Here is a 57,671-nt window from a genome sequence, read left to right on the forward strand (position 1 = left end):
CTCTGCAGAGGGTATTTGATCTGCATCACTACCCGTTGACAAATGAAATGAAGAAACGCTATCAGGACATAAACGCACAGCTGTGGTCAGCGTATGAGGAAGGCGAAATCTCAAGGGAAGCAGTGATTTACACACGGTTTGGAAAGCTGTTTCGTGAATTCGGTATTGCGGATGATGGCATCGCCTTTGAGGATATCTATCAAAAGGAGCTGGGCAGAGGGCACGATATGATACCGCATGCTATGGAGGTGGTACGCCGCCTGTATCCGCAGTATCGTATGTGTATCGTGACCAACGGTGTTGTCGCAACACAGTATGCGCGTCTGCGGGATTCCGGTCTGGACGCGTATTTCCATCATATGTTTGTATCGGAGGAAATCGGATTCCGGAAGCCGGACCGATCCTATTTTGATCACTGCTTTGCCAGATTAAATGGAGCGAAGCGGAATCGGACCCTCATAATCGGAGATTCGTTATCCAGTGATATGCAGGGAGGTATCAATGCCGGTATTTCCACCTGCTGGTATAATCCTGATGGGAAAAAGAATCACAAGCAGCTTCCGTTAACCTATGAAATTCGGGATTTGCGGGAATTATATACAATATTGGAGGAGGAAAATGATGGATAAGGATATCCTGTTGTTTGATTTGGATGGAACATTGACAGATCCAAAGGTTGGTATTACCAGATCGGTAGCCTTTGCTTTGGATAAAGCCGGTATTCATGTGGAAAATCCGGATGATTTGTGCGCATTTATCGGACCGCCCTTAAAGGATATGTTCATGGAGCTGTATTCCTTTGACGAGGCGCAGGCCTTGCAGGCAATTGCGGATTACCGCGTTTATTTTCGCAAGCAGGGAATGCTGGAAAACGTGGCATATCCGGGGATTCGTGAACTGCTGGAGGCATTGCAGAAGCAGGGCAAAACGCTTTTGGTCGCTACCAGTAAGCCGGAGGAATTCGCCTGTACCATCCTGAAGCATTTTAAGCTGGATTCCTATATGCTGGATATTTGCGGTGCCACGATGGATGGTACCCGCAGCGATAAGGCGGATGTCATTGCCTATGCTGTGCAGAAGCATCGCCTCCCGGTTGAACGGTGTGTGATGATCGGAGATCGCCGGCACGATATCATCGGTGGGAAAAAGAACGGCATGCGCACGATTGGCGTATTATATGGATACGGAAGCCGTGAGGAGCTAAAGGAAGCAGGCGCTGACTGCATCGTGGAGGATGTGCAGAGTCTGTTGGATGTATTGAAAAAAGGAGGTTCATAACATGGCTGATAAAAAAAAGAAGAGTACAGCAGAGCTGCTGGAGCAGGCCCGCAAAGCCAAGCAGAAGCCCCGCACCAAAGCTTTGGAAAAAACACTGGGCAAGGGGAAGAACAGCGCCAAGTTTAATAAAGTAAATTTTAACGGATAAGAAAAGAGCGGCTATACCAGAATGGTAACCGCTCTGTTTTTATTCAGGATATGGGCAAGTGTTGTGCTTCCCCCATCCTCACCATCCAGTGTCCAGGGAATCTGTTCCCGGGCTTCTATGCGGATATCACAGGCCTTTCGAAAATACATCCAGGTTTCATTAACCTCATGCTTTATCAGCGCCGCAATGATATTTTGTACATCCAGTGGATTATTGGGAACCCGGATGAGCAGAAGCTCAAACTGCCCGTCATCCAGCTGAGCATCCTTTGAGTTTACGGCAGTAAAGCCTGCGACAAACTTGGAATTGGTAACACAGCCGAAGATACAGGAATCCTCAATGACTTCATTCTGATCAATGACGGCTTTGACATGATAGCGGGGAATATTCGTCAGCTGTTTGACGCCTTCCAGAAAATAAGCGATTTTTCCAAAGGAGTTTTTGGTGCTTTGGGGTGTGGAGTAGGAAATTTCTGTGAAGATACCAAACGCCGCAACATAGGTGAAATAGCGGTTATTGAACTGGCCGATATCACAGGAAAACGGACGGTATTGTGCAATGGTGTCCATGAGCTTTCCAGCACTTTTCGGCAGCTTCAGTGTAGCCGCAAAATCGTTGACTGTCCCGCTTGGAAGATAGGCAAGCACAGGCTTGCTGTCTATTTCCATAATGCCGCTGATCACCTCATTCCAGGTACCGTCCCCACCGATGCATACGAGAATATCACAGCAGCCTTCACTGGCTTTCGCAAGCTTTTGTGCATGTCCCGCATACTGGGTTACATAAACCTGTATCGTATCCTGCATGGCACAAAACCGGTCACATAACGTAAATAAAGCCGTTTTTGCCGTCTGCTTTCCTGCCTTTGGATTCATAATGATTCTGATGCTTCTGTCCATACACACGCCCCGTTTCCTTTGCATATAATTGTATAGCATAAAGACGGAAAAGGGAAGTGGAGTGCAGGAATTAGTGTTAATATCCTAAGACACCGTCGAGTGATTCATCCTGCAATACCCAGTCGTTGTATACATCAATCATACGGTATTGGGAAGGCGTATCCCGTATATAGACTTTTGAAATTCCTGCATTGATGATCATTCGCTTGCACATGGAACAGCTGTTCGAGCTTTGAATCAGCTCCCCGCTGACTGCTTCATAGCCTACCAGAAACATATCGGCTCCCAGCATTTCACTGCGCTGTGCACTGATGATTGCATTTGCTTCCGCATGGACACTGCGACATAATTCATAGCGTTCTCCCCGGGGAACCCGCAGCTTCTCCCGAATACAGTATTCCAGATCCAGACAGTTGGTACGTCCCCGAGGGGCACCCACATATCCGGTGGAGACAATTTCATCATGCTGAACGATTACCGCACCGTAAATTCTTCTGCGGCAGGTGCTTCTCTGTGCGACTGTTCCTGCGATATCCAGATAGTAATTGATTTTATCTACGCGCTCCTGTTTCATAAAAACCTCCCTTTCTTTATCAAATATTATTATAAGGGGAGCTGCTTTTTAATACAATCATCTAAAGAAAGCTGACAGAAAAGCTATGGGAATGCTTGCGGAAGTAAAAAGAAATCATATCGGTATATACAAGTAGGATAAGAGAAAGTCGTATGCTAAAAGCAGTGAGTAAGTCCATGGATAGCAAACAGCTGTGTGAAAAGAGCTGCTGTATATGGTGCAGCTTGCATCATAACTACATGATTACGGTTTTTTATATAAAGAGGTCGACCACATCGAATCAAGTCTTCCATAAAGCTTCCTGCTTACGGACATCCTGAATCTCAAAGGGCTGCAGGCAATGAAAAGTATGCGGGTGAGCGGTGAAGCTGTTTATTCTGCATTGGTTTGAAGGAGATAATGGAAATCCATATCTTCTTCCTTTTCGAAAGGAGTAACCAAAAAGCAGACGATACGTTTATCAATCGTCTGCCTTTCAGAAATTAAGCTATTGCATTCACTTTTAACATGCGCCCTGCAGCCTCATGTTGCATGCTGCATTCAGCTTCTGTTATTACGAGTACCTTCAGATGCCTTTCACACAGGAAAGAACAGCCTCATAATCGGGTTCGTCTGTAATTTCCCTGACATACTCGACATAGCGCAGGATATTGTCCTTATCAACTACAAATACTGCCCGCGTCAGTAAACCTAACTCTTCGACATAGGTTGCAGTTGCCGCTGCAAAGCTGTGCAGCTTGTAATCACTCAATGTAATTACATTTTCATTGTTTTTTGCCTGACACCAGCGTTCAAGAGCAAATGGCAGGTCCATGGATATTGCACATACGGTAACATCCTTTAGCTCCTTTGCGTAATTGATGAACTTTGCGACCTCCATACTGCATACACCGGTATCCAGGGAAGGTACACTGAGGAAAATACGTGTACCTGTACTGTCCTCACTTCGCCACTCGCTCATATCATTTCGTATAGCAGTAAACGGCTTTAATGTCTCGTTTTCCTTCACTGCCTCATGCTTTATTGTCACAGGATTTCCCTGAAAGGTTATATTCATTTGATATCCCTCGCTTTCTGTACATAGTATACCCGGATTGTTTGAAAAGGTGAACTTATTTGCCTGGAAATTTATGAACAAGGATACGAAACGAAAACAGTGTGTAGCTTCTGCTTTTTTCTTGTATATTGTTTACAAAACTGTTTCCATTTCCCTTCGAATCCGCTATACTGTTAGAGGAAAGTTGAGGGGTTGTGCATGAATACAGATCAGCTGCTGGATGTGGCCAGCTATGCAGGGAAACTGCTCATAGAAAGCGGAGCGGAAATCTATCGGGTGGAGGAAACGATGGTGCGGCTCTGCACGAGCTTTTCTGAGGTGGAGGATGCACAGAGCTTCGTTACCACAACCGGCATCATGTTCTCCATCACGGTTGCCAGCAAAACACATACAAAAATCCTTCGTGTGCATACACGCGGTGTGGATTTAAACTGCATTGATAAGATCAACAGCCTCTCAAGAGAAACCGCCGTGCAGAATTACACAATCGAGGAGCTGGCGCTAAAGCTGAGAGAAATAGAAAATGAACAGCGCTATTCCTTTTGGATAATCATGTTCTTCGGAGCATTGAGTGCAGGTGGCTTTGCGGTTTTCTTCGGTGGAAATTATCTGGAGGCAGGATGCAGCTTTTTGATCGGACTGCTGATCAAAGCGGTAAGCGCCCTTATGGAACAGCGCGGCCTGCACGGCTTTTTTACGAATGCAATTGCGGCGGCGAGCGGTGCGCTTGCGGCACTGGGGGCACATGCCCTCTGTCCGGATACGGATGTCGATATCCTTATTATATCCAGCATCATGCTGCTTGTTCCCGGCTTAGCCATTACCAATGCCATACGGGATACGGTTTCCGGGGATTATCTGTCCGGTGTTGCCCGTGCAACCGAGGCCTTTCTGGTGGCGATTGCAATCGCTGCCGGTATCGGTGTTGTCCTTTCCATGTCCATCGGACTGAGCGGAGGTATGTGACATGTATCTGATCAATATGATGATTGCCTCTTTTTTTGCCTCACTGGGATTTGGCGTAATGTTTAATATTCGTGGAAGGAAACTGATTCTTGCAGGAATCGCAGGGTCAATCGGCGGTGCAGTCTACCATGCGGCACTGCTTGTGGGCTGCTCGGAGCTGACTGCCATGTTTCTGGGTTCGGTTGCACTATCGCTGTATTCTGAAATTTTTGCCCGTATCTGCAAGACACCGGTAACAACCTTTATCATTTGTGCCCTGATACCACTGGTACCCGGAGGTGGAATGTATCGTACGATGCTGAAGGCGATAGAAGGGGATGTGATGCAGGCGTTGTCCATCGGTCTGGATACGCTGACCATCGCAGGCGTACTGGCTCTGGGAATCCTTGTTGTTTCAACAATCATGAAGGCTGTATTCAAACCGGAGAGAAGGAGTGTGAGAAGGCATGTGGAAAACTGAAAGAAAAGTGGAGCTGCTGGCACCTGCCGGCTCTATGGAGGCGCTTCGTGCGGCAGTCCAAAATGGTTGTGATGCTGTGTATCTTGGTGGCAGTATGTTTGGTGCCAGAGCATTCGCCAATAATTTTGATGAGGACGAAATTCAGGAAGCAATCGCCTATGCCCATGTGTATGGGGTTCGTGTGTTTGTTACCGTCAATACCCTGATTCGAGAAGAGGAATTTGAGGACTGTGTCCGGTATGTTCAGTTTTTATATGAGCATGATGTGGATGCGGTAATTATTCAGGATTTGGGCTTATTCTCTGTGCTGCGCCAACGCTTCCCGGACATGGAGCTGCATGCATCCACACAGATGCATATCCATAATCCGCAGGGAATTCACTTTATAGAGTCCTGCGGTGCCAGCAGAGTGGTGGTGCCAAGAGAAACTCCGCTAAAGGAAATCCGAGCATATGCGGCTTTAGGCGTAGACCTGGAGGTTTTTGTTCAGGGAGCCCTGTGTGTATCCTACAGCGGGCAGTGTCTGATGAGCTCACTGACACTGCAGCGAAGCGGAAACCGCGGCGAATGTGCACAGAACTGCCGTATGAAATATCAGCTGGAAAAGCGGGAGGACGGTCATAGTGAAATCCTGCAAGGAAAAGGGGAATACCTGCTGAGCCCGAAGGATATGAATACGCTGGAAAGAGTTCCGGAGCTGATTGAAGCGGGAATTGCCTCCTTTAAAATCGAGGGCAGGATGAAACGCCCGGAATATGTGGCATTGATGGTTGCCTTATATCGTAAGGCGATCGATGCGTATTATGAGGGAAGAGCATTTATCTATGATGAAGCTGTGGATATGCAGATGAAAAAAATATTCAACCGCGGCTTTACCCAGGGACATTTGTTTCATCATTACGGGGCGCAGCTGATGAATCCGATCCGTCCCAATCATATCGGAGTCAAGGTCGGTAAAGTCATTCAGGTTACCAGAGATAAAATTGTGATACGCCTGCAGGATACCCTGCGGCAGCAGGATGGTATCCGCATTTTGCAGGAACCGAAGGATATCGGCTTTCAGGTGAATTTTCTGTATAAGGACGGATTGCTGGTCAATCACGGAGCAGCAGGGGATATTGTGGAGCTGGATAAAACAGCACCTGTTGTGAAAGGAAGTATTGTCCTGAAGACCAGTGATGCACAGCAGCTGCAGGCATTGCAGAAAAGCTATGAGGCAGCACCTCGTAAGGTTGCCGTTTATGCACAGTTCACCATGCAGGCAGGCAAACCGGCAGTCCTGGAGATTATGGACGAGGAAGGCAGAAGTGTACGAGTGGAAAGTGATGCCGTATGTGAAACAGCACGCAGGATGCCGCTGAAAGAGGAGCGAATTGCTGCGCAGCTGAAAAAAAGCGGAGATACGCCATTTGTATTCGAGAACATTTCCTATCAGCTGGATGCGCAGGGAATACTTCCTATCCGGGAACTCAATCAGATGCGTCGAAGTGCGTTGGCGAAGCTGGAGGAGCAGCGAAAAATTCTGCATAAGCAGCGCCGTATTCTTGCGGAGAAGCAGCCCGTAATCCATTCAATACAGGACGCTCCATCACTCTGTGCTGTTGTGCATACTGAGGAACAACTGCAGGCCTGTCTACAGGAGGGCTTGGATATGATCTTTGTGGAAAATCACAGCCTGTATGCGTTGATGAAGGGCACAGAGGGAGTTTATCCGCGTATGCCACGAGTGATGAAGGAGGAGTATCCTGCTTCCCTGATGATGATTCAGGAAACCGGCGGCTTGCAGGCGGGAGAGGTCTTCTGTGATACCTCGCTGAATATGACGAATTCCCATACCGCCGCATTTCTGCTTACTCACGGTGCAAGGGGAATCAGCTTTTCTCTGGAAAGCAGCCTACAGGACTGTAGTGCAATCAAACGGTGCTTTCAGGAACGATATGCGGTGGATGCACCCTTCTTTTATACGGTATACGGCAGAGCTGAGCTGATGCTGAGTGAATACTGTCCAATCAATTCCGTTATCTGTAATCATACAGACAGAAACTGCGGTCTTTGCAGGCAGGGGGCGGAATACGCTCTTCTCGATGTGAAACAGAATCGCTATCCGATTTTGTGTGACGAGTCTTGCCGTACGCATATTCTACATTATGAGGTGCGCAATCATATCGATTCGATTCCGGAAGCAAAGCAGCATGGGATTCAGCATTTTCTATGCACGTTCACCATGGAAGGCGAGGCTGACTGCCACAGGATTATCACAGCCTGTAAAGCGCAGCTGCAAATGAAACAGGGTGTATAAGAAAAGGTATGTCATAGGATATACCTAATTGAAAAGAGGATATATATGGTGAATCTTATACAGGCAAAGGAGCAGTTTGCCGCCTATTGCAAAGGATATGATACACAGGATGAGCGGGTGGCTCTTAAAATCGTGCATTCACAAAAGGTGGCTGAGATTTCAAAGCAGCTGGCGATCCACAGAAACTGCTCTGCTATGGATGTGGATCTGGCCGAGGTGACAGGCCTGTATCATGATATCGGAAGATTTGAACAGCTGAAGCAGTATCATACCTTTCTGGATGCGAAAAGTATCAATCATGCGGCACTTGGGGTACGGATTTTACAGGAACAAGGGCTGTTATCTGTTTTCTGTGATGATCCGCACCAGCAGGAAGTAATGCTGCATGCGATAGAAAACCATAATAAGTTTCAGATTGCAGACGACCTGGAGGAACATGCATTTCTGCATGCCACGATTCTGAGGGATGCGGATAAAACGGATATCTTCCGTGTAAATCTGATGGAGAAAGCGGAAAATGTCTATCTGTGCAGTGAAGAGCAGCTGCTGCAGGAAACGGTGAGTGAGGAGGTTCTGCAGGATTTTTTGAACAGCCGTCCCATTCTGTCCGCAAAACGGAAAACGCATCTCGATATCCTGCTGTCCCATATGGCATTTATATTTGATTATCATGATGCCTATGCACTGTCTCTTGTTTTACAGCAGCATTATATTGAACGCATGGTAGAACGTTATCCGTTTCAAAGAGAGCAGGCACAGCAGGCAGTACAGCTTGCTGTACAACATGCACTGACATATATGCAAAAGCGAGTCACTGCGTAAAAAAGAGGCTTTCATGCCTACCAAGGAGTAAAGCGTTTTCCGTTTCTGTAAGAATATGGAGGATGTAAAAAGTTTCCCCTGCTGATTTACAGAAAGCAGGGGATGAATGCATGGCATTTTGTGAAGCATACGTTTGAATTATGAGAAAGCAGGAATCCGGTTATGGGAAAACCTCCATACAATCGGATTCCTTTTTCATCATCACCGTATGGCTGATATACAACTTATTTCATGTATCCCGACAGGGTAAGCTATGGAAAGCTGTACTGCGTGAATGCGGAAAGGAACACATCAGCTTTTTATAATCGGCTGTTTTCAGCAGTACCTAGCATGGCTTCTTTTTCTGTGAATGTCTGCAGCGAAACCGTCAGCTGAATTGCTTCACTGTAACATGTCCTCTCAGCATCCCTGTCGGAAAGAAAATGCAAAGGATGCCTTTTTCACTATTTTTTGAATTGCGTGACGGATTTAGAAAAGTTTAAGATTTACCTGCGTTTTATGGTAAGAAATTTCCTGCATAATAAGGACTGTAAGGAAGGGAGCTGATTTCATGAAGAAGAAATACATCGTTATGCTGGGTGGTGTTCTTCTATTGGCTGGGGCCGGACTTGGTCTTCTTTTTGGCAGTATCGACATGAATCAGATTTCCCGTATGCTGGAGGATATCCCGCATGGCCTGCGTGAGATACTCATGATTGTTTTGATTGCCGCACAGATTTTTCTGGCTTTTTTGCCGGGAGAGCCGCTGGAGCTTGCGGCCGGATTTCTGTTTGGCTCCGTTGGCGGGACATTGCTTTGCTTGGTGGGATCTCTGCTTGGGACAGCCCTTGTATACCTTCTGGTTCAGCGGTATGGAAAACGGCTGGTAACCGTCTTTTTTAAACAGGAGCAGCTGAATGAGTTTACCGGAGTGCTGAAAAAAAGGAATAGCATGCTGTGGATTTTCCTGCTGTTTCTGATTCCCGGCACGCCGAAGGATATTATGACCTATGTCGTATCCCTATCCAATATCGCTCTGGGGAAATGGCTGCTGCTCACAACCGTGGGACGTATTCCCAGCATTGTGACATCGACATTTCTCAGCGGTTCATTGAAGGAGGGGAATTTCGTCGCAGCTGCCGGAGTGGCAATACTTACGATTCTGCTTGTAATTGCAGGAGGCTTTGCTTATAAACGCATGAAGGAGGATACAGCGATATGATACAATTTATTATCTGCACATTCTGTGCAGTTGCAACCTTTCTGGGGTTTCTGCTGCATAACATGGAAGAATCATCCGGAATATAGTACAATTACACTTGTTGAGAGGGAGTGAAGGCTATGGATCATAACATACTCGTCGTGGAGGACGAAAAAGGAATACGGGAGGCTATACAGATATATTTGAAAAATCAGGGATATCGTGTATTTCTGGCTGAAAACGGCCAGGAGGGTCTGAACATAATAAAACGTGAAACAATTAATCTGGCTGTGGTGGATATCATGATGCCGGTTATGGATGGAATCACTATGACGATGGAGGTGCGTAAGGATTATGATTTTCCAATCATCTTTCTGAGTGCGAAATCTGAAGATATCGATAAAATAACCGGCTTGAATATCGGTGCGGATGATTATATCACAAAGCCGTTTGGCTCTATGGAGCTGCTGGCCCGTGTCCGCAGTCAGCTGCGCCGCTATGAACAGATTCTGATGCTGAAGGAGCATGCGGTATCCTCTGTGAATCGTGAGGAGGAAATTTACAGTATTGGGGCACTGGAATTAAACAGCACGACAAAGGAAGTGCGTGTGGATAATCAGATCGTCAAGCTGCGGCCGAAGGAGTTTATGATACTGGAGCTGCTGATGAAGCATGCGGGGCGTGTTTTTTCAGCACAGCAGATATATGAGGCCGTCTGGAATGAGGAAGCAATCAATACGGAAACTGTGATGGTGCATATCCGTAAGCTGCGGGAGAAAATTGAGCTGGACCCCAAGCATCCGCGCTATTTAAAGGTGGTCTGGGGAATCGGCTATAAAATAGAAAAATAAAAACAGGTGATCTTATGAAGAAAAAACATATATTTCTAACAACGTTCATTGCACTGCTTTCTGTAATGAGCCTTATGATTTGTTCCGTATACCGTAACGATCAGATTCAGGAGCTGGGGCGTTCCGGCAAGCAGGCGGTTATCTGGTATCTTGAAGATGATATTCAGGAGGGAGTTCTGGGACTTGCTCAGTCTGTGCGTCCCAAGGATGATATTATCAAATTCGATACCGGGCTACCGAATTATCTGAAAAGCACGTTATCCAATGATCTGAAAGAAAAAGTCACAAAGAGCTTTCTGGAATTGAAGGAGGATGCCAATTTTCAATACTATGCGAAGGATTTGAAAAACGGTAGGGAATATGGAAATAAAAAGCTGAGGGATATGTCTCAGAAGGAGCTTCGTGACAGCAGCCTGCTGTATGGTATTCTGGAATATGATAAAGATGGAGCAGCGAAAATTCTGGGAGATTTCAGTGATATGGATTTCCAGCCGCAGTCACTGACACGATATCTGCGCTATTTTGATTCCGTTGATAAAAACGGACCCATGACTACCTATAATATAAATGATGAAGAATTCACACAATCACAGGCAATGATTCAGAACCCGAAGCAGATGAAAATCATCTTCCGTGTACCACAGGAGGTTATCAAGGATCAGGGACTGATAGCACGTACGGTGTATGACTGGTCAAATTATACGCAATTCTCTGTAATAGCCGCTATGATCGGTACAATGGTCCTGATTTTGTATCTGTTGTTTTATCCAATCGCGATCGTTGAGGAAGTGAATCCGTTCCTGACATTTAAGAGAGTGAAGTTCGGTTTTCTGTTTATTCTGCTCGCTACCGGAATCACGCTGGGGACTGCCGGCGTTCTGGCACTGAGTGGAGCTACGATCAGTGGAACATTGCAGAGTGTCATGAATGAATATCATATCATGATGTCTGATGAGCTTCTGTTTGTGGCGAATGTCGTTTCCTGGATGCTGCTGTTTCTGATGATCAGTATCGCCTTGTTTGCAATGAAATATATATTTGTAAAGGGATTCTGGAAATATATGAAGGAGGATACGATTCTGGGCAGAATGATCGGCAGTATCCACCGGCATATAGACAATCTCGCGGATATCGATTTGAAGGATGACGCAAACCGTAAGCTGTTAAAATTCATGCTGATGCAGATCGTCATCATGATTGTGCTGTGTCTGTTCTGGTGGTTCGGCATGTTTCTGGCAATCATCTATGGCTTTGCCCTCTTCCTGTGGCTGAAGCAGAAGCTCAATGCTGTACAGCATGATTATCGTACCTTGCTGAAGCAGACGCAGGAGCTGAAGGAGGGCAACTTCCAGGCAGAGCTTCCGCAGGATGTCGGTATCTTCAATGCCCTCAAGGATGAATTCAGTGAAATCCGCGTCGGCTTTGAGAAAGCGGTACAGGAGGAAACGAAATCACAGAATATGAAAACAGAGCTGATCAGCAATGTGTCACATGATTTGAAGACACCGCTGACCGGAATTCGCAATTACGTAGAGCTTCTGCAGCAGGAGGGCATAAGTGAAACGCAGCGTAAGGAGTATGTGAGCATGCTGGATCAGTATGCCAAGCGACTGCATGCTCTGATGGAGGATTTGTTTGAGGTTAGCAAGGCAAACAGCGGAAATATTCAGTTGGATATGGCCCGTCTGGATATTATCGCACTGGTGGAGCAGGTGCAGGCGGAGTGCAGTGAGCTTCTGCAGGAATGCGGGCTGGAGGTAATCTGGAATCTGCATGGTGAAAAACAGCTGAGTGTACTGCTGGACGGAAGTAAGGCATTCCGGATATTTGAAAATCTGTTTATCAACATACACCATTATGCACTGGAGCATACCCGTGTGTATGTGGATATCCGCAAGACAGCCAACCGGGTACGGATTGAATGCAAAAATATATCAAAGGAACCGTTGAATTTTGATACGGAGGATATTGTGGATCGTTTCGTTCGCGGAGATAAATCGCGTCATGACGGAGGCAGCGGTCTTGGACTGGCTATTGCCAAGAGCTTTACAGAGGCGATGAAGGGAAGCTTCCGCATTGAGACGGATGGAGATTTGTTTAAGGCGGTTATTGAATTTCCACTTGTTAGCGATACTTTAGGTGAGAATCAGGAGTAAGACTGGACGCCTTACAGGAAAATACAATGAAGGGGGGCTGTGACAGATAAGTCACAGCCCAGACATAAAAAATACACCCAATTCTATAGAGAAGAAGGTGTATTTTTTGGTATAATTTATGTATGACAAGTACTCAAATTAACCAAGGAAATTATACCGCATATCAACCATATATGCTACTAAATTTTGATTATTCTTTTCAAAATGATGTTCTTGATGATGATTTGAGCGTCACGATCTTGGAAGTCTTAGGGAGGATTAATCTAAATAAATTTATAGATTTCCATAATCTTGATTCTCGCTCTTATGACCCTGTCATGATGTTGACCATCATCCTTATGGCCTTTGCTGAAGACGGCTATGCTTCTTTACGAAAACTGGAAAAACTTTGTCGCTATGATATTCGTTACCGTAGTATCACGAACGGTTGTGTTCCAAGTTATAAGAGCTTTGAACGATTCATCAATCATACATTGAAAGAATCCATTCAAACGATTGCGAAAGAAATCTATCTGTATGTACAAGATGAAAAAGCATTGGAAGAACAGATTCTTTATATTGATGGTACAAAATTTGAGGCAAATGCCAATAAGATGACGTTCTGTTGGAAAGGTTGGAGTAAACGATACCTTCCCAGACACTGGCAGAAATGTATGGAACTGTTAAAACAAGTGAATCGATACTTTAAAAAACATGAAATCAATATCAATTATTCAATTTTGAAATATCCAAATATTGAGTATATGATCAAAATAGATGAAGCGCTTGAAAATTGGCTGAAGGAAAAAGAATATATCCGAAAAGGCAGAGGAAAACACGAAATCGCAAAATTGTGCGATGAATTGAAGAAAAGTGCAGTAAAGATGTGGGAGTATGCAATCCAGGAAGATATATTGGAAGACAGGAACAGTTTTTCCAAGACAGATCCAGATGCCACATTCATGCATATGAAATATGATTATTACAATCATACAAATGTATTCAAACCGGGATATAACGTACAAATAGGAGTAAATAATGGGTACATCGCCTATCAATATCTAAGTAGTGATCCAAATGATATAAAAACGTTACAACCATTTACAGAAGGATATAAAGAATTATATGGAAAATACCCTGATATAGAAGTAACGGATGCAGGATATGGGAGCTATGATAATTACTGTTACTGCAAAAGTAAAGGGATTAAAGGACTATTGAAATACAGTGGATATGAAAAGAAGAAAGAGAAAGTAAATGATAAGAATCGCTATCAACTGCGGCACATGGAACGACAAGAGGATGGTACTCCAGTATGTCCAGCCGGACATGTATTTGAGATAGAGCGAATAGGACTCAATATCAAAGGACAATATCCAAAAACGACGATGTATTACAGAAATAAAAACTGCGGTGAATGTCCACACAGGAGCAAATGCACGACATCAAAGAACGGAAGAAGTGCACGGATAGTCCCTGCCTTAGAAAAGATGCATAAAGAGATAGATGAATGTCTAAAGAGTGAAGAAGGAAAGAGATTGATGAGAAATCGTAGTGCACAGGCAGAGGGAGCGTTTGCGGACATCAAACAAGATTTTGAATATGTCCGCTTGCATCGACGAGGAGAAAGCGGAGTCAAGGTAGAACTAAGCTTAGTGTGTATTGGATATAACATAAGAAAGTACCATAATTATAAAATAAGGGATAAAAAAAGAGAAAAGCAGAGAAATGTAAGCAAACTGAATTAGTTTTCCACAATGGGATGGGGGATTTCTAACGAAAAAAGGGCCTAAAACCAGATTCACTCAAAAAGTTGTTTTCAGTGTACCCAAAATACAAAAATCATAATAAAAAAGGCTGTGATTTTCAGAGAAACACTAATTTCTCTTACTCGTCACAGCCCCTTTTCTATGTTTTTCCAGCGAAGTTGCAAAAGGCTGATTTACAGGTAACATTATCTTCTCCTAGTATTGTTTTGATTGCATAGTATTTGAGATTTGATTATGTTAAGATATGGTTATAAATTGGAATTTGTCGAGCTGGTGAATTTTAGTTTCCACTGATGGTGTAGATGAATAAAGGGGATTTATAAGAAAGGAGACTAATTGCATCTATATAGATGCAATGGTGTAAAAGAATGATAAAATATCCGTTAAATGTTACAATTGATACTAATGTATTTGAAGCAAATAAATTCGACTTTGGCATTGATAGTACGATGAGCTTACTAGTTAAAAACGTTCAAAATGGCAAAATTAAGCTTGTGTTAAGCAATATCGTAATAAGTGAAGTAGAAAAACATATTTGCCGATGCGTTGATAGCATATGTGGAAAAGCAAGAAAGTTAAGAAAAGAATATTTGGATATACTTCCAGAACAGTATTTGGCTGATATTGGAATGGGGATATATGTCAAAATACCTGATAAGAAAACTGCTCGCCAAAGCGCAAAAGCCGTGTTTGCTAAATTTTTGGAGGACTGTAAGGTTGAAAGACTTGATACGAGTAACATAAAGCTTGAACAAATACTAGAAGATTATTTTGCTGTACGACCACCATTTGAGAATTGTGAGAAAAAGAGAAAAGAATTTCCTGATGCATTTATTGCCCAAGAGATTAAAAACCGCTTTGGTATCGATGAGGTTGTAGCAATTGTTAGTGAGGATAACGGTTTCAAAACAGCATGTGCCAGAAGTAAAAACCATTTGTTCTTTTCTTCCATAGGAGAACTCTTTAATGAGTTAAGCAAACAAGAAGAAGAATACGCAGCTGCACTTGATTTAATAAAGGATAACAATGATTTTATCATTCAGACAATCAATAGAGAGATTGATGATGGCTGTATTGAAGTTCAAGGATTATCATATGATCAAGATGGTATTGTTGAAGGGTATGATTATGATGAAATATATTTAGATCATTACTATCTGTCAGGTATTAGGATTCATACAATAGATGATATAGATGGAAATATAATCACAGCATCCTTATGGATTCATGGAACTATGGATGTGGATTGTTATTATGAAGATTTTGACAGTGCCTTTTGGGATTCTGAGGAAAAAGAATATTTTGGTGTTGAGACTAGACATATTTTAGAAAAACATAATGCAAGATTTGCTTGTAGAATTGAACTTAACAGCAAAACGGAGGAAATAAGAGTGTTGCCTTTCAAAATTATATTAGGAGGAGATTCAAGAAAAAGCAGAACTGTAATTGACGATTTGCACGAAGCGTTATACTATAAAGAACATGAAGATGAAGAAAGGGAAGCATTGGGGTTCTTACCGTTATCACAATATAGTGATATGTTAGAAAACGATTTGAATAATTCGAGTATGGCAAAAAAAATATTTGAATTATTTAAGCAGTATAATGATATTTCTTTATGTTATGAAGAGTTAGCATATCTGTATGATGAGATTTATACTCAGATGAAAGCCGATATGGGTGAGGATGATACTCAAGCATTTATTACTGCTCTTTCATTAGAAAAGAGTATTCCAATAGATTTGTCTAAGAAAGATAAAGATGATTTATTGAATGTAATCAGAGAATGGGTTGATGATAAAATTGATATGGCAACCAAGAAGATGGAGGGAAATCTTCCTGATTGTATTGAGTATGGGGAATACATAAGTATTTTAGGTACAGATTGCAGAGTTTATACTTTGTCTCTTGATGAACTTCATGGAACACCAGAAGCAGGTTCAGAAGAACAGATAGAAGTTTCTCTTTTATTGGATGAAGAAAAGCTTGCAATAGGCTATGTTAAACTTATCGTTGGTTATCTTAATTTTGACGAAGATGGTGGAGCATCGGATGGCATCGAGGATAGCATCGATTATGAAGTAGACGATGTTTTGGAGGCTTTAGAAAATTTGATTTCCGATTTGAAAGAGGAACTTGTTAAAGAACAGAAACTTGCGAAATCTTTCAAGAAATGTTTGAAGCAGAAAACGAATAATTGATTCAATCAAGATAACTAACAAAATTCCAGTTTATCGAATTGATGGAAAACGTAATGAAGATTAGAAGTTGTGGAGCGTGAAAATATTGAGAGAATTTTTTGAAAAACATAAAGAAAAGATAATAACACTTTTATTATGTGGAGTTTTGCTTATTATCGTATTGTCTGTTTTAGCTTTAATAAGTGGTGCAATAATGAAAGTGTTTGGGTTTGAATATCGTTCTATCGGAAGTATTATTTTGTTTTTTATTATTGCAACAATTATTTCTTATCCGTTAGGATTGATTGCAGGTGCATTACCAAAGGCTTTATTATCTTTAGACAAAGTATCAATGCCTACAGCAATAACACTCTATCTAATCTTAGACACATTCGCAACTTTTTGGGGATTAAGAATTACAGATTATTGTATGCAAAGTATTTCAGCTGAAGATATATCTATTTTTGTTATATCATTAATATTTGCATTTTTAGGGGTTAGTGATATAAAAAAATCCCGCATGATGAAGAACAATAAATCCCAGTTTGTAGAACGGCAATAGGCGTGATGAGCAGGAGGATATGGGATCAACCAAATACTGTGATAACATTTTAATGTGTAGAAGTGGCTGTTAATTGAAAGGAGAAATTTCAAATGCAATTTTTAATTTTATTAGGAAGCCCAAGAAAGCAAGGGAATACGATATCTCTTGTAGAACCATTTGTAAGCGAAATAAAGGAATCAGGAAATAATGTGAATATTATTTGGCTTTATGATAAAAAAATCAAAGGCTGTGTAGCCTGTAGAAGCTGCCAAAAGGATTGGACGAGATCTGGATGCAGTATTAAGGATGACATGCAGGAAATATTTGATGCTATACTTAAAGCAGATAAAATAATATTGGCCACACCTATTTACAGTTGGTCATGTCCGGCACCTATGAAAGCTGTGCTTGATCGACTGGTATATGGTATGAATAAATATTATGGTGATGAAAAAGGGCCGACTTTATGGAACGGTAAAAGCATTGCAATGATAACTACATGTGGATACCAGCCTGAAAAAGGAGCAGATTTATTTGAAGAAAGTGTGAAAAGATATTGCAAGCATTCCCAATTAGTATATGAAGGAATGCTATCAGAGCGTGATTTAGGATACAGAAGCATATTCATAGATAATGATAAAAAGGAAAGAGCAAGAGCTTTTGCACGAAGCTTACTATAAAGATAAATTAGAATTTTATGTGATATTAAGGTAAAGTCTGAATCTGAGATTTCTAATATAAATTATATAATGAAGGAGTGATTGTGTTAAATGAACTAAATAATATTTTTCTTGATAAAGTTAGTGTGGTTGTTGAAGAAGCGAGAAAAAATGTAAAAACTGCAGTTAATATTATGATGGTATATACTTACTTCGAAATAGGAAGAATGATAGTAGAAGAAGAACAAAGCGGTTCTAATAGAGCTGAATTAATATATTAGAATGACTGCTATAAGCCTGTAGCATTTCAGGCAGAGCATTGCCTGTATTGTGCCGATGGCAAATTACATTATGAATATAATGGAAGATGTTTTGATATGGATACAAATGCGATGCAGCGTATGCATAGTCCGGATCAGTTTCCTTCCTTTATTTCCATAGAGAAGTAATGAGGAGCTTATATGCAAGGAGATGCATCATTCGGGGAGGACGTAAGGAAGCTTATTGCTATTGAAAGTATATATATGTAATACACAGGTATGAAGAAACAAGCTGTGCATACGGAGATAATTATCAATGATGATGAAGGAAAGCGATATAGAAACGATTATGTTTGCCCCATGCGGTATGAACTGCAAGGTTTGTTATAAGCATTGCTATCATAAAAAACCATGTGATGGCTGCCTGAAAAGTGATCGGGGTAAACCTGAACACTGCCGTAGGTGTAAAATCAAGGACTGTGTTAAAGCAAGAGATTTATCCTATTGCTATGCCTGTTCGGATTATCCCTGTAAGCTTATAAAAAACCTTGAGAAAAGCTATAAAAAAAGATATCAGGCTAGTCTCATGGAGAATAGTGAGATTGTGAAAAATCAGGGGTTAGAGGTATTTATGGAGCAGCAGAAAAAGAAATATACCTGTTCTACCTGCGGTGGCGTTATTTCCATTCATGATAAAGAGTGCAGTGAATGTCAGGAAAAGGCATTCACTACAGAAAAAGGGTAGGTATAGAAGCTGATGGAGGGAATATGATGTTTGATGAAATCTGCATATATAAGCAATGATGAATAAGCAGGAGGAAATCGAAGCGCCGATGAAGGAAGTGGCTGAATTTTATTTGAAGCAGGACGGTGTCCTTGCTGTACACTACATAAAACGTACACACCGGCAAAAGGATTTCAATGCGGTCAAGGAAGGGGACTTGCCAATCCGTCTTACAAGGATTGTGTGAAACGTAACCTATGTCCTATATTGGGAATTGGTGAAATGAAGATGCGCATGCAAGTGTATCGAGGCTTGGGCTGAAGAAATATTATAAACGCTGGAATCGCTGTTTCATCACAATGCCTAAGATTATTTTGGGTGAGAATATTGTTTGACAGTCCTGCTTCAGTCGAGCAATGAAAGCTTTCGCCCTGTTTCTAAACTTCACCATGCTTGATAAGGTATGTGTACTATATGAAAAAGAGCCCGAAGCTTAACGGGTTCTTTTTCATATGTTTAACAGCGTCAGTATAGATCAATGGTTGCCTTTCGCATGGCTGCACGCTCCAGGATTCGAAACATCAGGTAGGCAGCGCCAGCATAGATCACCATACAAAGCACCTCCTGCAGCATCAGAAAAGTGACCTGCGTATTCCATGTTCCATGGATAAGCAGCTGCATTGCCTGCAGCCCATGTGTCAATGGCAGAACAGAGGCAAGCCACTGCAGGGGGAGTGGCAGCAGATGAATGGATAGATTGGCACCACATAGAAAAAACAGCAGGGTGATAAATAAATTATATACAAAATTGATATCCGGCAAGATAATGCCGAAGGAGCCAAGCAAAAATCCGATGCTCATACAGGATGCACAACAGAGAATGATGCATACTATCATACCACCCGTAAGGATGGAAAACGGCAGATCAAAGATCAGAATACCGATCACAATGATAATACCGAAGGAAATCAGAGAATCCAGCAATAAGAAAAAATGCGAACATTCGCATTTTCTTATGGAATAAGCCTGTGCATACACACCCTTTTTGATTTGGAGTTGCTTGCGGCTATTCATGAATTCAATGAATATTGCAGGAATCAATGGTCAGCTGTATCAGGATTCACGATATGAGGATCAATGGAATTATGCGGCTCATGCATGGTATGCAGCCTTTGCGTGGCAGGACCCTTGATGATTTCCCCGGTATAGGAAAACCGTGAACCGTGACACGGGCAGTCCCAGGTCTTTTCATCTGCATTGAAGCGCAGTGTACAGCCAAGATGCGGGCAGAGGATATCAACGATATACAGCTCATCGTTCTCATCCCGATACACGCCATAGCGGTGATCATCCAGCTCCATAATGGTACCTTCTCCGATATGCGGATACGCTGTGGTGCTTTTTTGCAGCTTGCTTTTCAGAAAGGCGCCGACCACATTCAGATTTTCTTTGACAAACTGCAGCGAAAATATGCTGGAAAGACGCTGTGGAGAGAACATCATGCGATAGGGGGAGCCGCGATGCAGTGCGTAGGAGCATAACAGCTTGCCTGCGATACAGCTTGTGGTGTTGCCCCATTTGTTATAGCCGCTCGCAAACAATACGCGATCCTCATGCTTATCCAGCTTACCGATCAGAGGCAGCTGATCAAAGGTCATATAATCCTGTGAGCTCCATGCAGAGGTGATTTCCTGTACGATGAAATCCTCACGTAATGTATTTTCAAATTCCTGCAGATTCATAGCCTTATCCTGTCCGCTTTTATAGGTGTTGCCGGCATACAGCAGTGTATCCTCGCATGTGTTGTAGGACTGTACACGATCGTCTATGGACAGCATCATATCCTTTGGCAGTGGATTCTTTACACGGGCACTGATTATGCTTTCCTGATCACAATACATACGCGTAAAATAAAAGTGTCCCTGATCGATAAACGGAAACTGCGTTGCGAAGATTACGATATCCGCATGTACGCACGTACCGTTGACTATCAGACGATAGCCCTGCTCCTCCTCCTGCATGTCTGTGACAGGAGAATGCTCATAAATATCAATGCCTCCCTCTCTGGCAATTTCGGCAAGCGCACAGCCGTAGGCATAGGGATCAAAGCGTGCCTGATACTGCATGCGCAGTCCTGCCTCCATGGGGAACGGTGCATCATTTTTTTCGATATAGGTACACGGGATATGCAGATCCAGATAGGCCTGGTATTCCTCCTGCAGTTTGGCTACCTGTACGGCATCACGGGTAAACAGCATGGAATCGCATCGTTCAAAGCTGCATGCTATATGGTGCTCCTGAATAATTGCTTCTATGGAATTCAACGCTTCCTCATTTGCTTCATAATACTGCCGGGCAAGGATACGGTCATAATGCTCAATCAGATTTGCATACAGCAGGCCGTGCTGCATGGTCAGCTTTCCGGTATTTCTTCCGCTGGCACCAAAGCATAGAGAATCAGCTTCGAGAAGAATGGCATCCTCCTCTGCCTGTGCGAGATAATAGGCTGTTGTTATACCGGTAAGACCGCCGCCGATAATGGCGATATGGGCATCCGTCTCCTTTTGTAAAGTCGGATAGTTCGTCGTTTTTGTATTTCGTTTCATCCAGAATGATTCTGTCATGTTCTTCACCTCTTCTACAGACTACCCAGAAACCGGCATTTCTTTCTCATAAAATAGAAAGACCTGCAGAAAACTTTGTCGAACGTTGGGTCTATCACTCCACAAGCATCATATACTTGAAGGAGGAGGAACAACATGATTACCATTCAAAATATAAAAGTAAATGTTACACGCGCAGGGAATAACGAGTCTGCCGTGGTACTGTTGCACGGATGGGGACAGAATCAATACATGATGAAGTTTCTGCAGGACCATCTCTGCGACACCTTTACGGTTATCAATCTGGATCTGCCGGGGTTTGGAGAGAGTGAGGAGCCGCCGCGTGTCTGGAGTGTAGACGATTACGTGGATTTTCTGCAGGAGCTTCTGGACCATCTGCAGATCACTCATGTGAGCTTTATCGCTCATTCCTTCGGAGCACGCATTGCACTGCGCTATGCATACCGCTTTCCGGTGGAGAAAATGGTTCTGACCGGAGCTGCCGGCATTCAGGCAAAGCGCGGGCTGGGCTATCATATCCGCGTGAAAACATATAAGCTGCTGAAAAAACTGCATGCTGCCCCTGCCATGGGAAGCAGTGATTATCAGAGTGCTTCAGCAATCATGAAGGGGGTTCTCGTTGCCAGCGTTGAGGATGATCTTTCGGGAATACTGAAGGATATATCCACGGAGACGCTGCTGGTCTGGGGAGAAAAGGATACGGCTACACCGCTGTGGATGGGTCGTGTCATGGAGGAGGAACTGCCAAATGCCGCCCTGGTTGTTCTGCCGAAGGAGGATCATTTTGCCTACTTCCACCTCAGTATACAGTTCTGCCGCATCGTGGATGCCTTTTTAAGACCATGATGCTGTTCTGTTTTCTGGCGGTGTATCTTTTTTTTCTTTATGTTCCTTTGAAGCAGTCTATGCATATGTTCCAGCAGAACCGTTACAACAAAGGGCGGTATCGGACATGGCTGGTGTCCTATATCCGCTTATCCTGGAAGCTGATTGTGAAAATACTGCTGACGCTGATGCTGAGCTACAGCCTGCTTTTGCTGCAGCCGACTTCCATGCAGGAGGTTCTGCTGCTGATGCTGGTTGCTATCTTTGCCTACATCAGCTGTAAAATGGAGGAGGAGCGCGCCTATCGCAAGCCGCTGGTGAAAACAGCGCGAATTCACCGCCTTGCGATCCTGCTGTATACGTTATACGGCATTTTGCTGTGCCTGCTGCATTGTTTCCTGTCTGCCGCAGCGCTCATTCTTGTGACACCGTTTCTTTTTCTGTCCGCATGGCTCATGGTGCTGCCTGCCGCATGGATTTCAGAGCCGCTGGAAATGGCGATTCGCAATCATTATGCAGCGGATGCCGCAAAGCTGTTAAAAAGCAACAGCGCGCTGTCCATTGTCGGCATCACCGGAAGCTATGGGAAAACGAGTGTGAAAACCATTCTGAATGAGCTTTTGTCAGATGTTTACTATACCCTGATGACGCCCGGCTCCTATAATAATCAGATGGGAATCACTCTCACCATACGCAATAAGCTGGAACGGTTGCATGAGGTGTTTTTATGTGAAATGGGAGCGGATCATGTGAAGGAAATTCATGATCTGATGCAGTTTGTAAAGCCGCAGTATGGTGTTGTAACCTCTGTCGGCACACAGCATCTGGCAACGTTTGGCTCCATGGAAAATATACTCCATGAGAAAATGCAGATGATAGAATGTCTTCCTGCCGACGGTATCGGCTTCGTGAATCGGGACAATGCCTATATTCGTACCTACAGTATTCAAAACACCTGCCGAATCGTATGGTTCGGGATGAGCGAGGATGCGGATTATCGCTGCTGTGATATCCGTTACAGTGAGGAAGGCACGTCGTTTACGGTGATACAGGAGGGGCAGTCCCACCGGTTTCACACAAAGCTTTTAGGAAAACACAATGTCGTGAACATCACCTGTGCCATCGCAGTTGCGCACACACTTGGTGTTTCCTGGGAAATAATGGCGTTAGCTGTCGAAAAGCTGCCCTATATCGAGCATCGGCTGCAGGTACGGAAAAGCTTTTGCACCCTGCTGGATGACGCCTATAATTCCAATCCGGAAGGAGCGCGCTGTGCACTGGAGGTTTTAAAGCAGATGAAGCATCAGCGGTTTATCATCACACCCGGTTTTCTGGAGCTGGGAGAACAGCAGGAGGAAGAACAGTACAAGCTGGGTGAAGAGATTGCGGATAGCGTGGATACGGCGGTATTGGTAGGTGCTGTCCAGACGAAAAGCATCGCCGCAGGATTGGCAGACAGCGGATTTCCAAAAGAAAGGGTCCATGTTTGCGACAGCTTTCAGGAGGCACTGGCAATCGTACAAAAGCAGGCACAGCTGCAGGACTGCGTGCTGCTGGAAAATGATTTGCCGGATGCATTCAACCACTAGCAGCCCGTACTCACATGAACACGTTTTAGGCATTCGCATACACTGATAATGTGTAAGGAAAGGAAGAATGCTATGAAACTTAAAATTGCCGTGGCATTTGGCGGCAGAAGTGTAGAACATGAAATCAGTGTCCTGTCGGCTCAGCAGGTAATGGCTGCTCTGGATGAGGAGCGCTATGAAATACTGCCGTTGTATATTGCCAAGGATGGCAGAATGTTTTGTGAGGAGGAATTACGGGAGCTGGAAACCTTTCAGCATATTGAAGAATTCATAGCGGATCATACCAGTGTAGCTCTGATTCGAAGAGATGCGCATACGTACTTGATTCCATCGCGTCGTAAATTATTTGCCAGGGATAAGGAGGTTGATCTGGTGTTCCCGGTTCTGCATGGAACCAATGGGGAAGACGGCACCTTTCAGGGATATCTGAAAACGATCGGGATACCCTATGTCGGCTGCAGTGTTCTGGCAGGCGCAATCGGACAGGATAAGGTGATTATGAAGCAGGTATTGCAGGATAGCGGGCTTTCGGTTGTACCGTGGTTTTTCTGGACATTGCATCAGCCGATGGAGCAGTCCTTTTTCAAAAAAGCGCAGCGTCTTGGTTATCCGCTCATCATTAAGCCTGCGAATCTGGGCAGCAGTGTCGGCATCGCCGTTGCCCACAATGATGTGGAGCTGCATAAAAGCATGATCGAGGCCTTTCAGTATGATCACAAGGTTGTGATTGAAAAGGTGATTGAACCGCTACGGGAAATCAACGCCTCGGTACTGGGGGATGAGGACGGCTGTCGCTGCAGTACACTGGAAGAAGTTGTCAAGCAGGATGAAATTCTGTCTTATGACAACAAGTACAGCGGACAGGGTAAATCCAAGGGAATGCTCAGTACCAGCCGGAAGCTGCCGGCAGAGCTTAGTGATGAGCAGGCTGAGGAGGTTCGCACGATGGCGATGGATGCCTTCCGTGCGCTGAATGCGGCAGGGGTCGTGCGGATTGATTTTCTGATGCATGCAGACAGTTCAGCTCTGTATGTGAATGAAATCAATACGATTCCAGGCTCCCTGTCCTTCTATTTGTGGGAAAAGGAAGGTCTTTCCTTTCCTGCCCTGCTGGATGAGCTGATCTCGCTAGCACTTCAGCGGGTACGCAGGGAACAGAAGATGATTTTCAGCTATGACACAAATATTCTGCGGGATTATAAGGGCAGAGGAAAACTGATGAAGTAGAAAAATGCGGACAATGCTTCGCATCTTTTCTTTTGCAGGAAGACAGAACAATGGAAGAAGGAGAAACGGTAAAGGACGCTGACGTATACTTTGAAGCATAAACAGTAAGAAATTTCGCTGCGGGATATGCATAGGCAGTCACAAGATGTTGCATCCGCTTTTCATACAGGAACGATTCAGTGGGGAAAGGATTTTTTTCATAACAGCATGAACTTCACAGTTGTATTTACTGCTTAGAATACATCCGGTACGGTTCACAGGAGATAGCGTTCAATCAGACAGCGCAAGGACTGCATTTGCAGGTGTGGAAAATCGGCTTTTTGTTTCATGAGAATCATGCGTAAGAAGAATTTGATATTTCATAATCAGTCCGGCATAAAAAAGAAGATGACGAGCATAAAGCATTGTCATCTCCGTATCGTTCATTTATTTTCAGCTTTTCCGTTGCATATTCGTTCTTTACAGAGAAACAAGAAACACCTCATATGCAATCAAGGACTCCCTGCTTTCTTATTTGAATTTTGAAAGGATGTGTGAATTTCCGCTTTCCGGCATAAGGGGGAGCGTACAGCTGCTTGGCATAAACACTGTAAGCAGGGCTTCCTACGGTTTCTATCGTGCTATATCAACGCATGAGCGGCTATGTGATGTCATTTGCGATGACCTTGCCACGATCACTGCTTTTGCGATAGGCATTCGGTGTCATCCCGCATGCTTTTTTAAAGACCTGTGAGAAATAAGACTGGGAGGAAAAACCGCAGGAGTCGGAAATCTGTGCTATGGAATAATTTGTGGTTTCCAGCAGCTCCTTAGCCTGCTGTACACGCAGTCGGATGAGATAATTGATGGGGGAGACGCCCTTGTACTGCTTAAAGGCATGTACCAGATAAAATTTATTCATATAGGTTTTTTCACTTAACAGCTCCAGCGTGATATCCTCCTGATAATGATTGTTGATATACTGCTCCACAAAATGACATTCCTTGGTTATTTTCTGAGATGGCGCTACAATCAGGTTCGCCTTTGTCCTGCGTACCATGTTGATGATCAGCACCTCCAGCAGATTCTGACATACCGCCTCGTAATCATCATCCTGCTGCGCCATTTCCTGCACCAGTGTTTTCAGATAAAACAGAATCTCATGCTTGAATTCATAATAGTTGTGGACACTGTAGTCCTCATATTCCATATGGTTGGTAAAGCTGGTAAACTGCAGACCTTCAATACCGAGAACGATATATTCCAAAGGGGATTCATCCCTGCTCATTTCCGTATGCGGGACATTGGGATTGACAATGATCAAATCATCCGCCTTTACATCAAAAACATCATCATTTACAAGAAAGCTTCCCTTGCCGCTGGATACATAAAATAATTCCGTACAGTGATGGGCATGCGGCGTGCTGTGCCAGTCACCCTCATAACGACTTGTTGAAATATAGAGAAGGTGGAAGCTCATCTTATCCAGCTTGCGATTCTTCAACTGATATCTTTGTATACTCATCATATCACATCCTTATATCTGCTTTTATTATAATAGACACCGCTGTCGTTGACAAGAATTATATTTATTGGCAAAAAGTAAAAGTAGCCAATATCTCTAAAAAATGAAATACAATGCTTGTGTTTATCGAATAAATAAGAAATACCGGATTCGCTTTTTTAGATATCTTGCCCGTTTTTTTGCAGATCGATGTGTCCGGACGGTTTGACAAGCGCTTCATAAGCCCATAAAATGAAGCTAAAGATGATCAGGAGGAGTTTGACATGAATACGAAAAAGGGGCGCGTAACTGTGCCGACCGATGTTGATGTAATTGAGGAAACCTTAAACATCATAGAACGATGGGGGGCGGATGCGATCCGGGACTGTGACGGCACCAGCATGCCCGAGCAGCTGCGTGAGCTGGATGTGAAGCAGTATGCGACCTATTATACGACGAGAAAGGATAATGCATGGGCAAGTGCAAATCCGCAGGAGATACAGCAGATGTATCTGATGAGCGATATGGTGACGGCAAGTGCACAGACCCTGACCATACCGTTGATGAAGCATTATTATAAGGAACAGCTGAAGGTCAATACACTGGATGATATAAAGCGGTGGTGGGAGGTGATCGACCGTACGAGCGGTGATGTGGTTGCTGCGGACAAGTGGGAATATGACGCGGAAAAGGAAGCGGTTGTCGTGTTGGAATGTGTGCCGTTTCATGCGTATACAGTAAGCTTTCTGGCATTTGTGATCTGGGATCCGGTGCATATGTACAATGCCCTGACCAATGAATGGAAGCATGAGGAGCATCAGATGACCTATGATGTACGGCAGCCAAAGACTCAGGCATATGTTCTGGATAAGCTGCGCCGCTGGATTGCTGAGCATCCGGAGGTGGATGTTATTCGCTTTACGACATTCTTTCATCAGTTTACGCTCATGTTCGATGAGCAGGCGCGGGAGAAATTTGTAGACTGGTTCGGTTACAGTGCCAGTGTGTCTCCCTATATTCTTGAACAGTTTGAGCAGGAGGTCGGATACCGGTTTCGTCCGGAGTATATCATCAATCAGGGATATCATAATTCCACCTTCTGTGTCCCTACAAAGGAATATCGTGATTTCATGGACTTTCAGATGCGCGAGGTTGCGAGGCTGGTGAAGAAACTTGTGGATATTACACATGAAGCCGGTAAGGAAGCGATGATGTTTCTGGGAGACCACTGGATTGGGACAGAACCGTTTGGGCCTTACTTTCAGAAGCTTGGACTGGATGCCGTAGTGGGCTCTGTCGGGGATGGACGTACCTTGCGTCTGATTTCCGATATCAGAGGAGTGAAGTATACGGAGGGACGGTTTCTGCCGTATTTCTTCCCCGATGTATTTCATGAGGGCGGTGACCCTGTTCAGGAGGCGAAGGTAAACTGGGTGACGGCAAGGCGTGCAATCCTTCGCTCACCACTGGACCGTATCGGATATGGCGGGTATCTGAAGCTTGCATTGAAATTTCCGGATTTTGTTGATTATATTGAAGAGGTATGCAATGAATTTCGTGAGCTGTACGAGCATGTACACTCTGCACAGCCGATGTGCATGCCGTTTAAGGTGACGATTCTTAACAGCTGGGGAGCACTTCGGGGCTGGGGAGCGGAAATGGTCGCTCATGCGCTGTGGTATAAGCAGATTTATTCCTATTCCGGTGTTCTGGAGGCTCTGAGCGGCATGCCGTTTGATGTGCAGTTTATCAGCTTTGACGATATACTGGAACATCCGAAGGTACTGGATGATGCCGGTGTGATTATCAATGCAGGGGATGCCTATACAGCCTTCAGCGGAGGAGATTACTGGAAGGATGCACGCATTGTGAGCGCCCTACGCAAATTTGTATACGAGGGGGGCGGCTTTATCGGCGTCGGAGAACCGAGTGCAGCACAAAAAGAAGGACATTTCTTCCAGCTGTATGATGTGCTGGGCGTGGATAAGGAGGTTGGCTTTTCCCTGTCACAGGATAAATATAACTGGGAGGAGCAGCCGCATTTCCTGAAGGAGGAGCTGCCTGAAGCTTTACAGCTTGGAGAAGAAATACGCAATATCTATGCATTGCCGGATACGGCGGTTTTGATCAATGAACATCAGAATATCCGTTTTGCGGCCAATACGTATGGGAAAGGGAAAAGTGTCTATCTGAGCGGTTTGCCATTCAGCTTTGAAAATGCACGTCTGCTGTATCGCTGCCTGTTCTATGCGGCAGGAAAAGAAACGGAAATGAAAAAATGGTACAGCGAAAACTGCAATGTGGAGGTCAATGTTTATCCGAATACAAACAGCTACTGTGTGGTGAACAATACGTATGAGGTGCAGGATACGCGGATTTATACGGACCACGATGTATTTGATATCCGTTTACAGGCAAATGAAATTCGCTGGTTTTCCATCAGCGGAGAAGAATAAGAATTGTGCGGCATGAATGCCGCATTTTTCCATGCGGTAAATGGACGTAGGAGTGTACAGCGTATGAGATAGAATTTTCATGGTTTCAGTCCTTTCAGGCAGTATTATGAACTCATATCGTGGTTTTCGATACTGTAAAACGGCATTGAGAAATCAGCATATCCAAGTCTTTCAGGTTTGAGATTGAAAACACAGGGATTGGACAATCAGTAAGTAATTGCTTCATGTGCCTTTATACTGTCCTGCAGGGGATTCACAAGAAAAATGTGGTAGCCGATTTCAAGATATAAACGGCCTGCACAATTCTTACATAGAACAAATGTTACACTGCTTTTGCATATTAAAAAATAATTTTTGCTTTTCTGCAACCATTTTCTTTCTTCAGAGGTATTAAGGGTGAACAGAGAAAAAGAGGCAGTTCAAATAGAACTGACGGAGTGTTTTGCGGTATTGCCGGAATGGACTCATTCTCTGATGATATCGCATTGTGTATTCGGGTACGAAAACGATGGAGATAAACGAAGCTGCTGTATTCGAAAGAAAAGCAATGGGTTCAGGACAGTATGAGGGAGGGTTTCATATGCTGAAGCTGTCAAAATGGAAGAAATGAAAAGGAGAGCTGTATGAAAATCAGAAATTACGGATTGGTGCTGCTGGCATGCGGTATGCTGTTTGCCGGCGGTTGTTCAAAAGAGGAAGCGAAGAAAAAAGCAGAAGACTTGAAGCTTGAAGATCTCACGATCGTACTGCATGATGAGAATATCACCATTTACCAGCCGCTGGGGGATCTTCTGGATATCTGGGAGCTGGATCAGGCGCCGGAGCATATCGAAGCGCTGGGACATGATATGGTATTTTTAACATATAAGGATAATGACCGGGAATCGATGATTCTCCGTGTCTTCAATCCGAAGGATGAAGAAATCAGTGTGAACGATGCGCTGATTCAGCGTGTAGTCTTTTCAGACAGAAATACAGAAAATGTGAAGGAATACAAGCTTCCTCACAATTTTAAAATCGGAAGTACTACTGAGCAGGATGTAATCAAAGCACTGGGAACGCCTTATGAGTATAGGATTTCCAACGATGACAGCAATATGGATTATGTCACAGGCACCTCGTATGAAACCTCTGAGCTGGCAGAGTTTTCATTTGAAAAAGGAAAACTGAGCAAGGTTGCATTGTCAGGAAGTGAAAAACGCAAGGAAAAGAAAGAGAATATCAGCTTTGATACGGCTAAGGCAGTTGGGTATTCTGTATATGATATCCCCTTTGCGAAGGGAAGTGCTGCGGATGAATTTGCGAAGGGAAGCATACAGTTCGATGGTGTGAGCATAAACGAAACGACACCTGCGAAAGCACTTATAGAAAAAGGGTGGAAATCCAAATATCTGGATGAATATAATAAAAAAGAGACTACCATCAGTGCAGAAAAAAGTGATATGCGTATTGATTTGCGAGTGGATGGAACGATTTCTTCCACAGATCAGCTGACCGAAAAGCATGTGATTCAGGAAATATTTGCAGCGGATGAGTCTCTGGAAGCTTTGACATTCGCATCTGGTGTTAACGGTACATCAACACTTCAGGATGTGTATCAGGTACTGGGAAAACCGATGAGTGTGCGGTATAGCAAAAACGGTGTTCGCGTTCGGTATAGGACAGAAAGCAATACTGCCGTTTCCATGTCCTTTAAGACCTCCGGAGCAATGGAATACTGCAGTGTGAAATTTGATTCCGAATGGGAATAGACAGTGCGACAGATAAAGGATTGAGCCGGGTGCTCTTTTCTTTTGCATTGTTTGTTGAGGAGTAACCTTTGACCTCGCATAAGTAGAAGCTTATCCTTTATGCTCGATACGTGTTGTCCGGAAAAATATGCAGCGGTTTTTTCATTCGGCGAAAGCCTGTGAAGGAAACGATTCGTATTCTGTTTTTTTTGAATACTTTCTATGTGTCCGACAAGTATGCTCAACAGTACAAATTCATTTGTTTAAACATTTAATAAGTGCTTCAGATACGAAAAAGGAACATCTGAATGACCGTGTGGAGAACTCTGTCCGCTGGACTGTCATGTGCTCGAAAAAAGGATTCTCGGCTGAGAATCCTCCTTTGTTAAGCCTCCATGGAATCAATGATGCTATCAACCAGATTATCCATTTCAGATTTATTATTATCATTCAGGGCACTGATCATGGATACTTCAGAATTCAGAATACTCATCTGCTTCATCTGATTATCCAGGAAGTCCTTCATGAGGGACCCGGATTTCGGTGCCCAGGACCCGTTTTCAATGATTCCCACTGTACGCTTCTGCATATTGAGTGCCTTCATATGCATGAGGAAATCATGCATAACAGGATAGATTCCCAGGTTATAGGTTACCGAAGCCAGTACGATATGGCTGTATTTAAACGCATCACTGATCAGGTAGGATACATGGGTATTGGAAACATCATGCACCACAACATTTTTAACACCCTTTTCCACCAGCTTGGCGGCCAGTACCTGCGCGGCGGATTCCGTATTTCCATACATGGAGGCATAGGCAATCAGGACACCGGTTTCCTCCGGCTCATAACGGCTCCATTTGTCATATTTATCCAGCAGATAACCGAAATCATTTCTCCATACCGGTCCATGCAGCGGACAGATAACCTTGATATCAATGGTTCCCGCCTTTTTCAGCAGTGCCTGTACGTGCGGTCCGTATTTTCCTACGATATTGGTATAGTAACGGCGGGCATCATCCAGCCAGTCGCGGTCAAAATCAACCTCATCGTTAAACAGCTTGCCATCCAGTGCGCCAAAGCTTCCAAAGGCATCAGCGGAAAACAGAACGCCGTTTGTTACATCAAAGCTGACCATTGCTTCCGGCCAGTGCACCATCGGAGCCTCTACAAAGGTGATGGTGTGCTTACCGAAGCATCTGGTATCGCCTTCCTTGACCTCTTCTGTGCGCCCGTCAACGTTAAAGCCGAACTGATGCATCAGCAGGAAGCTTTTTTCGGTTGATATGATTTTCACCTTTGGATAACGAAGAAGAATTTCCTCAATGCTGGCACCGTGGTCAGGCTCCATATGATTGATAACCAGATAATCCAGGTCACGCCCGTTCAGAACATGCTCTACATTTTCCAGAAACTGACGGCAGGCATCCCAGTCTACGGTATCAAACAATACCGTTTTCTTATCCAGCAGCAAATAGGAATTATAGGATACGCCATTCGGAATCGGGTGAATATTTTCAAACAGGGCAAGACGGTGATCATTTCCTCCCACCCAGTACAGATCGTCAACTACTTTTCTTACACAGTACATACTACATCCTCCTTCTCTTTATTTAATCCAATGTCTCGATGAACTGATCCTTTGCTTCTCCGCATTCCGGACAGATCCATTCCTCAGGCAGCTTTTCAAACGGCGTACCCGGAGCAATATCATTTTCCGGATCTCCCAGCATCTGATCATATTCATAGCCGCAGCCATTGCAGACATGACGCATATAGGAAGGAGCTTCCTTTTTGATAAACGGACGTTTCATTTTCTTCATTGGCGGAGCCGGTTTCTTTTCTCCGGTATCCAGAGCCTTGCTTAACAGCGGCAGTATTTCCATAACATCACCGACAATCCCGTAGTCGGCATTTTTAAAGATCGGAGCATTGGCATTCGTATTGATGGCAACGATGGTGGTGGCATCCTTGATTCCCTTCAAATGCTGTCCCGCACCGGAGATACCGCATGCGATATACAGATTGCCGGTAAATTTCTGACCGGACATACCGACATAGCGGTTGATCGGTACATATTTCAGAGTTTCTGCGACCGGACGGGAGCTTCCGATTGCGGCCCCTGCACTTCTTGCCAGATCCTCAATCAGCTTCATGTTCTTCTTTTCGCCGATACCCTTGCCGGCTGATACCACACGCTCCGCATTCATAATCGGGGTGTCCATCGGGATACCGACTGTGAAATCATAGCCGTCTTTCTGTAAGGCTTCCACCAGGGCATTGACACGTTCCTGTGCATCGCCTTCCTTGAAAATCTGTTTTTTGCGTTCTCCGGTGATTGCACCTTTTTTCTTACGGACACCGCCGTCCTTTGGCGCTTTTCCTATGATATGAGAGGCGATAACGACCCTCTGAATTTCATTGGTTCCCTCATAAATGGTAGTAATCTTTGCATCACGATACGCACGTTCCACTTCCATTCCCTTCAGATAACCGCTTCCGCCGAAGATCTGTAAGGCATCGTTGCAGATTTCCAGCGCAACATCACTTGCATACTGCTTCGCCATAGCGGATTCCATACCATATGGTTCATGGTTTTCCTTCAGTTCTGCAGAAGAGTAAATCAGCATTCTTGCACAACGCAGCTTGGTTGCCATATCGGCAAGCTTGAAGCTGATGACCTGCTGCTGTGCAATCGGTTTGCCGAACTGCACACGCTCCTTTGCGTATTCCAGCGCATTCTCATACGCACCCTGTGCGATTCCCAGTGCCTGTGCGGCGATACCGATACGACCGCCATCCAGTGTGGCCATTGCAATCTTAAAGCCCTGACCAAGCTTACCAAGCAGGTTTTCCTTAGGTACCTTTACATCATTGAAAATCAGCTCGGCTGTTGAGGATGAACGGATGCCCATCTTGTCGTAATGATCACCGAAGGTAAAGCCGTCCCAGCCCTTCTCCACGATAAATGCGGAGATACCTCTGGTTCCCATTTCCGGATTTGTGGATGCGAAGACGACATACGTATCTGCCTTATCAGCATTTGTAATAAAGATCTTGCCACCGTTCAGAATGTAGTAATCACCTTCCAGAACAGCTGTTGTTTCGGTACCTGCCGCATCACTTCCGGCATTTACCTCCGTTAATCCAAATGCGCCGATTTTTTCACCGCTTGCCAGCGGTACCAGATATTTCTGCTTCTGTTCCTCGGTACCAAACGCAAAAATAGGGTAGCTTCCCAGTGAGACATGTGCGGACAGAATAACACCTGTACCACCGTCTACACGGGATAATTCTTCTACAGCGATGGCATAGCTGATTACATCCAGTCCGGCCCCGCCATATTCCTTTGGATAGGGAATACCCATCAGACCCATCTTTCCAAACTTCGCAATCGCCTCACTCGGGAACTCATTTTCCTTATCGAGCATAAAGGCAATCGGTTTGATTTCGGTTTCCGCAAATTCCCGAACCGTCTTGCGGATTTCCTCCTGCTGCTGTGTCGTTGTAAATAGCATAGTTTACGTCCTCCTCACTTATCTCTATGATATTCCTTCTGCTTTCATGATTTTTCTTAATATGAGAATCATTTTAAGAATGTAAATCACTTTACACTCTGATAATATCATAGCGCTTACAATAAGTCTAAAGATATGCTCACAGATTTTTCCTTTTTTGGATTCGTTTTAAGAAGTACCTGAAAAACGGCGCCAGCGCTTTTGGGATTTCCCGAATTAGGTCCCACGGGTGTAAGTTAAGCAGATGCTGGAGCGCAGATGATTTGTAACGTTCTGCGTAAGAGAATACTGCTTCATTTTCAAACAGGTATACCGGCTGTACACTCATTCAGCCTTTGAATTTCCTTCACCTATACGATTTATGGTTTCGCATATACATACAGGTATGAAAGAATGTGTGTTCGTCCCTTCCTACCTCTTTCTGCAAATTACAAATCGATAAGATTCTCTTTTAACATGCGGACTTTTTACTTCTCAGCCTGCGGACTTATGGTCTGCCGTATGCTATACTGTACTTAGCGGAAAACAATTGGAAGGAGGAGCTGTATGTCGGAAAAGAAAAAGGCGGAGGAAGGGTTTCTGTATAATGCGAATTACAATGCAGCACTGCTGGATGAGCGTGCCTGGTGTAAGGATCAGTGTCATTTGTGCAATCAGCTGCGTCCAAGCGATACGGAAAAGCGCTATCAGATTTATCACAGCTTATTCAAGCAGATGGGAAAGCATGTATCCATAGAACCACCATTCTGGTGTGATTATGGGTATCATATCAGCATCGGAAATGAATTTTTTATGAACCATAACGGTGTCATACTCGACGGAGCAGAGGTAACCTTTGGTGATTATGTCTATATCGCACCAAACTGCGGCTTTTATACGGCAGGGCATCCGTTGGATGTGGAACAGCGTAAGCAGGGGCTGGAGTATGCCTTTCCCATTCATGTGAAAAGCAATGTATGGATCGGAGCAGGCGTTCAGGTGCTGGCGGGCGTTACCATTGGGGAAGGCTCGGTGATTGGGGCAGGCAGTGTTGTGAACAGAGACATTCCTGATCATGTTCTTGCGGCAGGTGTTCCCTGCAGGGTGATTCGCCGCATTACAGAGGAGGATCGAAAGAAGTACCGTATTCAAATGGAGGAAAGTTGATGGGAAGCAGGTGAAACCCGTAAACAGCGCACCTGTATAGGCAGTAAAGGTCTTTTTGGATACGCCGTAAGCGATCGCCTAGTCGTCTGTGAGGCTGTATTTGCAGTCTGATGGCGATAGGGAATACGGAAGAAAACGGATATGCATATGACTGATAAGCTATGCGAAAGCTGTCCCTGCGAAAAAGAAATGTCGAGGAGAGTCTCCCTTTTTAAAGAAGTTATTTGCATGTCCTCACTTGCGGCGGTATGGCTATGATATAATAAGGATAAGCAGGAGGTATGAAACCATGTTTTATGAACAAGTAGAAGAATCCGTGCAATATATTCGTAAGCACGTGAAAACAGAGCCACTTATTGGCATCATTTTAGGAAGCGGACTGGGCTCGCTGGTGGAGATGATGGAGGATAAAGAAGTGCTCTCCTATCAGGATATTCCACATTTTCCGCAATCCAGAGTGGCAGGTCATGCGGGAAATCTGGTCTTTGGCAGAATTGGAAATCAGCGTCTGATCGTTATGCAGGGGAGGTTTCATTATTATGAAGGCTTTTCGATGAAGGAGGTCACCTATCCGATTTATGTGATGAAGCTGCTCGGTGTTCGGGATTTGATCGTGACCAATGCCTGTGGCGGTATCAATCCGGAATTTACACCGGGGGATTTGATGATTATTGATGATTTTATCAATTCGCTGGATGTAAATCCTTTGATTGGAGATAATGATGAGCGCTTCGGACCACGCTTTCCGGATATGTCAGAGCCTTATTCCATCCAGCTGCGTGAAAAGGCAGAACAGGTGGCGGATCAGTTGGCAATTCCTTACCGCCATGGTGTATACACCCTTTTTCAGGGACCGTATTATGAAACAGCGGCGGAAATCCGTATGTATGCCAGAGCAGGCAGTGATGCCATTGGAATGTCCACTGTGCCGGAGACTATAGCGGCAAATTATCTCGGTATCCGTGTGCTGGGAATTGCATGTATCACCAACATGGCAACCGGTATTGCGAAGGAAAAGCATTCACATGAAGAGGTTGTGAAAATGGCAAATAAGAGCAGTGCCCGGCTTTGTACATGGATGGAAGCACTGTTAAAGGAGTGGTAAGAAGGAGGGGGATGCTTCATGGAACAGAATTCGCTGTTTCAAAATGATGTACAGAAGGATCCTCTTGCCGCCCGACTGCGTCCGGCTTCGCTGCAGGATTACGTAGGGCAGAAGCATCTGCTTGGAAAAGGGAAGATACTGTATAACCTGATAGAAAAGGATATGGTTTCCTCCATGATCTTCTGGGGACCGCCGGGTGTTGGAAAAACGACGCTTGCCAGAATCATCGCCAGGCAGACACAGGCACATTTTATCAATTTCAGTGCCGTCACAAGCGGAATCCGTGAAATTAAGGCCGTGATGAAGGAAGCGGAGGACGCGCGTCTGTATGGCAGAAAGACGATTGTGTTTGTTGATGAAATACATCGTTTCAATAAAGCCCAGCAGGATGCCTTTCTGCCGTATGTGGAAAAGGGCAGTATTATTTTGATTGGCGCAACAACGGAAAATCCGTCGTTTGAAGTCAATGCCGCGCTTCTTTCCCGCTGCAAGGTGTTTGTGCTGAAGGCACTGGAGGTTTCGGATCTGGTGGAGCTGCTAAAGCATGCCCTGCAGGATGAACGCGGCTTTGGCTCACAGCATGTTCTCATCACAGAGGAGCAGCTGCATATGCTTGCCGTGTTTGCCAACGGAGATGCCAGAACAGCGCTGAATACGCTGGAGATGGTGGTTTTAAACGGAGAAAGCTCAGAAGCGGGAATCGTCATCACAAAAGAGGTGCTGGAGCAATGTACCTCCCAGAAGTCGCTGCTGTATGAAAGACAGGGAGAGGAGCACTATAATCTGATCAGTGCCCTGCATAAATCCATGCGCAACTCCGACGTGGATGCAGCTATTTACTGGCTTGCGAGAATGCTGGAGGCGGGGGAGGACCCGTTGTACGTGGCAAGGCGTCTGGTTCGTTTTGCGAGTGAGGATATCGGGATGGCGGACAGCCGTGCCTTGGAAATCTGCGTTGCGGTTTATCAGGCATGCCATTTTCTCGGTATGCCGGAGTGTAATGTACATTTGACACATGCGGTTACCTATCTTTCTCTTTCTCCGAAATCCAATGCCCTGTATATGGCATACGGCGCAGCGAAGGAGGATGCTGTGCATATGCTGAGTGAACCGGTTCCCCTGCAAATACGAAATGCACCGACATCCCTCATGAAGGATCTGCAATATGGTGAAGGCTATCAGTATGCTCATGATACGCAGGAAAAGCTGACAAACATGGAATGTATGCCGGAATCCCTGAAGGGAAGGGAATACTATCACCCAACGATACAGGGAAGTGAAGCAAGGGTAAGCAAGCGATTGCAGGATATCAAGGAATGGAAACGGAAGCATCAAAATAAATAGAGAGCCGGTGTTTTAAGAAGACCTTCCTGCGAGTGATGAAACGCTGGGATATTGGTAGAACACGGATAGGCGCAGATTTCAGGTTGCAGGCATTTGACAGCGCTGTGCATGATCAATGCCTCTTTCCGTAAGGAAGAAAGGCCGCATAAGAAAGCCATGAAAGCATCCGGGCGGCTGTACGCAGACAGTCTGTATGATACAGATGCTCATGGAGCTGCGTTTGCGTATTTCCTGAATTAGGCAGCTTAAGAAAAAAGGTAATCCAGCCTTGATACAACAGGTTCAGATTGCCTTTTTTATGTTTTCATCAGCGGTAAAGGTGCCATGCATACCGCCGTTTTCTGTTTCTTATTTTACAGTTTTTATGACATACTTATCGAATAGCTCACGATTTCGCTCATCGGCACCGTCCATATTGCTGGAGGCGAACACCGGAGCCTCCATGCCATGCTCCTTCAGCAGCTCGACAAATCTTCCCATCACACACTGTGCAAGGAAGCATCCGGTCAGGGTACTGACAGGTCCCATACTGGTTGCTTCATCGATTGGTGTTGTCGCATCCCCATACGGAGCATGATTGTCCAGAATCACATCCGCTAGCTCAAACAGACGCAGCCCGCTTTCATGACGGGAAGCGATGGTTTTGCTATGCGATAAGGAGGTGATAACGATAATACGGGCACCCTTTTCCCTGGCTCTCATCGTGTATTCGATCACCAGTGGATTTCTTCCGGAATTACTGGTGACAAGCAGAACATCTCCCGCTTCTATCGTGTAAATTGCATCCAGTACATCCGCATAGGAAGCTGTCCGCTCCAGTGTGGTACTCTTTGTCGGGTGGGTTGCCAGCGTCATTTCGATTTCGTTGATCGGATAAACCTTTGCATACCCTCCGGCTCTGGCATAGATATCCTGCCCGATCATATGCGAGTGCCCGCTGCCGAAGGTGTAAATGGTATGATGTTCCTTCTCCGCTTCAAACAATAGTCGTGCTGCCTGTTCCAGCGGCTCCCGCTCCTGTTTCATTACCGCGAAACGCTGTTCCACTTCTTTGAAATACGTATCAATAAATGCCATAATCAATCCTCACTTTCTTCTGATTTCAGTATACCATGATTATATGTAAAATCTATAATTGGATATAAAGTTATAACATTTTATACAAAATATGTAATTTAAACGCTATTTCCGCACAAAACACTTTTAATTATTCTATTCTGCTAAAATAGGAAAATTTTTCCATTATAATAATTACAAAAACTGGAGTGGACGGAATGAAAAAAGTAACGGAAATCAATTTAAGAGTGGGAGATGCTATACGAAAAGGGCTTCAACGAAAGGGAATGACGCAAAAGGAGCTTGCTGCACTGGTTGGTTCCACGCAGCGCTCGATTTCTTCATATATCAATGGGAATGCACAGCCCCCGCTTGATATTCTGTCTTTGATTTGCCGCATACTGGAAATCAATATGAATCAGATTCTGCAAATACCGGATTTCAATTTTCCCGGACGTATGCTGCATGATCCGATGGAGCTGGAATTCATGAAGATTTTTGATCAGGTGCCGGAGGAACGGCGGATGACCTTTACAAAGCTGATGAAAAGTATACTCAGCTTTCATCTGGAATAGGAAGTAAAATTGCAACTGTTACATAACATGGAAAATAAGACGATTCTTTTGGTAAATGACAAATACAGAAAGATGGAAAATTTTTATTTTTATGATAAAATGCCGTATTTATCGGTGTTTTTTTATATTTTGCGCAGAATTCGTATGGAAGAAAACTTTTTCATTTTATATACTATAGAAGTAAAAGGGAGAGAGAGGAGGAATATGGAAGAAAAACATACCTGTGTACTGAATCATGATGAGTATGAGCTGCTGAACTTTTATCGACAGCTCAGTGAAGAGCGCAAGCAGAAATTTTTTGATCTTGTGCAGACACTGGATATGCTGTTGAACCAGCAGGAGGATACGACTGCGGTCGCAGAGTAAATCACAGGTGTTGAAGTCATGGTTCTGAGAGCGCAATCCTTTTCATAAGAGAATGAGAAGGATGTGCGTTTGTTATACCGTGCACTGCTATCCTTACGGCGCAGGATACCGCACGGTGCATCAGCTGTAAAACAAATCCTGCAGGATCCATCCTGGTGTTGCAGCAGCTGAGCATGCATACTGTTTTGAAACCGGATGAGGACCGCAGGGTCCTTTTCTGTTTCTAGGCACTGACTGGTACTGGATGAAAAAGCTGTCCGCCAGAACTGACCGTGGTGTGGGGATCATTCCATTTCTGATGCTGAAGCGTTCCACGTAGGGTCCTATGTGATTTGTCGATGTTGATACAGCTGTTTCTTACATAATTATTTCATGAAAATATTTCAGAAAATGATTGACTTTTTCATCCCTGGATTGTACTATAGTAATATATGAAATGCGCTGACGGGAAATAGTATGGATATGGACATGACAGAGAGTCTTCGGCTGGTGGAAGAAGATATGCGAAGTATGCGGAACACATCCCCGAGCAGCAGAGGTGAACTCAGTAGCTTCTGCCGGAATCCTGCATCCGTTACCGTGCTAGAGTATGCTGGTACTCGAAGAGATTGATATCGTGAGGTATCAATAAAATAAGGTGGAATCACGTAAGGTAACTTTCGTCCTTTGGATGGAAGCTTTTTTTGTATAAGCGTATAAGGGAGGATATGAAGCTATGAAAAGATTTGCTATACCGGAAGGAACCCGGGATCTGATTCTGGGAGAATGTACTGCGAAGAAACGATTGCAGGGTGCAATCGAACAGGTGTTTGACAGTTACGGCTATAAGGAAATCGTAACACCGAGCATTGAATTTTATCAGACCTATCAGACCGGCTTTGAACAGGTTCAGGAGGAAGCGATGTACAAGTTTTTTGACCATAACGGAAGCATCCTGACACTGCGCATGGATATGACGGTACCGATCGCCCGTGTTGCGGCAACCAAGTTCAAGGATCAAAAGCCGCCGCTTCGCTTTCGTTACTGTGCCAATGTATACAAGGTCAAGGAGTCCTTTGCCGGAAAGCGCAATGAGGTGACTGATTGCGGAATCGAGCTGCTGGGGCTGAACGAAAAGCAGAGCGATCTGGAAATTCTGGTGTGTGCACTGGAGGTTATGGAGTGTATGCAGCAGCAGGCGTATACGCTGGAAATCGGCAATGTGAATTTCTTTCACACAGCAGGAAAGCTGCTGGGACTTTCTGCGGATGAAACAGAGCTTCTGGCGGATTTGATCGATCGCAAGAGTCTGAGCGAATTGAAGGAATATCTGCATACGTTGCCACTGAAGGATGAGGACAGAGAATTCTTCCTGCAGCTTCCGTGGCTGTGTGGAGATGCAGGGATGCTCAAGGAGGCATTGAACTGCTGTTTTGATGACAGACTGCGTAGTATTGTGGAAAGTCTTCAGGAATTGTATGCACAACTAAAGGCGCTCGGCTATGAAAACCGCATTACCTTTGATTTGGGAAAGCTGCCGCATCTGAACTATTACAGTGGCATTCTTTTTGAAGGCTTTGTGCCGGGAATCGGTACCAGTGTGCTGAGTGGCGGACGCTATGATTCTCTGCTGGAGAAATTCGGAGAGCCATTGCCGGCAATCGGCTTCTCTGTAAAGCTGGATGCCGTGCTGCCGGTTCTGGATTTAAAGCAGAAGGAGGCAACCCTCACGCTGTGCTATCCGTATGCACGAAAGGTGGAGGCACTGCGCAAGGCGAGGGAATTAAGAAAAACCGCACGGGTGGAGCTGCTGTGCGGGGTATATGATGATATTATCGTGAAAGGGGAGAAGGACGCATGAGTATATCCATAGCATTGACGAAGGGGCGTCTGGAAAAGGCCACTGTGAAGCTGCTGGAGGAGCGCGGGTATGGCATTGAATCATTAAAGGATAAGGGAAGGGCGCTGGTGTTTCAGGATTCCAAAAAGGATATTCGCTATTTCCTTGTGAAATCCAATGACTGCATCACCTATGTACAGCACGGCGTTGCGGATATTGGTGTTGTGGGAAAGGATACGCTTTTGGAGGGGGGCAAGGATTATTATGAAATGCTGGATTTAGGCATCGGAAAATGTAAATTCATCGTTGCCGGTCTGCGGGAACACAATCTGTTTGACAAGGTGGGACATGTGAAAATAGGAACGAAGTATCCCAATATCGCAAAGCAGTATTTCCTGGAAAAGGGCATGGATGTGGAGTGTATTAAAATAGACGGCTCTGTGGAGCTGGCACCGATTCTGGGCTTGTGTGATGGAATCGTGGATATCATGGAAACGGGGACGACGCTGAAGGAAAACGGTCTGGTTGTCTTTGACACCGTCTGCGATATCAGCGCAAGGGTGATTGTAAATAAAGCGAGCTTTAAGCTGAAAAGAGCGGAGATCCTAGCAATCTTGGAGGATATGAAGAAAGGACTGGAAGCATGCTGAAACGAATGCGAGCATCGGATACAGGGAACCTGCAGACGTATCTGGAAAGCAGAACAGAAGAAATCGACAGTGAAATCATTGTCAGGGTCAGTGCCATCCTGCAGGATGTGAAAACCCGCAGGGATGATGCTGTCAGGGAATATACACAGCAGTTTGACGGAATTTTATTGGACAGTATGCGCGTGGAGCCTTCCGATATAGAAGCGGCTGCTGCCAAGGCGGATCCCTTCTTTGTGGAGAGTATGAAGAAGGCGAAAGCAAATATCGAGTATTATCACAATGCACAGAAGCAAAACGGCTATCTTTTGCAGAAGGAGCTCGGCATCTATCTGGGACAGCGTGTACTTCCACTGGACAGCGTAGGTATTTATGTGCCGGGGGGTAGAGCACAGTATCCTAGCAGTGTGCTGATGAATGCAATTCCTGCCCGGATCGCCGGTGTAAAGCGCATTGTTATGATTACACCACCGGCGAAGGATGGCAGTCTGCATCCCAATATTGCGGCGGCAGCACAGATTGCTGGTGTGGATGAAATTTATAAGGTCGGCGGTGCTCAGGGAATTGCGGCGTTAGCCTATGGTACTCAAAGCATTGCACCTGTGGATAAAATTGTCGGTCCGGGAAATGTATACGTTGCGGCAGCGAAGAAGCTGGTCTTCGGGAAGGTGGATATCGACATGATAGCCGGACCGAGTGAAATTCTGGTGATTGCGGATGCGGATGCTCCTGCGAAAAGCGTTGCGGCGGATCTGCTGTCACAGGCAGAGCATGATCCGATGGCGAGTGCCATTCTGGTGACAACCAGTGAACAGCTTGTGGATGCTGTGGAGCTGGAGCTGCGCAAGCAGAGTGCTCTTCTGCCGAAACAGGAAATCGTGGAACAGTCGCTGCAGGCCTATGGAACAGCCATTTTATGTGAGAGCATGGAGGAGTGTCTGGATGTATCCAATGCGGTTGCGCCGGAGCATCTGGAGCTGATGGTGAAGCAGCCGATGGACTATCTGGGAAAGGTACGCCATGCGGGCAGTGTGTTCCTTGGCTATCACACCTGTGAAAGTGTCGGAGATTATTTCGGCGGCTGCAATCACGTATTGCCGACAAGCGGGACAGCGCGTTTCTCCAGTGCACTTGGAGTGGACAGCTTTATCAAAAAAAGCAGCTATCTGCACTATAGCGAGGAAGCTTTACAGACCTATGGAGACCATATCATAGAAATGGCGGAGCAGGAAGAGCTGCAGGCTCATGCCAATGCTGTGAAAGTGAGGCTGAAATCATGAAAAATATCGAAAGCTATGCGGCGCGGACAAACGGTAGCGTCATGCTGAATGCAAACGAATGCTATAAAAATATCAGTGGGGAAATGGTAAAGGAGCTGCAGGAGGCAATCGCAGAGCTGGAGTTTAACCGCTATCCGGATGAATCCAGCAGGGAGCTCATACAGGCATATGCGAATGTAAAAAAATTAGATGCTGGTTATCTGATCGCAGGGAATGGCAGCGATGAAATGCTGGGGCTCATGATTGGCTATTTCCTGGGAAAAGGTAAGAAATTACTGACCCTGTCTCCGGACTTCTCCATGTATGATTATTATGCATCCATGCATGAGAGTGAGGTTGTGAAATTTCCATGTGAGCAGGATGGTTCCTTCAGCATTGCGGATTTTATAGAATTTGGGCGGGAGCATCATGTGGATATGGTGCTGTTCTCCAATCCGAACAATCCAACCGGGCATTTTGTAAGCAATGCCCAGCTGTGTAAAATTGCGGAGGCGTTCCCCCGTATTCCGGTGATCATAGATGAGGCATATGGGGAGTTCGCAAAGGAAAGCATGCTGACGTATCTGGACACCTACCATAACCTGTATGTGACCAGAACCCTATCCAAGGCGTATGGCTTTGCCGGTGCGCGACTGGGCTTTCTGATCAGCTGTCCATCCAATATTGCGAAATTGAAACCGGTGCTGGTTCCTTATAATATCAGCTCTTTAACACAAAGGGCCGGTGTGATCGTATTGCGGCATGCGGCGGAATATGAGCTGCTGGTGGAGGAAATACAGCTGGAGCGGGATATGCTGTATCACAAGCTGAAGCAGTTAAAAAACGTTACCTTCTATCCGAGTCAGGCGAATTATCTGTATGGAAGAAGCAAATATAAGCAGGAGCTGTTGAAGGCAATGGAAAAGGAAGGCATTGTCATTCGCAACTATGAAGGAAAGGACAGCTTCCGGATCACGGTTGGTTCCCCTGCGGAAAATGCCATTGTATTATCCGTATTACAGGAATTTGACAGAAAGGCGGTTACGGTATGAAACCAGAAACGAAGGATACAGGCTTTGCGCCAAGAACGGCAGGCCTAAGCCGGGATACCAAAGAAACAAGCATCAGCTGCACGATGCATCTGGATGGTACGGGAGTCAGTGAGATTCACACAGGCATCGGCTTCTTTGATCACATGCTGACGCTGTTTTCCTTCCATTCCGGGATTGATCTTACGCTGCATGCAAACGGCGATTTACAGGTGTGTGATCACCACACGGTTGAGGATTGCGGTATTGCGATGGGAGCCTGTCTGAAGGAAGCCCTGCAGGATAAAAGAGGAATTGAACGCTATGGCAGTATGCTGCTGCCGATGGATGAAACACTGGCACAGGTGGTACTGGATATCAGCGGGCGCAGCTTTCTGGTGTATAACTGTGAGCTGAAGCGGGATATGATCGGTTCGTTTTCCTGTGAAATGGTGGAGGAGTTTCTTCGTGCCTTTGCCTTTCAGGCAGGCATCACCCTGCATGTAACTGTAGTGTATGGTACCAATGATCATCACAAGGTGGAGGCGATTTTCAAAGCGCTGGGCCGTGCCTTAAAAACGGCGATTCGTGTGAGCGGCGATACGCTGCCGAGTACAAAGGGGAAGCTGTAATATGATTGCGATACTTGATTATGGAATGGGAAATCTGCACAGTGTGGAAAATGCCTTACAGCATATCGGCTGTACCTGCTGTGTAACGGATAAAAAGGAAGACCTACAGCGTGCGGATCAGCTGATTCTGCCGGGTGTGGGAGCGTTTGCGGACTGCATGAAGCATTTGCAGGAGCGTGATTTGATAACGGCTTTAAAGGAAGAGGTTCAAGGAAAGAAAAAACCGCTGCTCGGTATCTGTCTGGGCATGCAGGCGCTGTTTGAAGACAGCGAGGAAAACGGCTATACCAAGGGACTCGGCTTTTTGAAGGGCAACATCGTGAAAATGAGTGATGCTGCAGAAAGCAGGTTGCGCATTCCGCATATCGGCTGGAATCTGCTGGAACAGTGTCAGGAATCCAGTGTATTTGAGCGGCTGAGTGAGCGTCCGTTCGTCTATTATGTACATTCCTATTATGCACAGAATTATGCAAAGGAGGATTTGCTGGCAGACAGCGGCTATGGCGGGATGCGGATTCCCGGGCTTGTACGCAGGGACAATGTGGTTGGTGCCCAGTTTCATCCTGAAAAAAGCGGAGAAGACGGACTGCAGATTCTGCGGTGGTTTAAGGAGGAGTTTGTATGATCATTTTACCTGCAATTGATATACTGGATCAGCAGCCCGTGCGGCTGTATCAGGGAGATTATGAACAAAAGGAATGTGTTGGTGACAGTATTGGGGATATCGCAAAAGCATTTGAACAGCAGGGGGCCCGGTATGTGCATATGGTTGATCTCAACGGGGCGAAGGAAGGAAAGAAAATCAATCAGGACATCATCGTGAAAACTGCACAGAGTCTGCAGATTCCGGTTGAGGTTGGCGGCGGCATCCGCAGTATGGAGGACGTTCGATTTTATCTGGAGCATGGCATTGCGCGTGTTATTCTGGGAACGGCAGCCATAGAGAATCCGGAGTTTTTGCGGGAAGCACTCGCACAATATAAAGAGAAAATCGCCGTCGGCATTGATTGCAAGAACGGCATGGTTTGCGGTCATGGCTGGCTGCAGGAAAGTGAGCTGCAGTATATCGACTTTGCAATTCAGATGGAGGCCATGGGGGTAAAGACGATCATTGTGACCGATATCTCCAGGGATGGTACCATGACAGGACCGAATACAAAGATGCTGGCGGAGTTAAAGAAAACGGTTTCGATCGATATTATAGCTTCCGGGGGTATTCGTGACATCACGCATATCGAGGCATTGAAACAGCTGGATATTTACGGTGCAATCACAGGAAAGGCGATGTATGCCGAAACATTGTCCCTGTCCCAGGCCATCGCACTGTGCGGAGAAGCCTGATGCATACCAAGCGTATCATCCCGTGCCTGGATGTAAAGGATGGCAGGGTTGTCAAGGGAATCAATTTTGTCGGATTGAAGGAGGTCGGTGATCCGGTCGATCTGGCAAGAGCCTATTATGAGCAGGGGGCGGACGAGCTGGTATTTCTGGATATCACAGCAACGCATGAACAGCGGGATACCATGGTTCAGGTTGTCGAGCGCGTAGCAAGAGAAATCTTCATCCCGTTTACCGTCGGTGGCGGCATCCGCAGTGTGGAGGATATACGTAACATGCTGCTGGCAGGAGCTGACAAGGTTTCGCTGAACTCTGCGGCTGTCCGCAATAAGGAGCTGATCCGCGAGGGGGCAGCGATGTTTGGAAACCAGTGCATTGTGCTTGCCGTGGATGGAAAGCGCCGCGAGGATGGCAGCGGCTGGAATGTATACGTTGCCGGCGGTCGTGAGGATACCGGTCTGGACCTGCTGGAATGGGTACAGGAGGGTGTTCGTCTGGGGGCAGGGGAAATTCTGCTGACCAGTATGGATGCGGATGGAACCAAGCAGGGTTTTGATATCGAGCTGTGCAAGGCGGTGCATGAGCTGGTGGATGTTCCGGTGATCGCCTCGGGCGGCTGTGGGACGCTGGAGCATTTCGCACAGGTGTTTGAAGAGGATGCCAGTGATGCGGCTCTGGCGGCAAGCATGTTTCACTATAAGGAAGTAACGATTCCCGAGGTGAAGGCATATGTAAAAGAGAAAGGAATTGCAGTGCGGCTATGATACAGGTGAATTTTGATAAAGGAAACGGACTTGTTCCGGTTATTGTCCAGGATGTGCATAGCAGAGCTGTCCTCATGCTGGCGTATATGAATGAAGAAAGTCTGCGAATGACGATAGATACCGGGCGTGCAACCTATTACAGCCGCAGCCGTCAGGAATTATGGATCAAAGGAGAAACAAGCGGGCATTACCAGTATGTGAAGGATATCCGCATTGATTGTGATGAGGATACGATTCTCCTTCTGGTGGAGCAGGTGGGAGCAGCCTGCCATACCGGACATACCAGCTGTTTTTACCGGAATATGGAGGGAGAAGAGTTATGAAGGAACTGGATGCATTATATGAAACCATAAAGGATCGCAAGGAAAACAAGGAGGAAGGAAGCTATACCACCTATTTGTTTGAAAAGGGTCTGGAGAAGATTCTGAAGAAGGTCGGGGAGGAGTGTACCGAGGTGGTGATTGCCTCTTTGACACAGACGAAGGAAGATCAGATCAATGAAATAGGAGATCTGCTGTATCATCTTACCGTATTGATGGTGGAGAAGGGAATTTCCATGGAGGATGTCAATGCGGAGCTGGAACGCCGTGCTCAGAAAACGCATAACCTGAAGGCGGAGCGAAAGCCGATCGAACATTTGTAAGCCGAGCAGTCGGCTTTTTTTCTGTTCCATGAGCTGTTTGAGGCTATGGTATGGTGTGGGGATCAAGATTGCCGCATAGCGGATGCAAAAGAACGGATGCCAAAAATGATGAACGGTATGGAGGCGGTTCTTCTGGTATACTATGTACGAGGTGATTTATATGAGGACAAATCAGGAGATGATGCAAAGCGTACTGTGTTACATTGAGGAGCATTTGGATGGAGAGCTGACGCTGGATACGATTGGTGCTTTTACGGGCTATTCCCCCTATCATGTGCATAAGCTGTTTACTGCAATATGCGGTATGCCGCTGCATGCCTATATACGGCGCAGACAGGTATCCAAAGGGGCACTGCTTCTTGTACAAAGCGATTTACGTATTGCGGAAATCGCCTCTGCCTGCGGTTATCTCTCACAGCGGGCATTTCATAAGGCGTTTTTGCAGCTGTATCGCACAACACCGGACGCCTTTCGGAAAAAGAAGAATGCCTATGTGCTGCAGGAGCCGCTGCAGCTTCATCAGCAGCCGGATATCAACCATATGCATATGGATATGGAAGTACAGCACTGGACAGAGATACAGCTGGAGGGCTATGGTGCAGATACCAGACACGGCTTTCATGTGATTGGTAAATGTCATCGCAAATGCAACCGGTATCTGAAAGCATATCCGCAAAAGGATTCGGTAGTGTATGGTATCCATGATTATACGGATGCCGATATGGATGCCGGTCAGCCCTGCTTTCAATATTTTGCAGGTATAGCAGTTGAGCAGGTGCACAGACAGAAGCTGACGCATAGAATCCTGCCGGCAGGAGCCTATCTTGTGTTTTCCTTTTGCGCAGATCCAAAGACCTCTATGGAGCCGTTTGCACAGGATATTTATCAGAACTGGCTGCCCAAAAGTGCATACCGGCTTCGTTCGGACTGCTGTATGGATATCGTCAAATACGGAAAAGAAAATGAACAGGGAATTGCCCGTATAGAATACTGTATACCGGTTTTAAAGTAAATGAGGGGAATGAAAACGCTGTCGGACACTAGTTCACAATGCGTTTTTTTATACCTTCAGCTGTAAATAAGCGAGATAACATCGTGTTATGTTGACATAAATATTTATAATTTCATTTTTTGGAAAAGGTATCGTATACTGACATAGCTGCCTTGCATGTCATGCTGGAAGGCGCAGATTCAGAAAATGAGAAAAGGAGAACCGTATGATTTTTATAAAAGAAAAGGGGAAGGGACTGCTGGTATGCTTTGGTATTGCCGCTGCTGCCCTTCTGCTGGGGCAATGGATTCCCATTATCGGAGGGCCGGTATTTGCCATCCTCATTGGAATGCTGCTGGCATTTCGCATTAGAAAAGAGGAAGCCCTGCAGGCTGGCATCACCTTCACCTCCAAGAAAATCCTGCAGTATGCAGTCATTTTACTGGGGTTTGGCTTAAATCTGTCCGTTATTGCTAAAACAGGACAGCAGTCGCTCCCACTCATTCTGGCAACCATCACGACATCCCTCGTCATTGCTTACGGTTTGAAGCATCGACTTCATATGCCGGCAAATATCTCCACTTTGGTGGGAGTCGGCTCATCCATCTGCGGAGGCTCCGCGATTGCAGCGACTGCCCCGGTCATCGCGGCGGATGACGAAGAGGTGGCACAGGCCATTTCTGTGATATTTCTATTTAATATTCTGGCAGCCGTTCTGTTTCCATGGCTGGGAACACTGCTGCATTTTCATGGCAGTGAGGGCTTCGGCGTGTTTGCGGGCACCGCTGTGAACGACACCTCCTCCGTAACAGCAACCGCAGCAACCTGGGACAGCATGTTTCATTTAGGCTCTGCCACACTGGATAAGGCGGTTACTGTCAAGCTGACGCGTACCCTTGCCATTATACCGATTACGCTGTTTCTGGGTGTTCAAAGAATGCGGAAAGAGGAACAGGAGGAGAAAAGGGAGGGGAAAAAGCTTGCATGGAAACAGATATTTCCGGTATTTATTCTTTACTTCCTTATGGCCTCCGTCATAACGACTGTCTCTACGAATGTATTGCATATATCCCCGGGTATCTTCCTGCCCTTAAAGGAGCTGAGCAAGTTCTTTATCATTATGGCGATGGGGGCAGTCGGTCTGCATACCGATATTGTAAAGCTGGTAAAAAACGGTGGTAAGCCTATCTTTATGGGGTTCTGCTGCTGGGTCGGTATCACGCTGATATCCCTGCTCATGCAGAGGCTGCTGGGCATCTGGTGAGGAATTACAATAGCGTAAACAGCTTTTCTCATGTGCCTTTACAGACAGGCTTGTACATTTGAAAAGACATGAAATTCATGTTCTTGCGGATAATTATGGAAAAATATGATATGATAAGGACAGCTATATGAGGAGGCCGTTGTATGAATTTGAAAATTGAAAACTGGAAGCTTTTGATTCTTTCCATTTTTTATATGATATTTTCCATTTTATCCTATACGATTGAAAAGGAGAAATTCCTGAATTTCTTCCAGATTGCAGGGATTGTGATCATTTTGGTAGGCTTGTTTCAGATTCTTGTATATTTCTTTAAAAAGGAATATATGAAGCCGAATGAATTCAGCTTTTCCTTTGGTGTATTATACTGCATAGCAGGACTGATCGTTGCCACCAAGCCATATCTGATTGTAGATAATTATCCTATCGTTATTTCCGCTCTGGTGGTATTGGATGCGACACTGCGTCTGCAGTATTCCATGAAACTGTTTCGCCTGGAGGATGCACAATGGAAGATTCATCTGGCTCTTGCCGTAGTTCCGCTGCTTATGGGAATGGTGCTGATACTGGTATCCTTCGATGAAAAGACACTGCATAATCTGTTCAGCTTTCTGCTGATTCTGGATGCCATTGCGAATTTCTATACAATTTTGTATTACCGCGGTGTTGCCAGACGCTATGGCCGTCACAGTGAACAGATTCTGGATATTTCCAATCAGGAAGCCACTGCACATGAAGTAATTGACGGAAAAGATAATATGGTATGATAAAAAGCGGTGGAAGCATCGCTTTTTTCAATTCGGACAAAGGAAAGCAGAGATTGACGAAAGAGGGCTGCTTCCGCTGTATGATTGCCGAAGCGTATCAGGGTACGGAGGTACCTGCGGATATGCATGTCCTGACGATACCGGAGGTAACCTGGGCAAAATTCACCTGTATTGGACCGCTGTCCAGCACTGCAGGCCGTAAATACAAAGCTTTTCTCAGCATGGCTGCAGGAAAATCAGGAATATGATATCGCGGCGAACATGTACATTGTGTGGTATACACCGGATGAGGATGAGGTTAGCTGAAAATGGAAGTGAGGTATGGATTCCTGTGAAAAGGTTGACTGAGAAGGGATAGGGGATTGATTCTATCTGCATATCGTATGAAAAAAAAGAAGCCTGCAGGGTACATCCTGCAGGTCGTTTTTATGGATGAAAGAAATGTAATGGGAGAAGTAAGGAGTACGAAAAAAACAGCGCTTTACAGGCTCTCCCTGAATTACATAAAGGCAGCGTATTTTTCAATCGGTTATAAACGCAAATAATCCAGTCTGAGCAGGGCTTTTCCATTTGGCAGGGGGTATATCGTGCGTTTCGACAGAGAATACTCAATAGACAGCATACTGCGCGTGAGCTCCACTTTCTGCAGCTGTTCATGGATGGAGTTTCATACGGCAAACGAATGCAGATACGGGGAGTCGGATACAAAGCCTTCATCCGTATCCTGCATATGTGCTTCATATGTCTGTAGTTCGATATCGGTCCATGGATTGTTCATAGGTTATCTCCTCGTTTTGTATATTGTAACGTACATGGTGCGAAAATACAAAAAAACAGAACGTGATGTTCTGTTAGTGAAACATATCCTTTTTCTTGAAGATAAGAGTTGCGATGATACAGCACACAGCTGCAATGACTGTCGGGAACCACCATTCCGGATAAGGCAATCCGCTGACATTCATGCCATAGAAACTGAAAATGATATTCGGGATTGCCATGACGATGGTAATTACCGTCAAAATTTTCATCACGATGTTCAGATTGTTGGAAATGACGGAAGCAAAGGCATCCATTGTTCCGGAAAGGATGTTGGAGTAAATGTTACACATCTCTATCGCCTGATGAATCTCAATCAGTACATCCTCTAGAATATCCTGATCCTCTTCATACAGCTTGATCAGCTTTCCGCGCATGATTTTGTTTAAGGTAACCTCATCGGTTTTCAGTGAGGTGCTGAAATAGACCAGAGACTTTTCCAGACCCAGCATCTGAATCAGCTCCTTGTTTTTCATAGACTGGTGCAGCCTCTGCTCGGTACGGGAGGAAATCCGATCGATTTGGCGTAGATAAATCAGAAAGCGCTGGGAAATACGAAGCAGCAGCAACAATAGAAAACGGGTTTTCATATCGGTATTCATACCCTTGATTCTACCGTTTGCCATATCCTCGATGCTTAGATTCTCATACAGGGAAATCGTAATCACATAGCCCTTCATGATAACAACACCCAGTGGCAGCGTGGTATACAGCAGGGTATTTTCATCCAGATTGTCATCTTCCTCTGCACTCGGGTAATCGACGATCACCAGGGTCTGGTTTTCATCATCGTCATAATCGATATGGGAGCTTTCCTCTTCATCCAGTGAAGATTTGATAAACTCCGGCAGCACGCCGATTTTATTTGTCAGGAAATCAATATCTTCCTGTGTAGGCGCAACAGCGCTGATCCAGCAGCCTGGTTCCGGCTGTTCCAGTTTTTTTGTGACAGTTCCATATGTCTTGTAAAATTCCAACATAAAAAAGACCTCCTTCTTACAGGAGGGATGTAGATACGCCTCCTGTATTATGATTTATACAACTTCGATATGGACTTTCGGGCTCAGGAGACATACAAACACCTTCTTTCTCAACTTAGCTATTATAACATAAAAATAGAATTGTGGGAGTGTGTGCGGGAAGGAAAAATCAGAAATTTGGAAGAAATATGGTACAATAGGGATAAATGAGGAGATGAATGGGATATGAAGGTTCGATTTTATGATTCTGTACAGGATGAAAAGCTGAGGTTTGCCGTGATTGCTGTGTGGTGCAGGAGTGGATGGCTGTTTGTACGCCACAGGGAACGTGATACATGGGAGCTGCCCGGGGGACATCGGGAAGCGGGCGAAAGCATTGATGCCTGTGCCCAAAGAGAGCTGCTTGAGGAAACGGGAATCGCAGATGCCCGTATGAAGCGTATCTGTGTGTATTCGGTTGAAGGCAAAACACGGGTGAATGAAACAGGTGAGGAAAGCTTCGGCATGCTGTATCAGGCAGAGGCTTCCTCCTTCAAAGAGCTGCCGCAGAGTGAAATTGCGGAGGTAAGGTGCATGACTGCGCTCCCAGAGGCCCTGACATATCCGGCAATTCAGCCACTCCTTTTTCATATGGCTATAAAAAGCTGTCTTCGATATGAGATTTTTGACGGCTGTAATCCCGACGACTCGCGTGCAGTATTAAAGCAGCTTCCGGAATGGTTTGGACTTCCGGATGCTTTGGAGGATTATGTACAGAAAAGCAGGGAGATGAAAACCGTCGGCTGCTATTTCAAGAATTACATGGTTGGCTTTCTGTCACTGAAAAAGACCAGTCCAAAGGCGATGGAGGTTTATGTTATGGGCATTCTTCCGCAGCTGCATCGTATGGGAATCGGTACGAGGCTGATGCGGATGGCAGAACAGGAGGCAGAAAAAGCGGCAATGCAGTATCTGCAGGTGAAAACATTATCTCCTAAGGTACAGGATCCCGATTATTTGAAAACCTATGCCTTTTATGAAAGAATGGGGTTCTGTCCGCTGGAGGTGCTGCCATTGTGGGATGAATGGAATCCGTGTCAGCTCATGGTGAAGTACATTGCGATGAAGCAGCAGCCTGCTTTGTGTAAGCCTTGAACTGCTACAGTAATTTGATTGGTAGTTATACAGACACGCATTAAGGTAGTATATAAAAAGAGTAGCGTATCATCCCTTCGTATGCATATCTATGTAATAAAAAAATAGACGAAACAAGAAATCGCCTATTTTTTGCAGCTTTGCGCAGGTACAAGCTTTTTTAATCCGTAATATGTTAATAATAAATCGATGCCTTCACTTCCTCTGCCTTTTTCCTTCCCTCCAGCTTTTCAATGATGGCGAAGGCGAAATCAATCACAGCGGCTGCACTTCTTCCGGTGATGATTGTTCCATCAATTACCGCATACTGATCCACATACGTTCCGCCGAAATCCTCATTCATACTTGTAAAGCAGGTGTACTTTCTACCCTTGAGATAGCCCTGTCTTCCTAGAATGGTCGGTGCTGCGCAGATTGCACTCACCAGCTTTCCCTGATTCATAAAATCCTTTAAAATGGAAAGCACACGTTCATCGGCTTCCAGCTTCTGATAATGCGGACCGCCCGGCAGAAACAGCATATCATAGTCTGCCGTATTCACATCCTTAACATCTGCCAGATTGCTGATGGTAATATCAAAGCGTCCGGTTGCTGCTGTGTGATCAATCGCATAGACATCAATCCTGATACCTGCTCTTCGAAGCAGTGCTATCGTACCGACAGCCTCCAGCTCTTCAAATCCATCCGTTAATATACACATAACATTCATAATGCAAGACCTCCTTAACGACACCATTATATCACCTTTTTCCTGCTCACTTCCCTGTATTTCATTCTTTTTATAGAGGTATAAGAATATAGTATAACAGGAGTGTGAGGTTATGGATAAACTGATGCTGATGAATGATCAACTCAATGCGGTTGTATGGGGGAAGTACATGATCTTTTTTTTATTGTTTACGGGCTTCTGGCTCATGCTGCGTACCAGATTCCTTCCCTTTACCCATGCACGGCTGATTCTGCGTAAAACATTGGGCTCACTGGGAAAAGGTGATAAGGGGGACGGGGTTACTCCCTTTCAGGCTGTAGCGACCGCACTGGCTGGAACACTGGGAGTCGGCAGTGTGGTGGGCGTTACCACGGCTTTGACGATGGGAGGGCCGGGTGCACTGCTGTGGATGTGCGTCAGTGCCATCTTCGGCATGATGACCAAATATGCAGAGGTTGTGCTTGCCATCCATTATCGTACGAGGGAACGGGATGGCACCTTTATCGGCGGACCGATGACAACACTGGAGAACGGCTGCCATATGGGCTTTCTCGGTATTTTGTTTGCCGTGCTTTGTATTTTTGCATCCTTTGGTATCGGGAATGTCACACCGGCAAATACGATTGCACATACGATCACATCTTATATTTCCATACCTTCCTGGAGCATAGGTCTCATCATGGCGCTTTTTATTGCCTGGATCATATTCGGAAAGGGAAATCTTATCATGCGGTTTAATGAAATTACGATTCCTGTGATTTCCGTGCTTTATATTGCCGCGTGTCTGTATCTGATTGTATTGCATGCCGATGCGCTGCCGCAGGCACTGCGACTTGTATGGTATGATGCTATGCGTCCCATGGCCGGGGTTGGCGGTATCGGCGGCTTTGCCATCAGCCGGGCCATGCATTTCGGTATTTCCAGAGGCGTATTTTCCAATGAAGCGGGGATGGGAAGCTCACCGATCTCCCATGCCTGCGTTTCTCATGCCAATGCAATCGAGCAGGGGTTCTGGGGAATCTTTGAGGTGTTCTTCGATACGATTGTCGTCTGTACGATTACCGGTCTGATGATTTTGACCAGTGGACTGCTCGACAGCGGGATGGAGGGGGTGGCATTAACGGTTGCCTGCTTTACCTCCGGCTTCGGTCACCTCGGCGGTATCATATTCTCCTTTTCCATTGTTGCCTTTGCGATTCCCTCCATTCTCGGCTGGTATTATTATGCGCGGGAGTGTTTACGATATCTGTTTAAGGGAAAACTGATGCTGTATATCTATCAGGGGGTTTTTCTGGTACTGCTGGTTTTCGGAGCACAGCTGCAGCTGACATTCGTATGGGATGTTGCGGATACGCTGAACGGACTCATGGCGATACCCAACCTGATTTCTCTGGTAATTTTATGCCGAGTTGTGGTAAAATTAACGAAAGAGTATTTGGAAGAACATGGGAGTGATTAGATGAAGGTTGTAATTGCCTGTGATTCTTACAAGGGCTGTATGACTTCAAGAGAGGTTGCCGAACGTATTGAACTGGGGATTCGACAGGTGGATGATGCTGTTATCACAACATCCTATGTCATTGGTGACGGCGGGGAAGGGACAGTGGAGGCATTTCATGAAACCTGTCACGGAAGGAAACAGCCGGTAAGTACCACGGATGCTTATGGAAAGAAAATCATAAGTGAGTACACGATCATTGAGAATGGTGAAACAGCAGTGATCGAGGTAGCAAATATCATAGGATTAAATATGCATGAGCGGGATAAGCGGGCACCGTTTTTCGGCAGCAGCTACGGTGTAGGTACCGTTATGCTGGATGCGGCTGCACAGGGCTGCAGGAAAATTATCATCGGCCTGGGCGGAAGTGCAACCAATGACGGCGGAATGGGTCTTCTGCAGGCACTGGGGTGCCGGTTTTATGACAGCTCCCATAAATATCTTTCCCCGCAGGCGATGAATCTGGACAAGGTCCGCTATATCGATTTCAATCGGCTGAACAAGCTGGAGGGTATTGAACTGATTGCAGCCTGTGATGTGAAGAATCATCTGCTGGGAGAAAACGGGGCAACCTATGTATTCGGAAAACAGAAGGGTTTTTTCCCGAATCAGATTCGTAAAATCGATCTGGGAATGGAAAATTTCCGCAATCAGGTGCGGCGGTATCTGCATGTGGATATTGATTCCTTTGACGGCGGAGGAGCGGCAGGGGGCATCGGTGCTGTTTTGATCGGTATCCTGCATGCGAACATGATTTCCGGCATTGAGCTGCTGCTGTCCTTCAGTGACATGGAGGAGCAGGTGAAGGATTGTGATCTTGTGATTACAGGAGAAGGGCAAAGTGACCGTCAGACGATGTTTGGAAAGGTTCCGGTGGGAATCCTGAAGGTTGCCAACCGCCATCATAAGCCATGTATCTGTATCAGCGGTGCCTTGGGAATCGGATATCAGGAGCTTTATGATCTTGGATTTATCGGAATATACAGTATAGCGGATCGGGCTATGACGTTTCAGCAGGCTTTGGATAATGCTCCGGATAAGCTGACAGCCACCACCTATGGGGTAATGAAAACGGTTATGTATTACATGAATCGCATCAACGGGAACAGAGGATGATCTGTTCTTTTTTTTACGGTCATATGGTTCTGCGGTTTTGTAAATCAATGGAGCGCTTCTTTCGTTTTTGAACCGGTATATGATATAGCATAAGCGAACAGGCTGTGAATTTGGCGGTTGTGCGTCTGTAATGCATTGTGTCCGTTCGGCTTGCAGTCTTATGATTTTAAAAAGATTTTATTTTTCTATTTACAAAATGCGGATTCTCACATATAATACATATGAACAGATGTTCATATGTTAAAAGAAATGAGGAAATCAAATGGTAAAGGAAGCTATGGAATGTGAAGTAACAGAGGTGCATACAGATACCGTTGCAAGATTAAAGGATACTCTGCTGAGTCAGGAACAGTTTCAGAATCTGGGTACCCTGTTTAAGATGTTTTCGGATCCGACAAGACTGAAAATACTGAGTGCGCT

The 57,671-nt window shown here is 45.3% G+C and carries 56 protein-coding genes and 1 other annotated feature (2 of these 57 only partly in view); of the genes, 45 read left to right on the forward strand and 11 right to left on the reverse strand.

Going from position 1 to position 57,671, the window contains the following annotated elements; all coding sequences use genetic code 11:
• The 3 genes in view from ACG3M1_RS05970 to ACG3M1_RS05980 are tightly spaced (at most 1 nt apart) and all read left to right on the forward strand, a layout consistent with a single transcriptional unit that may run on beyond the window.
• On the forward strand, nt 1–629 hold the 3' portion of the coding sequence (locus tag ACG3M1_RS05970) for a YjjG family noncanonical pyrimidine nucleotidase (RefSeq protein ID WP_008819278.1). Its footprint begins 70 nt before the window's first position; only the last 629 of its 699 coding nucleotides appear in the window; its start codon lies beyond the left edge, outside the window; the stop codon is at nt 627–629.
• Nucleotides 622–1,278 carry an HAD family hydrolase gene (locus tag ACG3M1_RS05975; RefSeq protein ID WP_008819277.1) on the forward strand — a complete coding sequence of 219 codons (657 nt, stop codon included), beginning with the start codon at nt 622–624 and terminating at the stop codon, nt 1,276–1,278. The genes ACG3M1_RS05970 and ACG3M1_RS05975 overlap by 8 nt, the downstream gene beginning before the upstream one ends.
• Nucleotide 1,279: 1 nt before the next feature.
• Nucleotides 1,280–1,426, forward strand: a complete 147-nt coding sequence (locus tag ACG3M1_RS05980) for a hypothetical protein (RefSeq protein ID WP_002608108.1) — start codon at nt 1,280–1,282, stop codon at nt 1,424–1,426.
• A gap of 11 nt (nt 1,427–1,437) precedes the next feature.
• Here ACG3M1_RS05980 and ACG3M1_RS05985 read toward each other — a convergent pair whose 3' ends face one another.
• From ACG3M1_RS05985 to tpx, 3 genes are all read right to left on the reverse strand, one after another.
• The gene (locus ACG3M1_RS05985) at nt 1,438–2,325 is read right to left on the reverse strand and encodes a diacylglycerol/lipid kinase family protein (RefSeq protein WP_008819276.1); all 888 of its coding nucleotides are present in this window, start codon (nt 2,323–2,325) and stop codon (nt 1,438–1,440) included.
• A gap of 76 nt (nt 2,326–2,401) precedes the next feature.
• Nucleotides 2,402–2,899, reverse strand: a complete 498-nt coding sequence (locus tag ACG3M1_RS05990) for a deoxycytidylate deaminase (protein ID WP_008819275.1) — start codon at nt 2,897–2,899, stop codon at nt 2,402–2,404.
• A 565-nt stretch (nt 2,900–3,464) separates the two neighbouring features.
• Complete coding sequence (gene tpx / locus ACG3M1_RS05995; protein WP_002608111.1) at nt 3,465–3,956, reverse strand: thiol peroxidase; 492 nt, start codon at nt 3,954–3,956, stop codon at nt 3,465–3,467.
• A gap of 198 nt (nt 3,957–4,154) precedes the next feature.
• On the opposite strand from tpx, the gene ACG3M1_RS06000 reads away from it, so the two are divergent.
• The 14 genes from ACG3M1_RS06000 (at nt 4,155) to ACG3M1_RS06065 (ending at nt 19,052) form a co-directional block, all read left to right on the forward strand.
• Nucleotides 4,155–4,922 carry a threonine/serine exporter family protein gene (locus ACG3M1_RS06000; protein WP_002608112.1) on the forward strand — a complete coding sequence of 256 codons (768 nt, stop codon included), beginning with the start codon at nt 4,155–4,157 and terminating at the stop codon, nt 4,920–4,922.
• Between the two features lies 1 nt (nt 4,923).
• Nucleotides 4,924–5,382, forward strand: a complete 459-nt coding sequence (locus tag ACG3M1_RS06005; protein ID WP_008819273.1) for a threonine/serine exporter family protein — start codon at nt 4,924–4,926, stop codon at nt 5,380–5,382.
• Complete coding sequence (locus tag ACG3M1_RS06010; RefSeq protein WP_008819272.1) at nt 5,369–7,681, forward strand: U32 family peptidase; 2,313 nt, start codon at nt 5,369–5,371, stop codon at nt 7,679–7,681. Before ACG3M1_RS06005 ends, ACG3M1_RS06010 begins: the two co-directional genes overlap by 14 nt.
• A 45-nt stretch (nt 7,682–7,726) precedes the next feature.
• On the forward strand, nt 7,727–8,503 hold the full coding sequence (locus ACG3M1_RS06015; RefSeq protein ID WP_008819271.1) for an HD domain-containing protein: 777 nt from the start codon (nt 7,727–7,729) through the stop codon (nt 8,501–8,503).
• 550 nt (nt 8,504–9,053) lie between these two features.
• Nucleotides 9,054–9,704: a TVP38/TMEM64 family protein gene (locus tag ACG3M1_RS06020; RefSeq protein WP_008819270.1), complete on the forward strand. Its 651-nt coding sequence runs from the start codon at nt 9,054–9,056 to the stop codon at nt 9,702–9,704.
• A gap of 119 nt (nt 9,705–9,823) precedes the next feature.
• Nucleotides 9,824–10,534 carry a response regulator transcription factor gene (locus tag ACG3M1_RS06025; protein WP_009269580.1) on the forward strand — a complete coding sequence of 237 codons (711 nt, stop codon included), beginning with the start codon at nt 9,824–9,826 and terminating at the stop codon, nt 10,532–10,534.
• A gap of 14 nt (nt 10,535–10,548) precedes the next feature.
• On the forward strand, nt 10,549–12,690 hold the full coding sequence (locus ACG3M1_RS06030; protein ID WP_395815025.1) for a sensor histidine kinase: 2,142 nt from the start codon (nt 10,549–10,551) through the stop codon (nt 12,688–12,690).
• 122 nt (nt 12,691–12,812) lie between these two features.
• A complete protein-coding gene (locus tag ACG3M1_RS06035) occupies nt 12,813–14,417 on the forward strand; it encodes an IS1182 family transposase (RefSeq protein ID WP_008817373.1) in 1,605 nt (534 codons plus the stop codon).
• Nucleotides 14,418–14,806: 389 nt separating this feature from the next.
• The gene (locus ACG3M1_RS06040) at nt 14,807–16,639 is read left to right on the forward strand and encodes a PIN domain-containing protein (protein WP_009588040.1); all 1,833 of its coding nucleotides are present in this window, start codon (nt 14,807–14,809) and stop codon (nt 16,637–16,639) included.
• 76 nt (nt 16,640–16,715) lie between these two features.
• Nucleotides 16,716–17,180, forward strand: coding sequence for a regulatory YrvL family protein (locus tag ACG3M1_RS06045; RefSeq protein WP_224720907.1), 465 nt, complete (start codon nt 16,716–16,718; stop codon nt 17,178–17,180).
• A 92-nt stretch (nt 17,181–17,272) separates the two neighbouring features.
• Nucleotides 17,273–17,842, forward strand: coding sequence for a flavodoxin family protein (locus ACG3M1_RS06050; RefSeq protein ID WP_008819265.1), 570 nt, complete (start codon nt 17,273–17,275; stop codon nt 17,840–17,842).
• Nucleotides 17,843–17,925: 83 nt separating this feature from the next.
• A complete protein-coding gene (locus ACG3M1_RS06055) occupies nt 17,926–18,102 on the forward strand; it encodes a DUF1016 family protein (protein WP_008819264.1) in 177 nt (58 codons plus the stop codon).
• Nucleotides 18,103–18,397: 295 nt separating this feature from the next.
• Nucleotides 18,398–18,826, forward strand: a complete 429-nt coding sequence (locus tag ACG3M1_RS06060; RefSeq protein WP_008819263.1) for a DUF3795 domain-containing protein — start codon at nt 18,398–18,400, stop codon at nt 18,824–18,826.
• Between the two features lie 55 nt (nt 18,827–18,881).
• Entirely contained in the window at nt 18,882–19,052 is a 171-nt protein-coding gene (locus tag ACG3M1_RS06065; protein ID WP_009588036.1) for a hypothetical protein, read from the forward strand.
• Nucleotides 19,053–19,330: 278 nt separating this feature from the next.
• Here ACG3M1_RS06065 and ACG3M1_RS06070 read toward each other — a convergent pair whose 3' ends face one another.
• Both ACG3M1_RS06070 and ACG3M1_RS06075 read right to left on the reverse strand, forming a co-directional pair.
• The gene (locus ACG3M1_RS06070) at nt 19,331–19,879 is read right to left on the reverse strand and encodes an ABC transporter permease (protein WP_021419809.1); all 549 of its coding nucleotides are present in this window, start codon (nt 19,877–19,879) and stop codon (nt 19,331–19,333) included.
• A 23-nt stretch (nt 19,880–19,902) separates the two neighbouring features.
• Nucleotides 19,903–21,429, reverse strand: coding sequence for an FAD-dependent oxidoreductase (locus ACG3M1_RS06075; RefSeq protein ID WP_008819261.1), 1,527 nt, complete (start codon nt 21,427–21,429; stop codon nt 19,903–19,905).
• A 135-nt stretch (nt 21,430–21,564) separates the two neighbouring features.
• Between ACG3M1_RS06075 and ACG3M1_RS06080 the strand changes: the two genes are divergently transcribed.
• The 3 genes from ACG3M1_RS06080 (at nt 21,565) to ACG3M1_RS06090 (ending at nt 25,070) form a co-directional block, all read left to right on the forward strand.
• Nucleotides 21,565–22,275 (forward strand): alpha/beta fold hydrolase, encoded by a 711-nt coding sequence (locus ACG3M1_RS06080; RefSeq protein WP_002608134.1) that lies wholly within the window; start codon nt 21,565–21,567, stop codon nt 22,273–22,275.
• 65 nt (nt 22,276–22,340) lie between these two features.
• On the forward strand, nt 22,341–23,843 hold the full coding sequence (locus ACG3M1_RS06085; RefSeq protein ID WP_240140381.1) for a UDP-N-acetylmuramoyl-tripeptide--D-alanyl-D-alanine ligase: 1,503 nt from the start codon (nt 22,341–22,343) through the stop codon (nt 23,841–23,843).
• A gap of 72 nt (nt 23,844–23,915) precedes the next feature.
• Nucleotides 23,916–25,070, forward strand: coding sequence for a D-alanine--D-alanine ligase family protein (locus ACG3M1_RS06090; protein WP_008819259.1), 1,155 nt, complete (start codon nt 23,916–23,918; stop codon nt 25,068–25,070).
• 640 nt (nt 25,071–25,710) lie between these two features.
• On the opposite strand, the gene ACG3M1_RS06095 is transcribed toward ACG3M1_RS06090, so the two are convergent.
• On the reverse strand, nt 25,711–26,574 hold the full coding sequence (locus ACG3M1_RS06095; RefSeq protein WP_038274403.1) for an AraC family transcriptional regulator: 864 nt from the start codon (nt 26,572–26,574) through the stop codon (nt 25,711–25,713).
• 263 nt (nt 26,575–26,837) lie between these two features.
• Here ACG3M1_RS06095 and gnpA point away from each other — a divergent pair, with 263 nt between their 5' ends.
• Together gnpA and ACG3M1_RS06105 are read left to right on the forward strand one after the other, a co-directional pair.
• A complete protein-coding gene (gene gnpA / locus ACG3M1_RS06100) occupies nt 26,838–29,009 on the forward strand; it encodes a 1,3-beta-galactosyl-N-acetylhexosamine phosphorylase (protein ID WP_008819257.1) in 2,172 nt (723 codons plus the stop codon).
• 623 nt (nt 29,010–29,632) lie between these two features.
• The gene (locus ACG3M1_RS06105; RefSeq protein WP_008819256.1) at nt 29,633–30,760 is read left to right on the forward strand and encodes a hypothetical protein; all 1,128 of its coding nucleotides are present in this window, start codon (nt 29,633–29,635) and stop codon (nt 30,758–30,760) included.
• Between the two features lie 364 nt (nt 30,761–31,124).
• Here ACG3M1_RS06105 and ACG3M1_RS06110 read toward each other — a convergent pair whose 3' ends face one another.
• The gene (locus tag ACG3M1_RS06110) at nt 31,125–32,330 is read right to left on the reverse strand and encodes an FprA family A-type flavoprotein (RefSeq protein ID WP_008819255.1); all 1,206 of its coding nucleotides are present in this window, start codon (nt 32,328–32,330) and stop codon (nt 31,125–31,127) included.
• A gap of 22 nt (nt 32,331–32,352) precedes the next feature.
• Nucleotides 32,353–34,257, reverse strand: coding sequence for an acyl-CoA dehydrogenase family protein (locus ACG3M1_RS06115; protein ID WP_008819254.1), 1,905 nt, complete (start codon nt 34,255–34,257; stop codon nt 32,353–32,355).
• 546 nt (nt 34,258–34,803) lie between these two features.
• Between ACG3M1_RS06115 and ACG3M1_RS06120 the strand changes: the two genes are divergently transcribed.
• The 3 genes from ACG3M1_RS06120 (at nt 34,804) to ACG3M1_RS06130 (ending at nt 37,852) form a co-directional block, all read left to right on the forward strand.
• Nucleotides 34,804–35,403, forward strand: a complete 600-nt coding sequence (locus ACG3M1_RS06120; RefSeq protein ID WP_008819253.1) for a sugar O-acetyltransferase — start codon at nt 34,804–34,806, stop codon at nt 35,401–35,403.
• Between the two features lie 289 nt (nt 35,404–35,692).
• Nucleotides 35,693–36,508: a purine-nucleoside phosphorylase gene (locus ACG3M1_RS06125; RefSeq protein ID WP_008819252.1), complete on the forward strand. Its 816-nt coding sequence runs from the start codon at nt 35,693–35,695 to the stop codon at nt 36,506–36,508.
• Nucleotides 36,509–36,526: 18 nt separating this feature from the next.
• On the forward strand, nt 36,527–37,852 hold the full coding sequence (locus ACG3M1_RS06130) for a replication-associated recombination protein A (RefSeq protein ID WP_257324235.1): 1,326 nt from the start codon (nt 36,527–36,529) through the stop codon (nt 37,850–37,852).
• Between the two features lie 348 nt (nt 37,853–38,200).
• On the opposite strand, the gene ACG3M1_RS06135 is transcribed toward ACG3M1_RS06130, so the two are convergent.
• Nucleotides 38,201–38,929 carry an SIS domain-containing protein gene (locus tag ACG3M1_RS06135; RefSeq protein ID WP_008819250.1) on the reverse strand — a complete coding sequence of 243 codons (729 nt, stop codon included), beginning with the start codon at nt 38,927–38,929 and terminating at the stop codon, nt 38,201–38,203.
• A gap of 197 nt (nt 38,930–39,126) precedes the next feature.
• On the opposite strand from ACG3M1_RS06135, the gene ACG3M1_RS06140 reads away from it, so the two are divergent.
• The 16 genes from ACG3M1_RS06140 to ACG3M1_RS06215 all read left to right on the forward strand — a co-directional run bounded on the left by ACG3M1_RS06140 (nt 39,127) and on the right by ACG3M1_RS06215 (nt 51,246).
• Nucleotides 39,127–39,483, forward strand: coding sequence for a helix-turn-helix domain-containing protein (locus tag ACG3M1_RS06140; RefSeq protein ID WP_002608147.1), 357 nt, complete (start codon nt 39,127–39,129; stop codon nt 39,481–39,483).
• A 204-nt stretch (nt 39,484–39,687) separates the two neighbouring features.
• The gene (locus tag ACG3M1_RS06145) at nt 39,688–39,849 is read left to right on the forward strand and encodes a hypothetical protein (protein WP_002608148.1); all 162 of its coding nucleotides are present in this window, start codon (nt 39,688–39,690) and stop codon (nt 39,847–39,849) included.
• 432 nt (nt 39,850–40,281) lie between these two features.
• Nucleotides 40,282–40,519: a binding site (T-box leader), on the forward strand.
• A gap of 45 nt (nt 40,520–40,564) precedes the next feature.
• The gene (gene hisZ / locus ACG3M1_RS06150; protein ID WP_008819249.1) at nt 40,565–41,689 is read left to right on the forward strand and encodes an ATP phosphoribosyltransferase regulatory subunit; all 1,125 of its coding nucleotides are present in this window, start codon (nt 40,565–40,567) and stop codon (nt 41,687–41,689) included.
• Nucleotides 41,686–42,318, forward strand: a complete 633-nt coding sequence (gene hisG / locus ACG3M1_RS06155; RefSeq protein ID WP_002608150.1) for an ATP phosphoribosyltransferase — start codon at nt 41,686–41,688, stop codon at nt 42,316–42,318. The genes hisZ and hisG overlap by 4 nt, the downstream gene beginning before the upstream one ends.
• Complete coding sequence (gene hisD / locus ACG3M1_RS06160) at nt 42,312–43,595, forward strand: histidinol dehydrogenase (RefSeq protein ID WP_021419794.1); 1,284 nt, start codon at nt 42,312–42,314, stop codon at nt 43,593–43,595. The genes hisG and hisD overlap by 7 nt, the downstream gene beginning before the upstream one ends.
• On the forward strand, nt 43,592–44,626 hold the full coding sequence (gene hisC / locus ACG3M1_RS06165) for a histidinol-phosphate transaminase (RefSeq protein ID WP_008819247.1): 1,035 nt from the start codon (nt 43,592–43,594) through the stop codon (nt 44,624–44,626). The genes hisD and hisC overlap by 4 nt, the downstream gene beginning before the upstream one ends.
• Nucleotides 44,623–45,234: an imidazoleglycerol-phosphate dehydratase HisB gene (gene hisB / locus ACG3M1_RS06170; protein WP_217793375.1), complete on the forward strand. Its 612-nt coding sequence runs from the start codon at nt 44,623–44,625 to the stop codon at nt 45,232–45,234. Before hisC ends, hisB begins: the two co-directional genes overlap by 4 nt.
• Before the next feature lies 1 nt (nt 45,235).
• Nucleotides 45,236–45,859: an imidazole glycerol phosphate synthase subunit HisH gene (gene hisH / locus ACG3M1_RS06175; protein ID WP_009269558.1), complete on the forward strand. Its 624-nt coding sequence runs from the start codon at nt 45,236–45,238 to the stop codon at nt 45,857–45,859.
• Nucleotides 45,856–46,575 (forward strand): 1-(5-phosphoribosyl)-5-[(5-phosphoribosylamino)methylideneamino]imidazole-4-carboxamide isomerase, encoded by a 720-nt coding sequence (gene hisA / locus ACG3M1_RS06180; RefSeq protein WP_008819244.1) that lies wholly within the window; start codon nt 45,856–45,858, stop codon nt 46,573–46,575. Before hisH ends, hisA begins: the two co-directional genes overlap by 4 nt.
• The gene (hisF, locus tag ACG3M1_RS06185; protein WP_008819243.1) at nt 46,575–47,336 is read left to right on the forward strand and encodes an imidazole glycerol phosphate synthase subunit HisF; all 762 of its coding nucleotides are present in this window, start codon (nt 46,575–46,577) and stop codon (nt 47,334–47,336) included. Before hisA ends, hisF begins: the two co-directional genes overlap by 1 nt.
• Nucleotides 47,333–47,659: a phosphoribosyl-AMP cyclohydrolase gene (gene hisI / locus ACG3M1_RS06190; RefSeq protein ID WP_009269556.1), complete on the forward strand. Its 327-nt coding sequence runs from the start codon at nt 47,333–47,335 to the stop codon at nt 47,657–47,659. The genes hisF and hisI overlap by 4 nt, the downstream gene beginning before the upstream one ends.
• Nucleotides 47,656–47,979 (forward strand): phosphoribosyl-ATP diphosphatase, encoded by a 324-nt coding sequence (hisE, locus tag ACG3M1_RS06195; protein WP_008819241.1) that lies wholly within the window; start codon nt 47,656–47,658, stop codon nt 47,977–47,979. Before hisI ends, hisE begins: the two co-directional genes overlap by 4 nt.
• Before the next feature lie 160 nt (nt 47,980–48,139).
• The gene (locus ACG3M1_RS06200) at nt 48,140–48,991 is read left to right on the forward strand and encodes a helix-turn-helix domain-containing protein (RefSeq protein WP_055200732.1); all 852 of its coding nucleotides are present in this window, start codon (nt 48,140–48,142) and stop codon (nt 48,989–48,991) included.
• A gap of 205 nt (nt 48,992–49,196) precedes the next feature.
• Nucleotides 49,197–50,234 (forward strand): YeiH family protein, encoded by a 1,038-nt coding sequence (locus ACG3M1_RS06205; RefSeq protein WP_009269554.1) that lies wholly within the window; start codon nt 49,197–49,199, stop codon nt 50,232–50,234.
• A gap of 143 nt (nt 50,235–50,377) precedes the next feature.
• On the forward strand, nt 50,378–50,998 hold the full coding sequence (locus tag ACG3M1_RS06210) for a DUF308 domain-containing protein (RefSeq protein ID WP_395815028.1): 621 nt from the start codon (nt 50,378–50,380) through the stop codon (nt 50,996–50,998).
• On the forward strand, nt 50,995–51,246 hold the full coding sequence (locus ACG3M1_RS06215; RefSeq protein WP_009269552.1) for a GyrI-like domain-containing protein: 252 nt from the start codon (nt 50,995–50,997) through the stop codon (nt 51,244–51,246). The genes ACG3M1_RS06210 and ACG3M1_RS06215 overlap by 4 nt, the downstream gene beginning before the upstream one ends.
• Before the next feature lie 603 nt (nt 51,247–51,849).
• Here ACG3M1_RS06215 and ACG3M1_RS06220 read toward each other — a convergent pair.
• Complete coding sequence (locus ACG3M1_RS06220; RefSeq protein WP_002608163.1) at nt 51,850–52,794, reverse strand: magnesium transporter CorA family protein; 945 nt, start codon at nt 52,792–52,794, stop codon at nt 51,850–51,852.
• A 225-nt stretch (nt 52,795–53,019) separates the two neighbouring features.
• Here ACG3M1_RS06220 and ACG3M1_RS06225 point away from each other — a divergent pair, with 225 nt between their 5' ends.
• Nucleotides 53,020–53,928, forward strand: coding sequence for a GNAT family N-acetyltransferase (locus ACG3M1_RS06225; RefSeq protein ID WP_008819237.1), 909 nt, complete (start codon nt 53,020–53,022; stop codon nt 53,926–53,928).
• A gap of 175 nt (nt 53,929–54,103) precedes the next feature.
• Here the strand turns inward: ACG3M1_RS06225 and ACG3M1_RS06230 are convergent, their stop codons facing one another.
• Nucleotides 54,104–54,637 carry a DJ-1 family glyoxalase III gene (locus ACG3M1_RS06230; protein ID WP_008819236.1) on the reverse strand — a complete coding sequence of 178 codons (534 nt, stop codon included), beginning with the start codon at nt 54,635–54,637 and terminating at the stop codon, nt 54,104–54,106.
• 112 nt (nt 54,638–54,749) lie between these two features.
• Between ACG3M1_RS06230 and ACG3M1_RS06235 the strand changes: the two genes are divergently transcribed.
• The 3 genes from ACG3M1_RS06235 to ACG3M1_RS06245 form a co-directional block, all read left to right on the forward strand.
• On the forward strand, nt 54,750–56,096 hold the full coding sequence (locus ACG3M1_RS06235; protein WP_008819235.1) for an alanine/glycine:cation symporter family protein: 1,347 nt from the start codon (nt 54,750–54,752) through the stop codon (nt 56,094–56,096).
• A complete protein-coding gene (locus ACG3M1_RS06240; protein WP_008819234.1) occupies nt 56,097–57,251 on the forward strand; it encodes a glycerate kinase in 1,155 nt (384 codons plus the stop codon).
• Between the two features lie 262 nt (nt 57,252–57,513).
• Nucleotides 57,514–57,671, forward strand: partial view of an ArsR/SmtB family transcription factor gene (locus tag ACG3M1_RS06245; protein ID WP_008819233.1) — the beginning only. Its footprint extends 202 nt past the window's final position; 158 of the gene's 360 nt are visible here — the first part of the coding sequence; it begins with the start codon at nt 57,514–57,516; its stop codon lies beyond the right edge, outside the window.

It is taken from the genome of Clostridium sp. 10cd*, assembly GCF_044336395.1.
GTDB lineage: Bacteria > Bacillota_I > Bacilli_A > Erysipelotrichales > Erysipelotrichaceae > Clostridium_AQ > Clostridium_AQ innocuum.

Coding starts and splice junctions, on each gene's coding strand:
- ACG3M1_RS06140 (WP_002608147.1), top strand. CDS start 39,127: ATGAAAAAAGTAACGGAAATCAATTTAAGAGTGGGAGATGCTATACGA.
- ACG3M1_RS06030 (WP_395815025.1), top strand. CDS start 10,549: ATGAAGAAAAAACATATATTTCTAACAACGTTCATTGCACTGCTTTCT.
- hisC (WP_008819247.1), top strand. CDS start 43,592: ATGAAAAATATCGAAAGCTATGCGGCGCGGACAAACGGTAGCGTCATG.
- ACG3M1_RS06125 (WP_008819252.1), top strand. CDS start 35,693: ATGTTTTATGAACAAGTAGAAGAATCCGTGCAATATATTCGTAAGCAC.
- ACG3M1_RS06110 (WP_008819255.1), bottom strand. CDS start 32,330: ATGTACTGTGTAAGAAAAGTAGTTGACGATCTGTACTGGGTGGGAGGA.
- ACG3M1_RS06120 (WP_008819253.1), top strand. CDS start 34,804: ATGTCGGAAAAGAAAAAGGCGGAGGAAGGGTTTCTGTATAATGCGAAT.
- ACG3M1_RS06145 (WP_002608148.1), top strand. CDS start 39,688: ATGGAAGAAAAACATACCTGTGTACTGAATCATGATGAGTATGAGCTG.
- ACG3M1_RS06065 (WP_009588036.1), top strand. CDS start 18,882: ATGATGAATAAGCAGGAGGAAATCGAAGCGCCGATGAAGGAAGTGGCT.
- ACG3M1_RS06010 (WP_008819272.1), top strand. CDS start 5,369: ATGTGGAAAACTGAAAGAAAAGTGGAGCTGCTGGCACCTGCCGGCTCT.
- hisE (WP_008819241.1), top strand. CDS start 47,656: ATGAAGGAACTGGATGCATTATATGAAACCATAAAGGATCGCAAGGAA.
- ACG3M1_RS05985 (WP_008819276.1), bottom strand. CDS start 2,325: ATGGACAGAAGCATCAGAATCATTATGAATCCAAAGGCAGGAAAGCAG.
- ACG3M1_RS05980 (WP_002608108.1), top strand. CDS start 1,280: ATGGCTGATAAAAAAAAGAAGAGTACAGCAGAGCTGCTGGAGCAGGCC.
- hisF (WP_008819243.1), top strand. CDS start 46,575: ATGCATACCAAGCGTATCATCCCGTGCCTGGATGTAAAGGATGGCAGG.
- hisD (WP_021419794.1), top strand. CDS start 42,312: ATGCTGAAACGAATGCGAGCATCGGATACAGGGAACCTGCAGACGTAT.
- ACG3M1_RS06025 (WP_009269580.1), top strand. CDS start 9,824: ATGGATCATAACATACTCGTCGTGGAGGACGAAAAAGGAATACGGGAG.
- ACG3M1_RS06050 (WP_008819265.1), top strand. CDS start 17,273: ATGCAATTTTTAATTTTATTAGGAAGCCCAAGAAAGCAAGGGAATACG.
- ACG3M1_RS06115 (WP_008819254.1), bottom strand. CDS start 34,257: ATGCTATTTACAACGACACAGCAGCAGGAGGAAATCCGCAAGACGGTT.
- ACG3M1_RS06070 (WP_021419809.1), bottom strand. CDS start 19,879: ATGAATAGCCGCAAGCAACTCCAAATCAAAAAGGGTGTGTATGCACAG.
- ACG3M1_RS06240 (WP_008819234.1), top strand. CDS start 56,097: ATGAAGGTTGTAATTGCCTGTGATTCTTACAAGGGCTGTATGACTTCA.
- hisI (WP_009269556.1), top strand. CDS start 47,333: ATGATACAGGTGAATTTTGATAAAGGAAACGGACTTGTTCCGGTTATT.
- ACG3M1_RS06235 (WP_008819235.1), top strand. CDS start 54,750: ATGGATAAACTGATGCTGATGAATGATCAACTCAATGCGGTTGTATGG.
- hisG (WP_002608150.1), top strand. CDS start 41,686: ATGAGTATATCCATAGCATTGACGAAGGGGCGTCTGGAAAAGGCCACT.
- hisH (WP_009269558.1), top strand. CDS start 45,236: ATGATTGCGATACTTGATTATGGAATGGGAAATCTGCACAGTGTGGAA.
- ACG3M1_RS06090 (WP_008819259.1), top strand. CDS start 23,916: ATGAAACTTAAAATTGCCGTGGCATTTGGCGGCAGAAGTGTAGAACAT.
- ACG3M1_RS06035 (WP_008817373.1), top strand. CDS start 12,813: ATGACAAGTACTCAAATTAACCAAGGAAATTATACCGCATATCAACCA.
- ACG3M1_RS05975 (WP_008819277.1), top strand. CDS start 622: ATGGATAAGGATATCCTGTTGTTTGATTTGGATGGAACATTGACAGAT.
- hisA (WP_008819244.1), top strand. CDS start 45,856: ATGATCATTTTACCTGCAATTGATATACTGGATCAGCAGCCCGTGCGG.
- ACG3M1_RS06075 (WP_008819261.1), bottom strand. CDS start 21,429: ATGACAGAATCATTCTGGATGAAACGAAATACAAAAACGACGAACTAT.
- ACG3M1_RS06135 (WP_008819250.1), bottom strand. CDS start 38,929: ATGGCATTTATTGATACGTATTTCAAAGAAGTGGAACAGCGTTTCGCG.
- hisZ (WP_008819249.1), top strand. CDS start 40,565: ATGAAAAGATTTGCTATACCGGAAGGAACCCGGGATCTGATTCTGGGA.
- ACG3M1_RS06200 (WP_055200732.1), top strand. CDS start 48,140: ATGAGGACAAATCAGGAGATGATGCAAAGCGTACTGTGTTACATTGAG.
- tpx (WP_002608111.1), bottom strand. CDS start 3,956: ATGAATATAACCTTTCAGGGAAATCCTGTGACAATAAAGCATGAGGCA.
- ACG3M1_RS05990 (WP_008819275.1), bottom strand. CDS start 2,899: ATGAAACAGGAGCGCGTAGATAAAATCAATTACTATCTGGATATCGCA.
- gnpA (WP_008819257.1), top strand. CDS start 26,838: ATGAATACGAAAAAGGGGCGCGTAACTGTGCCGACCGATGTTGATGTA.
- ACG3M1_RS06015 (WP_008819271.1), top strand. CDS start 7,727: ATGGTGAATCTTATACAGGCAAAGGAGCAGTTTGCCGCCTATTGCAAA.
- ACG3M1_RS06130 (WP_257324235.1), top strand. CDS start 36,527: ATGGAACAGAATTCGCTGTTTCAAAATGATGTACAGAAGGATCCTCTT.
- ACG3M1_RS06225 (WP_008819237.1), top strand. CDS start 53,020: ATGAAGGTTCGATTTTATGATTCTGTACAGGATGAAAAGCTGAGGTTT.
- ACG3M1_RS06060 (WP_008819263.1), top strand. CDS start 18,398: ATGATGATGAAGGAAAGCGATATAGAAACGATTATGTTTGCCCCATGC.
- ACG3M1_RS06005 (WP_008819273.1), top strand. CDS start 4,924: ATGTATCTGATCAATATGATGATTGCCTCTTTTTTTGCCTCACTGGGA.
- ACG3M1_RS06205 (WP_009269554.1), top strand. CDS start 49,197: ATGATTTTTATAAAAGAAAAGGGGAAGGGACTGCTGGTATGCTTTGGT.
- ACG3M1_RS06230 (WP_008819236.1), bottom strand. CDS start 54,637: ATGAATGTTATGTGTATATTAACGGATGGATTTGAAGAGCTGGAGGCT.
- ACG3M1_RS06080 (WP_002608134.1), top strand. CDS start 21,565: ATGATTACCATTCAAAATATAAAAGTAAATGTTACACGCGCAGGGAAT.
- ACG3M1_RS06105 (WP_008819256.1), top strand. CDS start 29,633: ATGAAAATCAGAAATTACGGATTGGTGCTGCTGGCATGCGGTATGCTG.
- ACG3M1_RS06000 (WP_002608112.1), top strand. CDS start 4,155: ATGAATACAGATCAGCTGCTGGATGTGGCCAGCTATGCAGGGAAACTG.
- ACG3M1_RS06095 (WP_038274403.1), bottom strand. CDS start 26,574: ATGAGTATACAAAGATATCAGTTGAAGAATCGCAAGCTGGATAAGATG.
- ACG3M1_RS06040 (WP_009588040.1), top strand. CDS start 14,807: ATGATAAAATATCCGTTAAATGTTACAATTGATACTAATGTATTTGAA.
- ACG3M1_RS06215 (WP_009269552.1), top strand. CDS start 50,995: ATGATAAAAAGCGGTGGAAGCATCGCTTTTTTCAATTCGGACAAAGGA.
- ACG3M1_RS06020 (WP_008819270.1), top strand. CDS start 9,054: ATGAAGAAGAAATACATCGTTATGCTGGGTGGTGTTCTTCTATTGGCT.
- hisB (WP_217793375.1), top strand. CDS start 44,623: ATGAAACCAGAAACGAAGGATACAGGCTTTGCGCCAAGAACGGCAGGC.
- ACG3M1_RS06085 (WP_240140381.1), top strand. CDS start 22,341: ATGTTCCAGCAGAACCGTTACAACAAAGGGCGGTATCGGACATGGCTG.
- ACG3M1_RS06220 (WP_002608163.1), bottom strand. CDS start 52,794: ATGTTGGAATTTTACAAGACATATGGAACTGTCACAAAAAAACTGGAA.
- ACG3M1_RS06210 (WP_395815028.1), top strand. CDS start 50,378: ATGAATTTGAAAATTGAAAACTGGAAGCTTTTGATTCTTTCCATTTTT.